56 protein-coding genes, 1 pseudogene and 1 other annotated feature (1 of these 58 running past the window's edge) are annotated in these 57,671 nt (G+C 52.7%); of the genes and pseudogenes, 49 read left to right on the top strand and 8 right to left on the bottom strand.

Features of this window, described 5'->3' with window-relative positions; all coding sequences use genetic code 11:
* Window positions 1–591: the end of a glycosyltransferase family 4 protein gene (locus ACFPOF_RS02825; protein WP_378129422.1), read on the top strand. The gene continues 1,782 nt to the left of window position 1, outside the view; 591 of the gene's 2,373 nt are visible here — the last part of the coding sequence; its start codon lies off the left edge, out of view; its stop codon occupies window positions 589–591.
* Window positions 592–607: 16 nt separating this feature from the next.
* On the top strand, window positions 608–1,393 hold the full coding sequence (locus tag ACFPOF_RS02820; RefSeq protein WP_378129420.1) for a methyltransferase domain-containing protein: 786 nt from the start codon (window positions 608–610) through the stop codon (window positions 1,391–1,393).
* Between the two features lie 61 nt (window positions 1,394–1,454).
* On the opposite strand, the gene ACFPOF_RS02815 is transcribed toward ACFPOF_RS02820, so the two are convergent.
* On the bottom strand, window positions 1,455–2,237 hold the full coding sequence (locus ACFPOF_RS02815; protein ID WP_378129418.1) for an FkbM family methyltransferase: 783 nt from the start codon (window positions 2,235–2,237) through the stop codon (window positions 1,455–1,457).
* A 34-nt stretch (window positions 2,238–2,271) separates the two neighbouring features.
* Window positions 2,272–3,399 (bottom strand): hypothetical protein, encoded by a 1,128-nt coding sequence (locus tag ACFPOF_RS02810; protein WP_378129416.1) that lies wholly within the window; start codon window positions 3,397–3,399, stop codon window positions 2,272–2,274.
* 169 nt (window positions 3,400–3,568) lie between these two features.
* Between ACFPOF_RS02810 and ACFPOF_RS02805 the strand changes: the two genes are divergently transcribed.
* From ACFPOF_RS02805 to ACFPOF_RS02785, 5 genes are all read left to right on the top strand, one after another.
* Complete coding sequence (locus ACFPOF_RS02805) at window positions 3,569–4,702, top strand: glycosyltransferase (RefSeq protein ID WP_378129414.1); 1,134 nt, start codon at window positions 3,569–3,571, stop codon at window positions 4,700–4,702.
* A 158-nt stretch (window positions 4,703–4,860) separates the two neighbouring features.
* Window positions 4,861–5,898 carry a mannose-1-phosphate guanylyltransferase gene (locus tag ACFPOF_RS02800; protein ID WP_378129412.1) on the top strand — a complete coding sequence of 346 codons (1,038 nt, stop codon included), beginning with the start codon at window positions 4,861–4,863 and terminating at the stop codon, window positions 5,896–5,898.
* A gap of 2 nt (window positions 5,899–5,900) precedes the next feature.
* Window positions 5,901–6,851, top strand: a complete 951-nt coding sequence (locus ACFPOF_RS02795; RefSeq protein ID WP_378129411.1) for a GDP-mannose 4,6-dehydratase — start codon at window positions 5,901–5,903, stop codon at window positions 6,849–6,851.
* A gap of 30 nt (window positions 6,852–6,881) precedes the next feature.
* The gene (locus ACFPOF_RS02790; RefSeq protein ID WP_378129409.1) at window positions 6,882–8,090 is read left to right on the top strand and encodes a hypothetical protein; all 1,209 of its coding nucleotides are present in this window, start codon (window positions 6,882–6,884) and stop codon (window positions 8,088–8,090) included.
* 14 nt (window positions 8,091–8,104) lie between these two features.
* Window positions 8,105–9,271, top strand: a complete 1,167-nt coding sequence (locus tag ACFPOF_RS02785) for a glycosyltransferase family 4 protein (protein WP_378129407.1) — start codon at window positions 8,105–8,107, stop codon at window positions 9,269–9,271.
* A gap of 39 nt (window positions 9,272–9,310) precedes the next feature.
* On the opposite strand, the gene ACFPOF_RS02780 is transcribed toward ACFPOF_RS02785, so the two are convergent.
* On the bottom strand, window positions 9,311–9,541 hold the full coding sequence (locus tag ACFPOF_RS02780; protein WP_378129405.1) for a helix-turn-helix domain-containing protein: 231 nt from the start codon (window positions 9,539–9,541) through the stop codon (window positions 9,311–9,313).
* On the opposite strand from ACFPOF_RS02780, the gene ACFPOF_RS02775 reads away from it, so the two are divergent.
* The 7 genes from ACFPOF_RS02775 to ACFPOF_RS02745 all read left to right on the top strand — a co-directional run bounded on the left by ACFPOF_RS02775 (window position 9,520) and on the right by ACFPOF_RS02745 (window position 16,594).
* Window positions 9,520–10,503, top strand: coding sequence for a GH116 family glycosyl hydrolase (locus tag ACFPOF_RS02775; protein ID WP_378129403.1), 984 nt, complete (start codon window positions 9,520–9,522; stop codon window positions 10,501–10,503). The genes ACFPOF_RS02780 and ACFPOF_RS02775 overlap by 22 nt on opposite strands.
* A gap of 21 nt (window positions 10,504–10,524) precedes the next feature.
* Window positions 10,525–10,797: a hypothetical protein gene (locus ACFPOF_RS02770; protein ID WP_378129401.1), complete on the top strand. Its 273-nt coding sequence runs from the start codon at window positions 10,525–10,527 to the stop codon at window positions 10,795–10,797.
* A 406-nt stretch (window positions 10,798–11,203) separates the two neighbouring features.
* Window positions 11,204–11,665, top strand: coding sequence for a CtsR family transcriptional regulator (locus ACFPOF_RS02765; protein ID WP_378129399.1), 462 nt, complete (start codon window positions 11,204–11,206; stop codon window positions 11,663–11,665).
* Window positions 11,666–11,698: 33 nt separating this feature from the next.
* Window positions 11,699–12,214 carry a UvrB/UvrC motif-containing protein gene (locus ACFPOF_RS02760; protein WP_378129397.1) on the top strand — a complete coding sequence of 172 codons (516 nt, stop codon included), beginning with the start codon at window positions 11,699–11,701 and terminating at the stop codon, window positions 12,212–12,214.
* Window positions 12,215–12,230: 16 nt separating this feature from the next.
* Entirely contained in the window at window positions 12,231–13,295 is a 1,065-nt protein-coding gene (locus ACFPOF_RS02755) for a protein arginine kinase (RefSeq protein WP_378129395.1), read from the top strand.
* A gap of 49 nt (window positions 13,296–13,344) precedes the next feature.
* Window positions 13,345–15,792, top strand: a complete 2,448-nt coding sequence (locus ACFPOF_RS02750) for an ATP-dependent Clp protease ATP-binding subunit (protein WP_378129393.1) — start codon at window positions 13,345–13,347, stop codon at window positions 15,790–15,792.
* 298 nt (window positions 15,793–16,090) lie between these two features.
* On the top strand, window positions 16,091–16,594 hold the full coding sequence (locus tag ACFPOF_RS02745) for a hypothetical protein (protein WP_378129391.1): 504 nt from the start codon (window positions 16,091–16,093) through the stop codon (window positions 16,592–16,594).
* 100 nt (window positions 16,595–16,694) lie between these two features.
* Here the strand turns inward: ACFPOF_RS02745 and sda are convergent, their stop codons facing one another.
* Both sda and ACFPOF_RS02735 read right to left on the bottom strand, forming a co-directional pair.
* Window positions 16,695–16,958, bottom strand: a complete 264-nt coding sequence (gene sda / locus ACFPOF_RS02740; protein WP_378129389.1) for a sporulation histidine kinase inhibitor Sda — start codon at window positions 16,956–16,958, stop codon at window positions 16,695–16,697.
* A gap of 87 nt (window positions 16,959–17,045) precedes the next feature.
* Complete coding sequence (locus tag ACFPOF_RS02735; protein ID WP_378129388.1) at window positions 17,046–17,258, bottom strand: sporulation histidine kinase inhibitor Sda; 213 nt, start codon at window positions 17,256–17,258, stop codon at window positions 17,046–17,048.
* Window positions 17,259–19,284: 2,026 nt separating this feature from the next.
* Between ACFPOF_RS02735 and ACFPOF_RS02730 the strand changes: the two genes are divergently transcribed.
* From ACFPOF_RS02730 to ACFPOF_RS02700, 7 genes are all read left to right on the top strand, one after another.
* Complete coding sequence (locus ACFPOF_RS02730) at window positions 19,285–20,541, top strand: sensor histidine kinase (protein ID WP_378129386.1); 1,257 nt, start codon at window positions 19,285–19,287, stop codon at window positions 20,539–20,541.
* Window positions 20,538–21,170: a response regulator gene (locus ACFPOF_RS02725; RefSeq protein WP_378129384.1), complete on the top strand. Its 633-nt coding sequence runs from the start codon at window positions 20,538–20,540 to the stop codon at window positions 21,168–21,170. The genes ACFPOF_RS02730 and ACFPOF_RS02725 overlap by 4 nt, the downstream gene beginning before the upstream one ends.
* Before the next feature lie 16 nt (window positions 21,171–21,186).
* A complete protein-coding gene (locus tag ACFPOF_RS02720) occupies window positions 21,187–22,098 on the top strand; it encodes a polyprenyl synthetase family protein (RefSeq protein ID WP_378129382.1) in 912 nt (303 codons plus the stop codon).
* Window positions 22,099–22,182: 84 nt separating this feature from the next.
* Complete coding sequence (radA, locus tag ACFPOF_RS02715; protein ID WP_378129380.1) at window positions 22,183–23,550, top strand: DNA repair protein RadA; 1,368 nt, start codon at window positions 22,183–22,185, stop codon at window positions 23,548–23,550.
* Window positions 23,551–23,567: 17 nt separating this feature from the next.
* Window positions 23,568–24,686 carry a DNA integrity scanning diadenylate cyclase DisA gene (gene disA, locus ACFPOF_RS02710; protein WP_378129378.1) on the top strand — a complete coding sequence of 373 codons (1,119 nt, stop codon included), beginning with the start codon at window positions 23,568–23,570 and terminating at the stop codon, window positions 24,684–24,686.
* Window positions 24,687–24,807: 121 nt separating this feature from the next.
* The gene (gene pssA, locus ACFPOF_RS02705) at window positions 24,808–25,554 is read left to right on the top strand and encodes a CDP-diacylglycerol--serine O-phosphatidyltransferase (RefSeq protein ID WP_378129376.1); all 747 of its coding nucleotides are present in this window, start codon (window positions 24,808–24,810) and stop codon (window positions 25,552–25,554) included.
* Window positions 25,555–25,665: 111 nt separating this feature from the next.
* Entirely contained in the window at window positions 25,666–26,277 is a 612-nt protein-coding gene (locus tag ACFPOF_RS02700) for a Uma2 family endonuclease (protein ID WP_378129374.1), read from the top strand.
* 77 nt (window positions 26,278–26,354) lie between these two features.
* Here the strand turns inward: ACFPOF_RS02700 and ACFPOF_RS02695 are convergent, their stop codons facing one another.
* Window positions 26,355–26,750, bottom strand: a complete 396-nt coding sequence (locus ACFPOF_RS02695) for a nucleoside triphosphate pyrophosphohydrolase family protein (protein ID WP_378129373.1) — start codon at window positions 26,748–26,750, stop codon at window positions 26,355–26,357.
* A gap of 191 nt (window positions 26,751–26,941) precedes the next feature.
* Here ACFPOF_RS02695 and ACFPOF_RS02690 point away from each other — a divergent pair, with 191 nt between their 5' ends.
* The 24 genes and pseudogenes from ACFPOF_RS02690 (at window position 26,942) to tuf (ending at window position 53,580) form a co-directional block, all read left to right on the top strand.
* Entirely contained in the window at window positions 26,942–28,030 is a 1,089-nt protein-coding gene (locus ACFPOF_RS02690; RefSeq protein WP_378129424.1) for a PIN/TRAM domain-containing protein, read from the top strand.
* A 97-nt stretch (window positions 28,031–28,127) separates the two neighbouring features.
* Entirely contained in the window at window positions 28,128–28,826 is a 699-nt protein-coding gene (gene ispD, locus ACFPOF_RS02685) for a 2-C-methyl-D-erythritol 4-phosphate cytidylyltransferase (protein ID WP_378129371.1), read from the top strand.
* Window positions 28,823–29,299 (top strand): 2-C-methyl-D-erythritol 2,4-cyclodiphosphate synthase, encoded by a 477-nt coding sequence (ispF, locus tag ACFPOF_RS02680; RefSeq protein WP_378129369.1) that lies wholly within the window; start codon window positions 28,823–28,825, stop codon window positions 29,297–29,299. Before ispD ends, ispF begins: the two co-directional genes overlap by 4 nt.
* 40 nt (window positions 29,300–29,339) lie before the next feature.
* On the top strand, window positions 29,340–30,800 hold the full coding sequence (gltX, locus tag ACFPOF_RS02675) for a glutamate--tRNA ligase (RefSeq protein WP_378129367.1): 1,461 nt from the start codon (window positions 29,340–29,342) through the stop codon (window positions 30,798–30,800).
* Between the two features lie 682 nt (window positions 30,801–31,482).
* Entirely contained in the window at window positions 31,483–32,193 is a 711-nt protein-coding gene (gene cysE, locus ACFPOF_RS02670) for a serine O-acetyltransferase (RefSeq protein WP_378129365.1), read from the top strand.
* The gene (gene cysS / locus ACFPOF_RS02665) at window positions 32,171–33,586 is read left to right on the top strand and encodes a cysteine--tRNA ligase (protein WP_378129363.1); all 1,416 of its coding nucleotides are present in this window, start codon (window positions 32,171–32,173) and stop codon (window positions 33,584–33,586) included. Before cysE ends, cysS begins: the two co-directional genes overlap by 23 nt.
* Complete coding sequence (locus ACFPOF_RS02660; protein ID WP_378129361.1) at window positions 33,583–34,056, top strand: Mini-ribonuclease 3; 474 nt, start codon at window positions 33,583–33,585, stop codon at window positions 34,054–34,056. Before cysS ends, ACFPOF_RS02660 begins: the two co-directional genes overlap by 4 nt.
* 245 nt (window positions 34,057–34,301) lie before the next feature.
* Window positions 34,302–35,054, top strand: a pseudogene (gene rlmB, locus ACFPOF_RS02655) (23S rRNA (guanosine(2251)-2'-O)-methyltransferase RlmB); the annotation flags it as partial.
* A complete protein-coding gene (locus tag ACFPOF_RS02650; RefSeq protein ID WP_378129359.1) occupies window positions 35,047–35,595 on the top strand; it encodes an NYN domain-containing protein in 549 nt (182 codons plus the stop codon). The pseudogene rlmB and the gene ACFPOF_RS02650, both read left to right, overlap by 8 nt.
* Before the next feature lie 151 nt (window positions 35,596–35,746).
* The gene (gene sigH / locus ACFPOF_RS02645) at window positions 35,747–36,397 is read left to right on the top strand and encodes an RNA polymerase sporulation sigma factor SigH (protein WP_378129357.1); all 651 of its coding nucleotides are present in this window, start codon (window positions 35,747–35,749) and stop codon (window positions 36,395–36,397) included.
* A gap of 447 nt (window positions 36,398–36,844) precedes the next feature.
* Window positions 36,845–36,994, top strand: a complete 150-nt coding sequence (gene rpmG, locus ACFPOF_RS02640; protein ID WP_094050645.1) for a 50S ribosomal protein L33 — start codon at window positions 36,845–36,847, stop codon at window positions 36,992–36,994.
* An 18-nt stretch (window positions 36,995–37,012) separates the two neighbouring features.
* A complete protein-coding gene (gene secE, locus ACFPOF_RS02635) occupies window positions 37,013–37,222 on the top strand; it encodes a preprotein translocase subunit SecE (protein ID WP_378129355.1) in 210 nt (69 codons plus the stop codon).
* 25 nt (window positions 37,223–37,247) lie between these two features.
* On the top strand, window positions 37,248–37,781 hold the full coding sequence (gene nusG, locus ACFPOF_RS02630) for a transcription termination/antitermination protein NusG (RefSeq protein WP_378129353.1): 534 nt from the start codon (window positions 37,248–37,250) through the stop codon (window positions 37,779–37,781).
* 84 nt (window positions 37,782–37,865) lie between these two features.
* Window positions 37,866–38,291: a 50S ribosomal protein L11 gene (gene rplK, locus ACFPOF_RS02625; protein ID WP_378129351.1), complete on the top strand. Its 426-nt coding sequence runs from the start codon at window positions 37,866–37,868 to the stop codon at window positions 38,289–38,291.
* An 83-nt stretch (window positions 38,292–38,374) separates the two neighbouring features.
* Entirely contained in the window at window positions 38,375–39,067 is a 693-nt protein-coding gene (gene rplA, locus ACFPOF_RS02620) for a 50S ribosomal protein L1 (RefSeq protein ID WP_378129349.1), read from the top strand.
* Between the two features lie 79 nt (window positions 39,068–39,146).
* Window positions 39,147–39,326 (top strand) — a sequence feature (ribosomal protein L10 leader region).
* A gap of 53 nt (window positions 39,327–39,379) precedes the next feature.
* Window positions 39,380–39,880: a 50S ribosomal protein L10 gene (gene rplJ / locus ACFPOF_RS02615; RefSeq protein ID WP_378129347.1), complete on the top strand. Its 501-nt coding sequence runs from the start codon at window positions 39,380–39,382 to the stop codon at window positions 39,878–39,880.
* A gap of 73 nt (window positions 39,881–39,953) precedes the next feature.
* Window positions 39,954–40,316, top strand: coding sequence for a 50S ribosomal protein L7/L12 (rplL, locus tag ACFPOF_RS02610; RefSeq protein ID WP_378129345.1), 363 nt, complete (start codon window positions 39,954–39,956; stop codon window positions 40,314–40,316).
* A gap of 114 nt (window positions 40,317–40,430) precedes the next feature.
* A complete protein-coding gene (locus tag ACFPOF_RS02605) occupies window positions 40,431–41,036 on the top strand; it encodes a class I SAM-dependent methyltransferase (RefSeq protein ID WP_378129343.1) in 606 nt (201 codons plus the stop codon).
* 251 nt (window positions 41,037–41,287) lie between these two features.
* Window positions 41,288–44,833 carry a DNA-directed RNA polymerase subunit beta gene (gene rpoB / locus ACFPOF_RS02600; RefSeq protein ID WP_378129341.1) on the top strand — a complete coding sequence of 1,182 codons (3,546 nt, stop codon included), beginning with the start codon at window positions 41,288–41,290 and terminating at the stop codon, window positions 44,831–44,833.
* Window positions 44,834–44,907: 74 nt separating this feature from the next.
* Window positions 44,908–48,531, top strand: coding sequence for a DNA-directed RNA polymerase subunit beta' (gene rpoC / locus ACFPOF_RS02595; protein WP_378129339.1), 3,624 nt, complete (start codon window positions 44,908–44,910; stop codon window positions 48,529–48,531).
* A 692-nt stretch (window positions 48,532–49,223) separates the two neighbouring features.
* A complete protein-coding gene (rpsL, locus tag ACFPOF_RS02590; RefSeq protein ID WP_209750096.1) occupies window positions 49,224–49,646 on the top strand; it encodes a 30S ribosomal protein S12 in 423 nt (140 codons plus the stop codon).
* Window positions 49,647–49,708: 62 nt separating this feature from the next.
* Window positions 49,709–50,179 carry a 30S ribosomal protein S7 gene (gene rpsG, locus ACFPOF_RS02585; protein ID WP_209750095.1) on the top strand — a complete coding sequence of 157 codons (471 nt, stop codon included), beginning with the start codon at window positions 49,709–49,711 and terminating at the stop codon, window positions 50,177–50,179.
* A 39-nt stretch (window positions 50,180–50,218) separates the two neighbouring features.
* On the top strand, window positions 50,219–52,294 hold the full coding sequence (gene fusA, locus ACFPOF_RS02580; RefSeq protein WP_378129337.1) for an elongation factor G: 2,076 nt from the start codon (window positions 50,219–50,221) through the stop codon (window positions 52,292–52,294).
* Window positions 52,295–52,386: 92 nt separating this feature from the next.
* Window positions 52,387–53,580 carry an elongation factor Tu gene (gene tuf, locus ACFPOF_RS02575; protein WP_378129335.1) on the top strand — a complete coding sequence of 398 codons (1,194 nt, stop codon included), beginning with the start codon at window positions 52,387–52,389 and terminating at the stop codon, window positions 53,578–53,580.
* A gap of 65 nt (window positions 53,581–53,645) precedes the next feature.
* Here the strand turns inward: tuf and ACFPOF_RS02570 are convergent, their stop codons facing one another.
* Window positions 53,646–54,233 (bottom strand): YitT family protein, encoded by a 588-nt coding sequence (locus ACFPOF_RS02570; protein WP_378129333.1) that lies wholly within the window; start codon window positions 54,231–54,233, stop codon window positions 53,646–53,648.
* Window positions 54,234–54,393: 160 nt separating this feature from the next.
* Entirely contained in the window at window positions 54,394–54,600 is a 207-nt protein-coding gene (locus tag ACFPOF_RS02565; RefSeq protein ID WP_378129331.1) for a DUF1657 domain-containing protein, read from the bottom strand.
* A gap of 171 nt (window positions 54,601–54,771) precedes the next feature.
* Here ACFPOF_RS02565 and ACFPOF_RS02560 point away from each other — a divergent pair, with 171 nt between their 5' ends.
* Genes ACFPOF_RS02560 through spoVAE form a run of 4 tightly spaced genes read left to right on the top strand, consistent with a single transcriptional unit; the run spans window position 54,772 to window position 57,489 of the window.
* Window positions 54,772–55,632, top strand: coding sequence for a DUF421 domain-containing protein (locus ACFPOF_RS02560; protein WP_378129329.1), 861 nt, complete (start codon window positions 54,772–54,774; stop codon window positions 55,630–55,632).
* A gap of 12 nt (window positions 55,633–55,644) precedes the next feature.
* Window positions 55,645–56,121 carry a stage V sporulation protein AC gene (spoVAC, locus tag ACFPOF_RS02555; RefSeq protein ID WP_378129327.1) on the top strand — a complete coding sequence of 159 codons (477 nt, stop codon included), beginning with the start codon at window positions 55,645–55,647 and terminating at the stop codon, window positions 56,119–56,121.
* A 4-nt stretch (window positions 56,122–56,125) separates the two neighbouring features.
* On the top strand, window positions 56,126–57,142 hold the full coding sequence (spoVAD, locus tag ACFPOF_RS02550) for a stage V sporulation protein AD (RefSeq protein WP_378129325.1): 1,017 nt from the start codon (window positions 56,126–56,128) through the stop codon (window positions 57,140–57,142).
* Window positions 57,139–57,489: a stage V sporulation protein AE gene (spoVAE, locus tag ACFPOF_RS02545; protein ID WP_378129323.1), complete on the top strand. Its 351-nt coding sequence runs from the start codon at window positions 57,139–57,141 to the stop codon at window positions 57,487–57,489. Before spoVAD ends, spoVAE begins: the two co-directional genes overlap by 4 nt.
* Window positions 57,490–57,671: the final 182 nt, after the last annotated feature.

Below are 57,671 nucleotides of genomic sequence, written 5' to 3'. Positions count from 1 at the left end.
GAATGCTTGAAGGAGCTGGCGGAGGAGGGGCTCCGCTTTAAGTATCGAATCATCGGCCAATTTTCCCCCGAGCAGCTTGAAGAATTCAAGATCACCGTTCAAAACTTCGGCTTGACGAAAAAGACGGAGGCGCTGAGCAATCTTACTCCGAGCCGGTACGAACATTGGCTGAAGCGTACGAACGTTGCGATTATGCTGGAAGATCCCGAGTTGAGATCGTCTCCATACGCTGTCTACGAACTGGTCGCAAGCGGCATCCCGACGATCGTGTATGATGTCCCGGCGTTTGAAGGATTGGCGCAAGGAGTAGTTACGAAAGTTTCCACCAGCGGGATGGAAGCCGCGAAGACGGAGCTGAAAGAAGCGATCCGAGCTCTTTGTGCCGGGGGGGCTGGGGGCAAGGAAGTCAGAGAAGCGATGTCAAAGCGATCGATCGAGGCATTCGCGCTTGACGGTGCGCATACGGATGCTGCGTTCGCCGATGCGATCTATGAGGCGGTCGTGCGGAGCCACTATACGGGTGATGTGCCGACAGTGCAATGGCACGTTCAGGATAGCGCCGACGGAGTCCCGCATGTCCGCCGATCGTAATCAGGGGGGAACTTATTTGCTGCAATCTCAGCTGTGCCGGGAACAAGATTTTACGATGCCGTGGTTTACCCACGCATGTACCAAATTGCGCGAGAACATGCGGTTTCATCGCAAACTATGGGAATGGTGCTACATTTATGAGGCGCTACGTGAGCGCGACATGCTGCTGCCATTCAGGAAGGGGCTGGGATTCGGCGTCGGTAAAGAGCCGCTGGCCGCGGCGTTTGCCGCGCAAGGCACCGAGATTGTAGCAACGGACCTGGACGTAGATAACGCCAAGACGCAAGGGTGGGTCGATACGAATCAGCATGCGAATACGTTAGCCGATCTGAATGGGAAGGGCTTATGCGACCCGCATCAGTTTGCCAACCTCGTGTCTTACGAGACGGCGGATATGAACCGAATTAGCGACAAATTCACTGGGCAGTTCGATTTTACTTGGTCTTCGTGCAGCTTCGAACATCTGGGCTCGATCGAACTCGGGAAACGTTTTATCGTGAATCAGATGAAATGTTTGAGACCCGGAGGGGTCGCCGTCCATACGACGGAGTTTAACCTCACTTCGAACGAAGAGACGCTGGAAATGCCGATTCTGGTCATCTATCGTAGAAAAGACATTGAGGCGATGGCGGACGAATTGAGGCGGGAAGGTTATCGCATTACGATCGATTATACGGCTGGCGCAGGACCTTTCGAATCGTACGTCGATTTGCCGCCTTACAACAACCCCGTTCATCTTCGGCTTATGCTCGGTCAGTTCGTCTCGACTTCGATTGGATTAATTATCGAGAAGCCGCAATAAAAATAACGCAAAAGAAGAGGCCGTCGCCAGCAGCCTCTTCTTTGTCTTATTGCATAACCCCTCAATAATGACGAACGAGCAGCAAATCCCAATGAAGATGGCCCGTATGTGCGGCCAATTGGTCAAGCGTGACCGGATAAGCGCCCGAGCTGTCCATTGGAATGTTAAATACTTGAAAGCCGTTGTCATAGAACCGCTTCATGATTGGACGAGGGTCCCGCCCGCCCCATAACAAAGGTAAATATTCCATGAAAATGACCAGTTGGCGATTGGCATCGATGACTTCGAAGAGACTGTCCATAATAAAAGGTTCTCCGCCGTCGATATCGATCTTGATGACGTCGACTTTTCTGTCGGCGCCGAGCAGGTCGGTGAGCACCGCTTTCCGGACTTCCGTCTTCGTAACGCCGTTCAACTCGCTCAAGCTTGGATAAAGAATGCTTGAACCGCCTTCTCCCTGTGTTTCGATTGCGGCGTTCTCATTCTTATCCCCGAGCATGACGCGATGAAGTCTGACTTGGGGGTAATTGTTCACGCCGGCGCTTTTCAGAAGATTGCGATGATGAAAAGGATTCGGCTCGAAGGCGTGAACTTTACCGGTCGGACCTGTTTTCTGGGCGGCCAGTAGAGTGAAATAGCCGCTATGGGCACCGATGTCGAGCACTGTCATGCCGGGTTTAATGACACTCTGAAAGGAGTCGCTGATCCAAGGTTCCCATGAACCAGTCAAATAGATGGCCATGCACACTGGATCTCGAAGATCGAGAAACATAGCAGGGCCGGCGTTCAAGTCCATCAGCACCGTATGATCCCCGACGTAGACGTGAGGCCGATAGTCGAACAAGCTGTTTTCCTCCTTCGGTAATTTCGAAATTCGGTCACACGGCGGTTAACGTCAGCTTCGGAAACCGGAGATGACAGGCCCAGGCGCTATGTTTATAGCAACGCAGTTCGACGTCCATCGCTTCTCCGTCGATTGATATCTCATCTTGCAACGTTTCGCTTCCTGTCAGCTTGCGCGACCAGATGGTGTTGCGGCCGTTTGCCGTCGTTAATTCCAGACTAAAGCTCCCGCTCCCGGAAATTTCGATCGTTGCTTCCAGGCGGTATCGGTTCGGCGGCAACGAGACCGGATGGCCGTAGAAAACGTAGCCGGAACGGTGCGCGGGAAAATAACCGTTCTTGTCGAAAGCGAACGGCCGAACGAAAGGCGTGAAATATACGTTCGGTATTGCAGCTGCCGGTCGATAAACGAGATCGTCTCGAGACATGAGGGCAGCCGTTTCGTGGACGTCTTGGCCGATTTTGCGGAGCCGAAGAACGGCGATGCCGTTAGCGAACATGAAAGGGGAGTCGAATGTCGCTTCGGCCATGTCAGCTCTTTCGCATTGAATCCATGCTTGGCGGGGCGTGTTCAAATGAATGTCCATGTCCTGCTTGCGGAAATACGTGAACGACGCGGCTTCGCGTGGAACGCCATAGCTATCGAAGAGGAGGTCCATGTATTCGCCGCTGAATTGAATGAGCCAGCCGATGTCCATCAATTGCCCGAAGGGAACGGTGACCAAGGCGGTACCGTCCGGTTCCAGCAAATTGTAGATACGCCGGATCGCGCGTAGCGGGGCTTCACGGTCGCCGGATTTGTTCTCGCCATAGGCGTGCTGTCCGATATGTTCGACCGTGGACAGACAGAGGATCGTTTTATGCTTCGTGTCATAGTCCATCAGATCGACGTTCAGGACACCTGGCGCTTCTTCAAACTTGTCGAGCACGATGCGATTTGCGAGCGTGGGTTGCTTGGCCAACAGCTCTTCATAGTTGGCAAGCACGTTGCCGATCTCGAGATAAGGGCGGTCCGTCCCCGTCATCGTTTCTTGCAAATAACGCATCGCGATCGGCAGCTCTATCGTCCGTTCCGAACAATTGCCGTAAGGGAGCTGGTTGTACGGCAATGGCTGGCAATCGTACAGAAAATAGTTCAGGAGCGGCATATCCGCGAATCCCATAGGCCATATTCAGTCCTTCGCTAGAAAGTCGTAATGAAGTATATGCGACGCGTGCGGATCGGCATGGGTAGTGGCCTTTGATAGGCGAAGATAGGTCGAAACGGAGATGCCGCGCGAACGGGGCATTCATATACTGTCGGTAACGCGAGTATAAAGGAGTCGGTATCGGATGAGCTGTACGGGAGTGTATTGGGTCGGACCCGTATTCGACATGGGCGGTTACGGTAACGTATCCCGCAACTTTCTGCAGGCGCTGGAGGCTGCGGACATACCGGTGTACATCTCTCCGTTAATCGCTGGCAACCATCAGGACGAGATCGGCGAGAATACCGTCCAATGGCTGCAGCGGCTGTCCACCGACAAAATCGGGGACAGGGCGGTGTGCCTCGTTCATGGCGTGCCTGCGCACTTCCAACTGCCTGTACCGGATACGAGAGTCGTCAAACGCATCGGCATGACATTGTTCGAGACGGACCGCGTCCCCGCTGATTGGTCTTGGAGATGCAATGCGATGGACGAAATTTGGGTGCCTACCGCATTCAATTACGCCAGCTTCGCAGCTAGCGGCGTTCATCCGTCCAAACTTAAAGTCGTGCCCTATCCGATTGACGTCTCGAGATTTTATCCGGGCCGTCCGTATCACCAAATTACGTTCTCGCCTCCGTTGCGTCCTTTTTCATTTCTATATGTATTCGGTTTCGATTTTCGTAAAGGAATCGATCTGCTCGTAAGGGCATTCTGCCGTGAGTTTCGTGCCGATGAGGATGTCTCGCTCGTCCTGAAAGCTTATGTCCATAGCGGTTACAAGCCGGAATACGTCGCTTCCGTTATCAGATCTTACATTCCGGTCGATCGAACAGGCTCGCAGATTGTCGTCATCGTGGAGCCGTTCGGCGAACAGCAACTGATCGATTTATACCGAAGCTGCGATGCTTACGTCTCGATCGACCGCGCGGGGTGGGGCATGCCGGCGATGGAAGCGATGGCGCTCGGGAAACCGACGATTGGTCTGGATTGGGGAGGTTATACGGAGTTCATGAACGAGGATAACAGCTTCCTGATCAAGACGGAGCGCCAACTCGTGCCGGTGGACGCCCAATTGCAACGGGACCGCCCGGAGTATTACTTGGGCCATCTGTGGGCGGACATTCGCGCAGAGAGCATCGGCAAAGCGATGAGAGAAGTGTACATGGACAGGGTCAAGCGCGATCGTATCGGGAAAAAGGCGGCGTACGACGTTCACTTCAACTATTCTCCGGTTGTCATCGGCGATAAAATCCGGCAGTTGCTAGGTATCCTCTAATGAGATCCCTTGCCTAGGCGAACAACCCTATTTGGCTTGTGCTAGTTAATCGTCCATGCGGTTCGGATGGGCAGGCCATACAATAAACGGTACATTTGCGGCGGCAGTCGATGTGCCTGGATAGTGGTCCGTCGAAGCGAGCAAAGGGGATCTGATCTATGAAAATCGTCATCATGGCAGGCGGAAAGGGGAGCCGCTTGTGGCCGAGGAGCGTGGACGAGAAGCCGAAGCAATTTCTCGCGTTAACGTCCGAGGAAACGATGCTGCAGACGACATACCGCAGATTGGCCGGAGTTATGCCGTCGGAGAAGCTGTATGTCGTAACCGCCGCCACTTATCGGCCTCTCGTGTTCGAACAGCTGCCGGAGCTGGAAGGAAACCGGATCATTACGGAGCCGGTCCAGCGGGATACCGGGCCGTGCGTGGCGCTGTCGGCGCTTCATTTTCTCCGAGAAGGGGACGACGAGGCGCTCGTCATGATGCCTTCCGATCAACACGTGCCGAACATTGTTGCCTTATTCGAAGCGCTTGCGAAAGCGGAATCGGTAGCCGATGCTGCAGGCGCCATATTAACGCTTGGCATCGTGCCCGCAAGGGCGGAGACGAACTACGGTTACATCGTCGCATCGGAATCGGAAACGTTGGAAGGAGCACGGAAAGTCGTCTCGTTCGTCGAGAAGCCGCCGCTCGAAGTCGCCCAGCAGCTCGTCTCCAGATCGGATGTGTATTGGAACGGCGGAATAATCGTATGGAAGCCTTCCACGATCGCGCAAGCGATGAAGGAGCATCAGCCCGATTTATGGCACCGTTTGGAGTTGGCCGGCGGTCATCCAGAGAAGGTGTACGGCGATCTGCCCAAGCTTTCGGTCGATTATGCGATTTTGGAGAAAGCGCGCAATCTGTACACGATTCCGTTCCGCTACGAGTGGGAGGACCTCGGCAGTTGGTCGTCGCTTGAGCGGGTGAAGGAAGAAGATGCGGACTCGGACGGGAACATTGTGCAAGGTGCGGTTCATGCGTTCGAGTCTACTCGCAATATTATTTTCGCCGAAGGGCGCAGGGCGATCGTGATCGGTGCGGAGGATTTGATCATCGTGTCTACGGCCGAAGGTTTGCTCATTTGTCATAAGTCGAAAGAGCCTTATTTGAAAGCGATCGTTCAGCAAGTTGAAAAAAAAGAAGGAGGCGTCGGCTAAAAGTGAAGGCGCTCGTAACGGGGATATCCGGATTCGTAGGCAGCCATATGGCCGAATTTCTGCTGCGCGAAGGCGTGGAAGTCGTCGGCACGATCCGCAACCGCAGCCGCATGGACCACATTGCTCATCTGCTGAAAGACATTCGTTTGGCCGAATGCGAGCTGCGCGATCCGTTCTCGGTGGAAAGCTTGATCGGGACGGAGCAACCCGACCTCATTTTCCATCTGGCTGCGCAAAGTTTCGTGCCCACCTCCTGGAATTCGCCGATCGATACGATTCACAATAACGTCGCCGGAGAGGTAAACCTGTTCGAAGCCATCAGACGTTTCGGACTTGGTACGCGAATTCAGATTGCTTGCTCCAGCGAAGAATACGGCCAAGTTGAGCCGGACGAGACGCCGATTCGAGAGACGAACCCGCTCCGCCCGCTCAGCCCTTACGCGATCAGCAAAGTCGCTCAAGATTACTTGGGCTATCAATATCATAAGAGCTACGGTCTTCATGTCGTTCGTACGATTACGTTTAACCATACCGGGCCGAGACGCGGAGAGAACTTCGTCACTTCGAACTTCGCCAAGCAGATCGTCGACATCGAGAAAGGCAAGAAGCCGCCCGTCATCTACGTCGGCAATCTCGACGCGAAGCGGGACTTCACCGACGTGCGCGACGTCGTACGCGGCTATTGGCTCGCGCTCGAGAAAGGAAAACCCGGGGAAAACTACAACATCGCTTCGGGCAAATGTTATACGATCTCGGAAGTGCTGGCTCTGTTGCTATCATTCAGCGAAGTGAAAATCGAAGTGAAAACGGACCCTGCCCGCTTGCGCCCTTCGGATGTGGAAATTCTGCTCGGCGACTACCGCAAATTCAACGAAGCGACCGGATGGGCGCCCGAAATTCCATTCGAGAAGACGATGGAAGACCTGATCGAATATTGGCGAGCGCAGCCTTAAGGAACGACTGCTAAGGGGGAACGACCGACTATGTACACGATGTGCACGATCATCGCCAAAAACTACATCGCGTTCGCGCGGACGCTCGTCCAGTCGTTCCTCGAGCACCATCCGAACGGCAAAGCGTACGTGCTGCTGGCGGATGAGAGCGAAGGATTACTGGATGGCCACGAGAAAGATTTCGAGTGGGTGCATTTGAAGGACATCGGCTTGCCCGAGTGGCCTTCGCTTCGTTTTCAATACGGCATTACGGAGTTCAGCACAGCGGTTAAGCCGTTCCTGCTTGAATATTTGTTGTCCGTGCGAGGCGAAGAGCATGTCGTCTACTTCGATCCCGACATTCTGATCACGCAGCGGATGGACGACTTTTTTCAAGAGTTGCCTGAGTATACGATTGTGCTGACGCCACATATTTTGACACCGCTGCCCGATGACGGGCAGAAGCCGGAAGAGATCGATCTGTTGAAGTCGGGCGTGTACAATCTCGGGTTTATCGCGGTCACCCGCAAAGACGAGACGTTCCGTATGCTGCGTTGGTGGAAAGAGCGGCTGCTTCGGTATTGTCTGATGGACCCGGCCAAGGGATACCACGTCGACCAGCGGTGGATGGATCTCGTACCGGCGATGTACGAGAGTGTACGGATATGGAAGGATCCCGGCTACAATGCTGCCTATTGGAATCTGCACGAGAGGCCGATCGTCAACAACGGCGGAATGTACGAAGTCGGAGGACGTCCGCTGACCTTCTATCACTTCAGCGGATTCTCGGCAGACTTGTCCGTCATCTCGAAGCATCAGACGAGGTTTCAATGGCGGCATGCGCCTGACTTGCTCGGCTTGTTCCGGGACTATCTCGCGCGATTGACGTTGAACGGATACGCGAAGACGGCGGGCTGGCGGTATGCGTACCATTATTTCGATAACGGAATCGTCATTCCTGCGATTGCAAGGGAAGTGTACCGGAAGATAGGAGCGTCGCAAGTGTTCGGTAATCCTTTCTCCACGTTGACGCCTCACGGTTTTTACTTGTGGTTGTTTGCGCCGATGAGCTTGAGCGGCCGAATTCCGCGCTTGCTGAAGGAAATTTACGATATCCGCGTCGACCTGCAACGACTGTTCCCTGATCCGACAGGCGGAAGCAGGCACGGCTTGATGACATGGGCGCGGACGTTCGTCCCGATGGAATACGGCGTCGATCCGATCGTGTGGAATCCTGTTCTGGATTCGATGGGCGGATAGGAGAGTGAGGACGGATGGCGATTGAAGAAGGCGCGGGCGTGGATACGGGCGCAGGCACCGGCACCGGCACGGGAGCAGGCATGGCGCGCGGCGTTAATCTGATCGGATACGCTCGTTACGAGATGGGCATCGGCGAGTCGTGCCGGCTGGCGGCCCGCGCGTTGGAAGCTTGCGACATTCCGTTCGCAATATTGAATTTCGCTGGGGGCAACATGTCGCGCAGCGAAGACCGATCATGGGCGCATCGGGAGACGAATAAGCCGGAGTACGCCGTTAACCTGTTCCATATTAACGCGGACCAGATGCCTGTCGCTTATGCGGAGCTCGGAGAGCAATGGTTCGCGGGGCGCGTCAATATCGGTTATTGGCATTGGGAGCTGCCGGAATTTCCCGCGTTGTATGCGGAAGGGTTCCGCCACCTGAATGAGGTATGGGTGCCGACAGAATTTATCCGACGAAGCGTCGCCGACAAGTCTCCGGTTCCGGTTGCGACGATTCCGCACGGCGTTCGCGAACCGGAGCCGGTTCTGGCTGAGCGTGCGCGGTTCGGCTTGCCGGAGCGAAAGTTTCTGTTCCTGTGCATGTACGACACATACAGCTACTCCGCGCGCAAAAACCCGCAAGCCGTCTTGGCGGCTTACCGCGCGGCGGTCGTTCGTTACGGGATTCCTGCTGGGCTCGTTATCAAAATGAACAATCCGCAGCGGGCAGAGATCGATAATCTGAAGCGGGAGGCGGCAGGGCTGCCGCACGTGCGGATTATCGACCGCGTCATGAGTCGGGACGACGTGCAGCAGTTGATGCGTTGCTGCGATTGTTATGTGTCGCTGCATCGGTCGGAAGGGTTTGGCTTACCGCTCGCAGAAGCGATGATCATGGGCAAACCCGTCATCGGAACGAACTGGTCGGGCAATACCGATTTTATGACGCCGGATAATAGCGGGGCGGTTCGCCATCGTCTTGTCCGGGTCGGTCAGGATTTCGGGCCTTATAAGGCGCATCAGCTTTGGGCGGAGCCGGACATCGAACATGCGGCGCATCTGATGAAACGAGTCGTCTATGACGATGAGTGGCGGACAGCCATCGCGCGAAGAGGACGGGAGACGATACGCGAATCGTTCTCGCCGGAGGCGTCGGGGCGAGCGATGCGAGAGAGGCTGGAGAAGTTATGGAACGTATGAAGCGCTCGGCTGCGGGCGCTTTTTGGCGTGCGAGGGATGTCAGTTCGGGGCCATGTCGGAGGCGGAGGTTCTCTTGTAGTGTCCCGGCGCGATGCCCATTTCGGACTTAAATGTCTTGGAAAAATGATGAATGTCGGCGAATCCGCAATATTCGCTCGTTTTCTGCAAGGATACGCCATCTCTTAACAGTTCCGCAGCATGTTGAATGCGCAGTTTAATCAAAGTACGCTCTAGCTCATTGGGATCGATTGCTTGAAGATACGCTTGCATTCAAAGAAGCATTATTTTCCTCCACTGTGCCGGAAGTGGTTAAGGAGGCGGTATCCGCGAACTTGTCCGTGCTCAAATCGCCGACGGTGCTACGTCTGACTGACGGATCCTTGTACGGTTTCGAAGGCTGTATCGAGGATGTAGGCTGCTGCGAGGGGTCTTGCACGCACGTGTGGAATTACGCATATGCGGTTCCGTTCTTGTTCCCCCGTCTCGAACGCAGCATGCGCGACTTGGATTTCAAATACAACCAACGGGACGACGGCAAAATGGCGTTTCGGTTGATGCTGCCGATCGGACGGGAAAGAATGGACTGCGTTTGCGCGGATGGTCAATTTGGCGGCGTCATTAAAGCTTATCGGGATTGGAAAATATCAGGCGACACGGAATGGTTGAAATCGGTCTGGCCGGCGATTAAGAGGTCTATAAGCTATGCATGGTCAGACAGCAACGAAGATCGGTGGGATCCGGGAAAGACGGGCGTTCTCACTGGGCGACAGCATCACACGTTGGATATGGAACTGTTCGGCCCGAATTCGTGGTTAAACGGCTTTTATCTGGCCGCCCTCAAGGCTGGGGCCGAAATGGCTGATTACCTAGGAGAAGGAGAGACTTCGGAGGAGTTCGAAAGCATTTTCCGCAAAGGTAAGAAATGGGTCGACGAATATCTCTTTAACGGCGAATACTACGTCCAACAAGTGGATTTGACGGACAAATCTTTGCTGGAGCAATTCGATGAGGACACCTGTAATACCTTCTGGAACAAGGAATTGGGCGAAATCAAGTATCAGATCGCGGGCGGCTGCGCCATCGATCAAGTTCTCGCTCAGTGGCATGCGAATTTATGCGGAATCGGCGAGGTTTTTGATAGAGAACAGACTCGTTCGGCTTTGGGCGCCTTGTACCGGCATAATTTCAAGGCCAGCATGCGCGGTGAAGCGAATACCTGGCGGTTGTATTAGCTGAACGACGAGGGCGGCCTCGTGATCTGCACATGGCCGGAAGGGACGTACAAGCCCGCGATTCCGCTCACTTATAATTCGGAGACGATGACGGGCTTCGAGTATCAGGCGGCCTCTCATATGATTCAAGAAGGATTCGTCGAAGAGGGATTGTCGATCGTGCAAGCAATTCGGGATCGTTACGACGGCGAGAAACGCAATCCGTGGAACGAGATCGAATGCGGCAGCAACTATGCCCGATCGATGGCGAGTTATTCCTTGCTTCAAGCATATACAGAAGGGGCTGCCCCATAAGTCATGAAAGTGACTAAGGGGCAGCCCTTGTTTTGTGCTCACGATATAAGTTTTGCGGAGAATTTGGCCACCCGGTATCCAAAAGAAGCGAAGTGCCGTCTAGTCGTCTAAGTGTAAAGCATACAACTCATTTCAGCGTTTTCCTGAATTTTGGGAAATCAATTGCAAGAAAGTCATTTATTTCGGCCTATTTGCATCAAAACCGGCCAAGTGAAGAAAACAAATGCCGTTTGTGCAATTAAAAATCCCAGCCGTGGGAAAAGTCTTGAAACAGATGCCTTTTTTACAACAAGACAAAGACGCAAATCAGTAGCGAACAACGTTTGCATTTTTCAGAAAACGGCGTATAATGAGATTATAGTCAAAGAAAGTCAAAGTCAGAAACGGATCGGAGGTTAGAAAAATCTTGCGTAACATTACCGATCTTATCGAACACTACCTAAAGCAGATTTTGCATAACAGTTCCGAAGGGTCCGTCGAAATTCAGCGCAGCGATTTAGCTGACAAGTTCAGTTGCGTGCCGTCGCAGATCAATTACGTCATCAGCACCCGATTCACCATGGAGAAAGGGTATCTCGTGGAAAGCAAGCGTGGGGGCGGCGGATACATCCGGATTCAACGGGTTGACTTGCCTTCTCTTGAGACGGTACAGCATCATATCCAGCAAACGGTCGGCGATCAGATTGACCAAACCGCCGCGGAAGGGCTGTTCTACCAGCTAGAGCAGGCCCAGTTTATTACCCCGCGGGAGGCGATCTTGCTGAAGGCGGCAGTATCCCGAGAGGTGCTGACGCTGAAGCTTCCGCTAAGGGACGAAATACGCGCCAAGCTCGTGAAAGCAATACTTGTTGCCCTTCTTGGCAAATAGGCAATGGACTTTCGAAAGGAGGCGGATCAACCGATGCAATGCCAGGAATGCGGCGAACGGCCGGCCACGCTTCATTTTACGAAAATCGTGAACGGAGAGAAGGCCGAACTGCACATTTGCGAGTCGTGCGCCAGGGAAAAAGGGGAGCTCATCCCCGGCACTTCCAGCGGATTTTCCATCCATAACTTGCTGTCGGGCTTACTCGACTTTGAGACGATGTCCGCCGGATCTGTCGCTAAACCCCAGCCGACGGTGAAATGCGAGACGTGCGGCATGACATACGCTCAATTCAGCAAAATCGGCCGGTTCGGCTGCAGTCATTGTTACAAGCAATTTTCCGAACGGCTTGATCCGCTATTGAAGAGAGTGCACGGTAACACCGTACATGTCGGCAAAGTACCGAAGCGGGCCGGAGGCAAGTTGAAGACCAAACGGGAGATCGATCGGCTGAAGAAGGAAATGGTAAGCCGGATTGAACGGGAGGATTTCGAAACAGCGGCGCAATTGCGGGATCGGATTCGCGAGCTTGAGAAAGAAATGAGCGGCTGAAGGGCGGGAACGAAAGATGCCGAAACGAAAACACGTAACGACGGCGTTAAGCCAGTGGATGAACGGAACGGGGCCTGATTCCGATGTTGTCATCAGCAGCAGGGTCCGTATTGCCCGTAATATCCGGAACTTGCCGTTCCCGCTGATGGCGAATCCCGAGCAATCGAACTCCGCGATGGAGCAGTTGCTCGCAGTTGCAGATAACGGGCGGCTGAACGGTTTGGGCAAGATCGAGCAGATCAAACTGAGCGAGTTGACTGAGCTTGAGAAGCTTGTACTTGTCGAGAAGCATCTGATCAGCCCGAACCTTGCGAACGAATCGCGCAACGGAGCGCTGATCCTTAGTCCGCATGAGGACGTCAGCGTCATGATTAATGAGGAAGATCATCTTCGCATTCAATGCCTTGGCTCCGGGTTCCAGATCCGCGAAGCATGGGATTCTGCCAGTAAAATCGACGATATTTTCGAGGAGCAGGTCGATTATGCTTTTGACGAGAAGCATGGTTACTTAACGAGTTGCCCGACGAACGTCGGCACCGGCATTCGGGCTTCCGTAATGATGCATCTACCCGCTCTCGTCATGACGGGGCAGATCAACCGGATTTTGTCTGCCGTCACGCAAGTCGGTCTTGCGGTACGAGGACTGTACGGCGAAGGCAGCGAAGCGACGGGCAACCTGTTCCAGGTGTCGAATCAGATTACGCTCGGGCAGTCGGAACAGGAGATTATTGAAAATTTATTCCAGGTTGCAAGGCAAATGATCGAACATGAGCGCTCGGCCCGGAGTAAGCTATTATCCGAGTCCCGGCTGCGCGTGGAGGACAGGATACGGCGATCGTACGGCATTCTCTCGCAGGCGATCATTATCGATTCGAAAGAAGCGGCTCAACGGTTGTCCGACATCCGGCTCGGCGTTCATCTTGACCTGCTTCCGGAAGTTGACGGCCTCGTTCTGAACGAATTGCTCGTCACGACACAGCCGGGTTCCCTGCAAATGACTTATGGGGATGCGATGAATGCGGAAGATCGTGACCGGTCCAGAGCGGAAATGATCCGCTCGCGACTGGCAACTATTTCATAAATGTTTTATTCTAAATTTAAGGATCCAGTTCACTTTGGAGGTGTGTCTCATGATGTTTGGAAGATTTACGGAACGTGCGCAGAAGGTGTTGGCTTTGGCTCAGGAAGAAGCGGTGCGTTTGGGACACAATAATATCGGCACGGAACATATCCTGCTCGGATTGATCCGGGAAGGGGAAAGCATTGCGGCTAAAGCACTTATCGCGCTCGGTCTCGGCTTGGAGAAAATCCAGGACGAAGTCGAATCGCTGATCGGACGCGGCCAAGAACAACCGACGAACATTGCTTATACGCCGCGGGCGAAAAAAGTCATCGAGCTGTCGATGGACGAAGCGCGTAAATTAGGTCATACGTACGTGGGCACGGAACATATTCTTCTCGGACTCATTCGCGAAGGCGAAGGCGTCGCCGCCCGCGTCTTGAACAACCTGGGCATCAGCTTAAATAAAGCACGCCAGCAAGTGTTGCAGCTGCTTGGCAGCAACGAGAGCTCGTCGCAGAACCATGGCCCTTCTTCGAACGTCAGCACGCCGACGCTCGACGGCTTGGCTCGCGACTTGACGGCAAGCGCTCGCGACGGCAATATCGACCCGGTCATCGGCCGTTCGAAAGAAATCGAGCGCGTGATCCAGGTACTGTCTCGCCGGACGAAGAACAACCCTGTTCTTATCGGTGAACCAGGCGTCGGCAAGACTGCGATCGCCGAAGGTCTCGCGCAGAAGATCGTTGCTAACGAGATTCCCGAGACGCTTCGCGACAAACGCGTCATGACGCTCGACATGGGCTCGGTCGTCGCCGGCACGAAATACCGGGGCGAATTCGAAGACCGGTTGAAAAAAATCATGGATGAAATCCGTCAAGCGGGTAATGTCATTCTCTTCATCGACGAGTTGCATACGTTGATCGGAGCGGGAGGCGCGGAAGGCGCGATCGATGCCTCTAACATTCTGAAGCCGGCTTTAGCCCGCGGCGAATTGCAGTGCATCGGCGCGACGACGTTGGACGAATACCGCAAATATATCGAGAAAGACGCCGCGCTGGAGCGCCGATTCCAACCGATTACGGTCGATCAGCCGACGCCTGAAGAAGCGGTCCGAATCTTGCTCGGCTTGCGCGACCGTTACGAAGCGCATCACCGCGTGAAAATTACCGACGATGCCATCGAAGCCGCGGTCAAACTGTCCGATCGTTACATTCCGGATCGGTTCCTGCCGGACAAAGCGATCGATTTGATCGACGAAGCAGGCTCCAAAGTCAGGCTGAATTCGTACACTGTACCGCCTAACTTGAAGCAGCTTGAGACACGTCTTGAAGACATCCGTAAAGAGAAGGACGCTGCTGTCCAAAGTCAGGAATTCGAGAAAGCGGCCGCCCTTCGCGACACCGAGCAGAAGATCCGCGAAGAGCTCGACCATACGAAAAACCTGTGGAAAGAAAAGCAAGGCCGCACCGATTCCGAGGTAACGCCGGAGGATATCGCCCAAGTCGTCGCAAGCTGGACCGGCATTCCGGTTAGCAAGCTGGCTGAAGAAGAGACGGAACGCTTGCTCAAGATGGAAAGCATTCTGCATGATCGCGTCATCGGCCAAGACGAAGCGGTTAAAGCGGTATCTCGCGCCATCCGTCGATCCCGTGCCGGTCTGAAAGATCCGAAACGTCCGATGGGTTCGTTTATTTTCCTTGGTCCAACGGGCGTCGGTAAGACGGAGCTCGCTCGCGCCATCGCAGAAGCGATGTTCGGCGACGAGAATGCGGTCATCCGCATCGACATGTCGGAGTATATGGAGAAGCACTCCACATCGCGTCTCGTCGGAGCGCCTCCGGGATACGTCGGTTACGACGAAGGCGGTCAGTTGACCGAGAAAGTACGTCGCAAGCCGTATTCGGTCGTGCTGCTCGACGAGATCGAGAAAGCCCATCCGGAAGTGTTCAACATTTTGCTTCAAGTGCTTGAGGATGGTCGTTTGACCGATTCCAAAGGTCGTTCCGTCGACTTCCGCAACACACTGATCATCATGACGTCTAACGTCGGCGCAGAGCAGATCAAGAAGAACTCGACTTTGGGCTTCACGGCTGCGCAAGATGCGGGCAAAGACTATCAGAACATGAAAGATAAAGTGCTTGCGGAGCTGAAAAAATCGTTCCGTCCGGAGTTCCTGAACCGGATCGACGAATCGATTGTTTTCCACCCGCTGAACGAAGAGCACATCGCCGAGATCGTCACGCTGATGGCCGACGACTTGCGCAAACGCCTCGCCGAGCACAACGTCACGTTCGAACTGACCGAAGCGGCTAAAGCGTTCCTTGCCAAAGAAGGCTACGATCCGCAATACGGCGCTCGTCCGCTGCGTCGTGCGATCCAGAAGCATATCGAGGACCGTCTGTCCGAAGAACTGCTGCTCGGCAAGATCGCCAAAGGCCATTCGCTCGTCATCGACGAATCGGAAGGCGGGCTCATCGTCCGGCAGAAGGGCGAGATCGAGCTGACGAAAGCGTAAGCTAGGTCGTCTTTCAGGACGATAACAAAACAATGCATGCAGCTTCCAAGGCTGCGCGATTACTGCCAATGCGGCGGTGATTGCGTGGCCTTTTTGCGCCTACCGATTCCGTGCCGTTGTGCTGTGATAATATCATTATGTTTCGTATGGGTAAGTGGCCATGTACGCTTTCGGATATGCTATAATATTGTCACATTACGTTCCTCATGCCTCCGGGACCCGGTCCGCAGGTCGGCATTTGATACGGCAGAAATACAGTTACTAAGTGCCATTTCATAACCCGGAGGAGGAACGAAACATGAGCCAGGCTACGTTGGACTTGATTCTCGTTGAGTTGCGCAACTTCAGAACAGAAGTCAACGAGGAGTTCCAGCATGTCCATGCAGAGATCCGTACGCTTAAGACGGATGTGCAGGAGCTCAAGGCAGATGTCCAGACGCTCAAGACAGACGTGCAGACGCTCAAGGCAGACGTGCAGAAGCTCAAGGCAGATGTTGAGATTCTCAAGACAGATGTGCAGAAGCTCAAGACAGATGTCGAGACGCTCCAGACAGATATGGAAAAAATGCATAAGGAACAGCAGGCATTCGGTAAGCGGCTGAACAGCCATAAAGAGATGTATGCCCAATTGATCGGGACAACCGTCTCCATTAAAAACATGATAGCGGAGCAGAATGAGGAATTGGAGCGTCGGGTGTTCTACCAGTTTCATTCCCAAGCCGCAAGCATCGAAGTGCTGTACCGCGAACAACTGTCTATGAAAAGGGACATTGAACTATTGAAAACGGCTATCCAAGCATAAGTCTACGAATTCCTTTTATTCAGATAACAAATTAGGCCCCCTTGATCCGGTTTCCCGGACTGAGGGGGCGTTCGATTTTTGTAGGAGAGTAGCAAGGTGGTTAAAGTGGTGCTATATTGGTGGAAAGAATCGTGATATCAATACCGCGTTTGTGAATTTCGCCTAGCAAAAGGTCGATGAATTCTTCCTTGAGGTTAAGCTTGATTGCAGAGAAATAGCTTTCTAGCAGCGCTTCGTCGCTCAGTGTGTGCAACAACATGTCCCACGTCTTTCTTCTGAATTCCAACTCTCGTGCATTTCCCGCGTTTTTTCTTCCGGGCCAAACCCAATGCTTCCGGGCAACCGAGCGATTCGGGCGCTCCATATTCAGATTTCACGCCTTCCGATTCCGTAGTTTTTAGGGAAAATCCGTTAAAGTAGTATGTGATAATCTTAAGTCGAATTACTAGGCTCAGCATCTCATTTCTAGTGCGTTTTCATGTAAAATTGACGTGCTTTCATGTGTAAGCGAAGGCGGTAGGAATGCAGCAGGGGGCGTAATTGGAAATTCGATGTCCCGCTTTTGGATTTCGATCAGAAGAAGTTCTATGAAATCTTGATCCAGCATCAGTGTTGTTGCGGTTAAATAGCATTCCAGCAGTTGATCGTTGGTAAGTGTGTTCATCAACATTCCCCATGTCTTTCGTTTGAGTTCCAATCCACAATTTCCGTTATCAGAATTTCTATTCATTCAAGGTAAAAAATGTTAAAGTAGTATATGATTATCTTACGCCAATTATCGAGACGGAACAGCCCATTTCTGGTACATTTTGACGAAAGAATGATGCAAAGCGAATTTGCACAATGTCTATAGGCTGCTAGGGGATGGTGCATAAAAAAAGAGACTGCCTGTATTTTCAGGCAATCTCTTTTTGAAGGATCTTGGGGCGAAGCTAGGCCCATAATCCTTGGGGACCAGTTTGTTGATATTGCTCTTTGCCTTTCATCAAACTTCAACTGTACGTTGCCCTTTCATTGCTCTGATTATTGAACTTTTAATTACATCGTGTGAAGCGGGGGACCATACGACTTCTGACATCAGCAGCCATCTCCCTTTAATACGCGTTATATTCAGTTGTCCATATGCGGGAGCAGAATTGAAAAAGTAGAAAATCATTGGGTCGTATCTTACGTTTATACGCATAGCAATGCACTGCCAAGAATGCAAGTCGTGAAGGTAACACTATCGGCGAAGAAGTTCCCACCCATTTAATGTAAGGGAAATGCAAAAGTTGTTGATGGGAAATCTGGAGGGATGCAAATAAAAAGAGACCGCCTATGGTGAGGGATCTCTTTGATTAGGCTTGAGGGCAACATTAGGCCCAAGTGGTTTTGGGACTAGCTTGGTATTGCGTTTTGTCTTTCGTCAAGCGTTCGACTACGCTTTTCTCCTGCGGAAGCAAATTGTGCATCTTGTTAGCCTTAATGCCCTGGCTTTTGAATTGCTTAATTACATCGTGTAATGCTGGGGACCATACGACTTCTGACATTGGTAACCCTCGCCCTCTTTTAGAATTAATTTCATAGTGCTAAGTCTTTTATACCATAAAATTTCGTGAAAAGGAGAAGTTTGTCGAATGAACAAGAAATTATTTTTCGTCTTGTTTCTTGTCACTTTCATATTGCTTCAAACTTGGTATTTATATGTAATTTTCGATCGCCCATATATCGGACTTGATCTGCAAAAAAAGGAAAGCCAGTGGATCGTTGCTTACGTGTATGAGAATAGTAATAATGCTCTAACAAAAAATGAGGTCAAAGTCGGCGATGAAATCGTTGAAGTGGACGGACAGCGAGCAAATCAATTTCCATCCGTTATGAAGTGGAAAACGGTTGAAGGGGCGAAATCGATTGTCTACCTTAGAGCTGGGGCCGAATTTAGAATCGACATTGTGAAGGATGCTCTCTTGTCTAGCTATGATTACTTGGCATTAGCGGGCGAAACAATATGTTTTGTAGTCGCCGCTGTATTATATAAACGAATGTCGCATATTCGATCGGCCAACTACTTAGCACTATTATTTCTGTCGATGGGCGGAGCGTTTATGAGTTTGGTAGCTTCGATTCGAGGGGACGCCTTAGGAAAGATATTTATTATGTCTTCTGTTATGTTGATTCCAGTCATTCTGTTGCACTTTTTCATAGTTTTCTTTGAAAATAAAAGCGGAGGTTCGATTCGAAAACGGGTCGTCTATCTCATGTATGCATTTGTAGTCGTGGTCTTCGGGGCTCATTTTACGTTATTAATGTCAGCTAATATCGTTCAACATATTTTTGGCTATATATACTTAAATTGCATTTCATTTTTTGTTTTAAGCATTTTATGCAATATCGTATTCTTGATAAGGATGTATTTGAAGTATCGCAAAGAAAGTACGGAAATACGAATTATCATTAGAATGATACTGGTATCTTTAGTTTTGTCATTTACGCCATTAATCTGTTTATCCTTTTTACCAAGTATATTATTTGGGAAACTCTTTGCAGCGTCATTTTATACCAGCTTGGCCGTACTGTTCTTCCCCTTGTCGTTCACCTACCTGCTAGCTTCCAAGAAACTGTACGACATAGACCTGGTCATTCGCCGCTTCATGCTGACAACAACACTTTCGCTTGTGCCGAGCGGCATTGTTGTTGGGGTGGTCGCGCTGATGTTTCCAGCTGATGCCGAACCTAATCGGCTTCTTGTCATTTTCCTGCTTCTTGTCGTGCTGATGTCGTTCACTTTGTACGCTCTCGAATATTTTACGACGAAGCTGGAACGTGTCATATTCCCGAGGAAGTACCGGTTGCAGCAATCTCTGAAGAAGATCGCCAAAAATCTCGGGCTGATCTCCAGCTTGAGAGAACTGAAAGATATTATTCTTCTCGACATTGTAGAGACGTTGCAAGTGTTCGGAGGAGCTATTGTTTTTAAGTACAAGGATTCAATGGAAATGGTTATGGTGGGCGAAATAGATGAAAGTGAAGCGGGGCGTCTGGCGGAAGCGGAATCGCCCGAGCATCCATCGTATCTCCGCCGGGAAATCATCCGTAACGAAGAGTACGATTGTTATTTGATTCTGGCGCAGAAGAAGACGAATACGCATCTGGGGTTCGAAGAGACGCAATGGCTGAATCTGATCATCTCGTATTTATCCGTCAGTCTGGAAAACCTGCATCTGATCCGCAAGATGACAGCGAGGCTGGAACAGCTCGCCGCACACATTCCGTCTGAAGAGACGTCTGCGGAATTCGCTTGGTTCCGCAAACTGATCTTCGAACTTCAGGAGAAAGAACGGGTGCGTATCGCGGTCGATCTTCACGATACGACGATGCAGGATTTATTTTTCCTGAAGCGCAGATGCAACTCTTTGATAGAGAGGAATGTCTTCTCTGCTGAGGGGATAACGCATATGAAAGGAATCGTTGAATATATCGATGTCATTAATATGAATCTTCGACAGAGCTGCTTCGAGCTTCATCCGTATCTGCTTCAGGAGATCGGCCTTGTGATGACAATCGAGAAGCAGATCGGTCTTGAGATTGTTTCCGCCCCATTCGAGATCGAGTTTCACGCTGTGCCCTCGTACTTAATCGAAAGCTGCGACTTGGAGATGAAGCGCCATCTGTTCCGCATCGTGCAAGAACTGCTGAACAATGCCAAGAAACATTCGCAAGCCTCCCGGGTCAAGATTGATATTACCGTATTGGGTTCCCACCTTACGCTGTCTTACGAAGACGATGGTGTCGGCTTTGACGTCAACGAAGCTGTGCCGAGAGAGATAGGCGGGTCTCGATCTGGAGTGGAATATATGAAGAGCCGGATTTTATCGCTGAACGGTCGTTGGAGGCTGATCACAAGCAAAGGGGACGGTATGAAACTGATGGCGGACTTCCCGATAAATAAGGAGAGGGCAGCAGGATGAAGAAGTACAAGGCTATCGTTGTTGATGATCATCCTTTAATGGCGCAGGCGACGAAACGGTTGCTCGAACAGATTGAAGAGATCGAAGTTATCGGGGTCGCGCATGATGGGAGAAAGAGTCTGGAGCTTGTCGAAGAACACGAGCCGGACTGGGTTTTTCTTGATTTTCAGCTCCCGGACCAATCGGGGATGCAAGTTACCGAACAGATCAAATCGATGTATCCTCATGTGCGCGTCGTCATCTTCACCGGCGTGGACGTATCTGATCTTGTTTATAAGCTGCTGGAGCTGAGAGTGAGCGGCATTATTTCGAAGGATACGAGCGAATCGGCATTTCGACATATGGTAGCTTGCATTCAGGAAAATCATATCGTGTTGCCTCAGGACGTGTTTTACAAAATCAAGCTGTTTCCGGCAGGCTCTTCAGACGTTGCCTTATTGACGGAAGAGGAAATCCGCATGATGACGTTGATGGTTCAAGGGTCAACGTATGAGCAGATCGCGGATACGATTCACGTCAGCAAGCGCTCGGTCGATAATTATTTGAAGAGAATTTATGACAAGCTGGGCGTGCAAAACCGGAACCAGGCGATTGAGAAGTTCGTGCAAAGCAGGCATCATAGCGAATAGTCGGGAGGGTCACGGATTGGATCAAGCCTTTCTGAGCCAAATGCTAGACATGGCAGATCGCCATTTTCAGAGTCGGGATATGAAAGATTTGATGCGAGAATGCATCAATGAGAAAGCCAAGGAACAGTTCAAATGGGCGTCAATGACGACTTATGTCCATGGGATGCTGGGAGGAGAGTCACCGGCGATCGAACGGGCGGCGGCTTTGACGGAATTGCTGATGCTGGCTTTGGATATCGTGGACGATGTGCAGGACCAGGACAACGCCTCAATGATTTGGATGCAGCGGCCGCAGGCGTATGCGCTGAATGCCGTTCTGTCTTTCATCGCGGTTGCGATGTCCGAATGGCGGGAGATCGGAAATGCCGACATGCTCGGCGAAATCGGCCAACTGCTGGCGCGTTCGATCGAAGGGCAGCAGAAGGATGTGAGCGGCGCCGTCGTGACGGAAGCGGACTATGTCGAAATGGTAAGACAAAAATCCGGAGCTCTCATCCGGCTTGCTTTCCGTATGGGCTATTCGCTAGTCGATGGCTTGGAGCGGGAGACGACGCAACGAATAGACGAAATGGCAGAATGCGTCGGGATGATCGCCCAGATCGGGAACGACGTCAACGATGTGATCCGCTACGACGTGAAGAACGATTTGCTGCAGAAGAAGCGTACGCTGCCGATATTGTTCATGCTAGTCGATAGTCATGAGGAATTCCCTCCAATCAGCCAGTACTACGAGGGCAAGATCTCAGAGGAGGAGTTTCTGCGTTCTAAGTCGGAGTGCATGCAGTATATTCGCGATTCGGGATGCATCGAGTACTCGCAAGTGATTCAGCGGCTATACACCGAAAGAGCGGAGGAGCTGCTGCAATTAATTCCGGCTGTCTCCCCGTGGAAAGAGAAGTTGAAGGAACTGACGCTCGGCCACGTATAAGACATACTGGGAGATCGGGTTTCTCAGCCGCCGCGAAAATGGTACACTTCTCAGTAGAAACGACATGGGGCGGGAGAGTGCAGGATGGCTAAGGTCAAAACAAAATTCGCCTGCACCGAGTGCGGGACCGAATCGCCGAAATGGATGGGCAAATGCCCGGGCTGTAACGAATGGAACACGATGGTCGAGGAAACCGAGACGGAAGTCAAGGCGATTGTCGGCAGAAGTGAGTTGCACCGTGCGAAAGAAAAGGCCCAACCGATCATACATATAGAAAGTAAGAAAGAACCGCGTATTCTGACAGGGATGGCCGAGCTGAATCGGGTGCTTGGCGGAGGACTTGTTCCCGGTTCCTTGCTGCTCGTCGGCGGGGATCCGGGCATCGGCAAGTCGACGCTCCTGCTACAGACCGCATACTCGCTCTCGAACAAAGGGTTGAAAGTGCTGTACGTCTCGGGGGAGGAATCGGTCCGTCAGACGAAACTGCGTGCCGATCGGCTCGGCGCCTTAAACGACAAGCTGTATGTGCTATGCGAAACGAATCTCGAGACAATCGAGGAAGCGATCACCGAAGTCGGACCGGACTTCCTCGTCATCGATTCGATTCAGACCGTCTATCGGCCGGAAATCGCGTCCGCGCCGGGCAGTGTTGCCCAAGTCCGCGAATGTACCGCCCACTTTATGAGAATATCGAAAGTGAACGGCGTTGCGACCGTGCTTGTCGGCCACGTGACGAAGGAAGGCGCGATCGCGGGGCCAAGGTTGCTTGAACATATGGTGGATTGCGTGCTTTATTTTGAAGGAGAAAGACATCATACGTATAGAATTCTTCGCGCGGTTAAAAACCGCTTCGGCTCGACAAACGAGATCGGCATCTTCGATATGGCGGAGGAAGGACTGCGCGAAGTGACGAATCCGTCCGAGTTGTTTCTGTCGGAAAGGCCGCTTGGCGTATCGGGCTCGACGGTCGTTGCCAGCATGGAAGGGACGAGGCCGATGCTGGTCGAGCTGCAGGCGCTTGTCGCCCCGACGCATTTTCCGTCGCCTCGGCGTATGGCGTCCGGATTCGACCATCATCGCATGTCGCTAGTCATCGCCGTGCTCGAGAAACGGATGGGGATGTTGCTGCAAAATCAGGATGCTTACTTGAACGTGGCAGGCGGGGTGAAGCTGGACGAACCGGCGGCGGATCTCGCTGCGATCGTCAGCCTTGCATCAAGCTTCAAGGATGCGCCGACGAAGCCGTATGACGCGATCTTCGGCGAGGTAGGCCTGACCGGGGAAGTGAGAGCCGTCTCTCGTGCCGAACAGCGGGTCAAAGAAGCGCAAAAACTTGGATTCAAACGGGTTATTTTGCCGGAGACGAGCATGAAAGGATGGCAGCCGCCCAAAGATATTCAGCTTATTGGAGTCACGACGGTCGCCCAAGCGCTCAAAGCCGCTTTGGAATAGGGGGTATCGTAAACATCGTGAAGGAATATAAAGATAGAGAGCCTAAAGACGCGAAAGAAAAAGAACGCAACCAGCAAGAGAGAACAATGAATTTGTTGTTGCAGATGGTCGCACCTGGCACCCCTTTCCGTGACGGATTGGAGAACGTGTTGCGAGCGAAGACGGGAGCGCTCATTGTTGTCGGCTATAGCCCGGAAGTGATGGAAGTCGTCGACGGCGGCTTCTCGATCAATTGCGACTTCAGCCCGAACTACTTGTATGAGCTCGCGAAGATGGACGGAGCGATCATTCTTAACGAAGATGTGAAACGCATTCTGTATGCCAACACGCAGCTCATACCCGATCCGTCGATACCGTCGTCGGAGACGGGGATCCGCCATCGTACAGCGGAACGAGTCGCGAAGCAGACCGGCAAACTTGTTGTCTCGATCTCGCAACGCCGCAACGTCATTACGCTGTACCAAGGCAATCTGCGATACGCGCTGAAAGAAATGGGAGTCATCCTGACAAAGGCGAATCAGGCGATCCAGACGATGGAGAAGTACCGGGCCGTGTTCACTCAAGCGCTCACGAACCTTTCCGCGCTGGAATTCGAAGAGATGGTGACGATGCACGAAGTGGCCTATGTCATCCAACGAGCCGAGATGGTGCTGCGCATCAACAACGAGATCAATCGCTACGTGCTCGAGCTCGGCAACGAAGGCCGGCTGATTGCGATGCAGAAGGAAGAACTGGTTGGTTCGGCCGAGGATGAAGCCTGGTTGCTGCTTCGGGATTATGCGAAGGACGACATCGAGATTAAGGTGAAGGAAATCCAATCGGCGATCCGCAAGCTCAGTTCGGAGGAATTGCTCGATTCGGCGCTGCTTATCCGTCTGCTAGGTTATCCGTCGCTTAATTCCGTCGTCGAGGAAGGGTTGCTGCCGCGGGGTTACCGAATGCTGAGCAAAATCCCCCGCCTGCCGAGTGTCATCATTCATAACCTGGTTGGCCGCTTCTGTGCGCTGCCGCATATCGTAATGGCCTCGATCGAAGAACTTGACGAGGTGGACGGCATTGGAGAAGTCCGCGCGCGCGCGATCAAGGAAGGTCTGAAGCGGATTCAAGACCAGGTGTTTATTGACAGACAGATATAAGCGGAATACAATTGGTAATGTTCTGCATGTGGTTTCCAGTCGATACCAGATCGTATATTACGCGTTCGATAACGCTTAACTTGATCTTAGACAGGGCATAGTAAAGTCGAGGTGGCATAACATGATCGCAAAATCCATACCGAACCTGTTCACCATAGGGAATTTGACGTTAGGCGTCATCTCCATTATTTTGGCGTTTAACGACGATGCGAATACGGCGGCGCTGCTCGTCATTATCGCGATGCTTCTTGACGGGCTGGACGGACGAGTCGCCCGGGCGCTGAACGCGCAGAGCGAATTCGGCAAGGAACTGGATTCGTTGTCCGACGTCATCTCCTTTGGTGTCGCTCCGGCGTTCATCATGTATCAAGCCGGGTTCCACGATGAAGTCAATTCGGCGATGGCATGGATCGTTACGGCGCTGTTCCCGATTTGCGGAGCGCTAAGATTAGCCAGATTTAACGTCATTGACGGCATTCCGGGATATTTCATCGGTTTGCCGATTCCGGCTGCCGGCGGCGTCTTGGCGACGCTTGCGCTGTTCCATAGCGAACTGCATTATTCGCTTCTGCTCATCAGCACAGTCTCGCTGTCGTTCCTTATGATTAGCAACATGAAATATCCGAACTTCAAGAAGCTCGGGTTGCCGAAGAAAGCGATATGGGCCATTCCGGTCGTCGTCGTAGCGGCGGCGGTTCTGGCGTACATGTTCCAGCAGGCTATTCCGAAAGTCATTTTGGCGCTGTTGCTGCTGTACGCGCTCTGGGGCTTAAAAAAAAACGTTGATGGCTTGTTCCCCTCCGCTCGGCGCGCGAAGCGTTTGAAAGCTGAGGAAGAGAAAGAAGAACAATCAAAGCATAGCGCATAACAGGATTAACGCCGAAAGCATCGGTCGAACCTCCAAAAACGGGGTGTCGTCGATGCTTTTTTTGCCATTTTCGAGTAAAATCAGGAATATAGTCGAACTGGAGGGACAGGGATGACCGAGTTGAGCGGAAAAAACAAGAAAACGGCGGAAGAGCTGCTGAAAGAGTCCAATGTAACTTATGGCGATTACGAGAGCATGGAGGACGACGGCAATCGGTACGAGATTGCAGGCGGCAGGCTGGAGTTGTTGTCATCGCCGAACAGTATGCATCAGGTCATTAGTCAGGCAATTCGCGATATGATGCGGGATACGTGCGGTCTTGATTACATTATGCTGACTGCGCCGCTGGATGTGATTTTATCGGACACCGAAGTTCGTCAGCCCGACCTTATTTTCATTCATCGCAGTCGTAAATCGATCATAACGAAGAGGGGCATCGACGGTGTGCCGGACGTTGTTGTCGAGGTTCTGTCTCCTTCTACGCGCAGAAGGGACAGGCGGGATAAGATCATTGCGTATGCCAAATACGGCGTGCCGGAATATTGGATCGTCGACCCGGACTCTTATACGATAGAATTAAATGTGCTTGGCGCAGATGGGCGCTATGGGCTTGTTGACGTGTTTGCGGAGGACGAGCCGATCGTGTCTCCGAAGCTGCCTTGCGCGCACTTCACGATGAACGACATTTACGCCATTGTTAAAGATACGCTGGATTGGGCGTAATGCCGCCACGGCTCATAACAATCATAAGCTCAGCAAAAAAGCAGCCTCGAGGGGCTGCTTTTCGTTTGTTCAAGAGTTCATGTGAGATTAAACCATCCGAGCGTGGAGCATTTGTCCGCTTCTTTGGCGACGACATCTTCGAGGTTAATGTTAAGCAGATTGCACATGGCCGACAGGTAAAACAAGTTCTTGCCCATCTCGCTGCGAATCGCTTCCTGGCAATTCTCGCACAAGTCGCCTTCCATATGGGACTTGGATTGGCGATTCGCCTGATCGAGCTTCATCTCTTCGGAAAATCCCTGGTTTCGGGCGTTCAGCGAGATGCATCCGCATTCGGTAATGGCTTTGGAGACGGAGCGATTAACGGAAGCATTCGATTGGCTGTACTTCGTGACGACGTCGAGCAGACTGCGATGACGGAGTAACAATTCCGACACCTGACTCTGAAATTCGCTGAGCGTAGGCGCGTTCATCCGTTCCACCTCGATTACCTGAAATTGTCTTTGAATTTCATTATAGAGCAAGGGTCCATGGAATTCAAAGGAAGTTCGCTTTTTTGAGGAAACTTTCAGATCGTTGCCTGAGTGCGATTAGGTTCCTACAAAATGGAACATACTAGTAACGATAGCTGTGACTCAGGATTCGAAAGGAAGTGAAAGATATGATGATTAGAAGAGTGATTCAAACGATCGGACTGTTGCTCGGGGCGCTGCTCGGAGAGCAAATGATCAGGTGGCAATCGTCGCCCGACTCTCCAATATTGGGCTCGCTGCTCGGTACGCCAGGCGGCGCGGGCGGTACTTTCAGCGCGGTTGTCGGCGCCGCTGCCGGATTTCTCGTCGCGACTTCTGTCGCTTCGCCTTTATCCCGCGCATTGCAAAGAAGCATCGACAAGTTATCCGGATATCCGATTGCAGAATTGTTGACTGGTCTTGTCGGTTTAACGTTCGGTCTTGCGCTGTCATCGTTCGCGTACCCCTATTTGACGGATATTCCGCACATTGGACAAGTTGTCGCGGCAGGAACGGCGCTAACGCTTGGTTATGCGGGCGCACGCGTAGGCATGATGAAGAAGGACGAGCTTGGCGTATGGCTCAGAACGCGGGAAACCTCAGAAGCGCCCAAGAACGACGGTCCTCGTTACGAAGAGCACAAAATTCTCGATACGAGCGTCATCATCGACGGCCGCATCGCGGACATTTGCAAGACGGGGTTTATCGAAGGAACGCTTGTCATTCCGGAGTTCGTGCTCGAGGAACTGCAACATATCGCCGATTCTTCCGATCTATTGAAACGGAACAGAGGGCGTAGAGGGCTAGATATTTTGAATAAAATTCAAAAAGAGCTCGATGTGCGGGTGCTCATCTACGAGGATGCGAACGAGGAGCCGGGTGAAGTCGACAGCAAGCTTGTGAAGCTCGCGAAGGCGATGAAGGGCAAAGTAGTCACAAACGACTTCAACCTGAACAAAGTGTGCGAGCTGCAAGGGGTGTCCGTGCTGAACATCAACGATTTGGCCAACGCGGTGAAGCCGGTTGTATTGCCGGGCGAAGAAATCGTTGTGCAAGTGATCAAGGACGGCAAGGAGCACGGCCAAGGCGTCGCCTATTTGGATGACGGGACGATGATCGTCGTAGAGGGCGGCAGAGACTACATTGGTACGACGATGGAAGTGCTCGTCACGAGCGTGCTGCAAACTTCGGCAGGACGGATGATCTTCGCGAAGCCGAAGCTATTGGAAAAAGCGCTCTAACAAGGTATGATAATAGAAATACGGGCGGGACGCGCTCTTGTGTCCCGTCTTTTGTTTTGTATAAAAGCTAAGTTCCCTCTGTAAGGAGAGTTTGCGGATGAATTGGGGAGCCGTCGTCGTCGCGGCCGGACGAGGAACGCGGATGGGCGCGGCGGACAACAAAGTATACCTGAAGCTTGGTGGACGAAGCTTGCTTGCGCGATCGCTGGAAGCTTTCGAACGATGCGCGGCGGTCGATTCCGTTGTTGTCGTTGTTTCGGAGGGAGAACGAGAGCGAGCGGCTGAGCTTGTTCGCGAAGAAGGTTTCACCAAAGTCGTCACGATTGTCCCTGGCGGCGCGGAACGCCAGATGAGCGTCTTCGAAGGACTTGGCGCGTTGACGACGGACGGCGTACTGGTACACGATGCGGCGAGGCCGCTTGTGACGTCTGCGCAGATCGAAGCCTGCATTCGCGCGGCGGAGACGCATGGCTCTTCGGCGCTTGCTGTCCGAGTGAAAGACACGATCAAAGTATCGGACGGGAAAGGTTCAATCGTGGAGACTCCCGAACGAAGCTTGTTATGGAGCGTGCAGACGCCTCAGGCGTTCTCGAGGCTGGAGCTGATCGCGGCTCATCGCCAAGCGAAGGAAGAAGGCGCGGCGGCGACCGATGACGCGATGCTGCTCGAGCGGCTCGGCCGCAAAGTAGCGATCGTCGAAGGAGACTACGCGAATATTAAAATTACGACGCCCGAAGATTTGCCAATCGCGGAGCTGCTGCTTGCGAGACGCGGGGAGAAGGAGAGCGCATCATGATCAGAATCGGACAAGGGTTCGACGTACACCAATTGGTCGAAGGCAGACCTTGCATTATCGGGGGAGTCAATATTCCTCATGCCAAAGGACTGCTCGGCCACTCCGACGCGGATGTGCTGCTGCACACGATCAGCGACGCCGTACTTGGGGCGCTGGCGCTAGGCGACATCGGCAAGCATTTTCCGGATACGGACCCGGCATTCAAAGATGCGGACAGCGTCGTTCTGCTGGAACGAGTATGGGCGCTCGTGAAGGAGCGGGGCTACAAGCTTGGCAACGTCGACGCGACAATCATCGCCCAAGCGCCGAAGATGGCGCCGCATATTCCGGCCATGGTTGCGGTTATCGCACGCGTACTGGAAGCCGAAGAGTCGCAAGTAAATGTCAAAGCGACGACGACGGAGTGGCTCGGATTCACGGGGCGCGGCGAAGGCATCGCTTCTCAATCGGTCGTGCTGCTCGTGAAAGAATAAGTTGACGGAAATTCGTATGAATCGCATGGGAGGAAAGACAATGACGACACCTGTACGCGTGCGCTACGCGCCGAGCCCGACGGGCCATCTGCATATCGGGAACGCGAGAACGGCAATTTTCAACTATTTGTTCGCCCGCCATTACGGCGGAGAATTTATTATCCGCATCGAGGATACGGACGTGAAGCGCAATGTCGCTGGCGGTGAAGAAAGCCAGCTGAAATATTTGAAATGGCTTGGCGTCGACTGGGATGAAAGCGTCGACCGCCCGGGCAAATACGGGCCGTACCGCCAGACGGAACGGCTTGATCTTTACAGCAAGCTGACGGAGCAGTTGCTTGCAAGCGGAGTAGCGTATCCGTGCTACTGCACGGAAGAAGAGCTGGAGCGGGAGCGCGAGGAGCAATCCGCCCGGGGCGAGACGCCGAAATATTCGGGCCGCTGCCGTCATCTTGGCGAAGCGGAGCGCGCGGCGTTCGCTGCCGAAGGGCGCGTTGCCAGTGTCCGGTTCACCGTCCCGGCCGATCGTACGTATACGTTTGACGATATCGTCAAAGGCGAGATTTCTTTCCGCTCCGATGACTTCGGCGACTTCGTCATCGTGAAGAAAGACGGCATTCCGACGTACAACTACGCGGTTGCCGTGGACGATCATCTGATGGAGATATCGCACGTGTTGCGCGGCGAAGACCACATTACGAACACGCCTCGCCAGTTAATGGTGTACGAAGCGTTCGGCTGGACACCGCCTAAGTTCGGGCATATGACGCTAATCGTGAACGAGCAGCGGAAGAAGCTATCGAAGCGCGATGAGTCGATTATCCAGTTCATTTCGCAATATGACGACCTTGGCTATTTGCCGGAATCGTTGTTTAACTTCATTACTCTGCTCGGTTGGTCTCCGGAAGGGGAAGAGGAGATTTTCAGCCGCGAGCAGTTGATCGGGATTTTCGACGAGAAACGGCTGTCGAAGAGCCCTGCTGTGTTTGACACCGCCAAGCTGAACCATTTGAACCAGCACTACATGAAGCAGGCGACGCCGGAGCGCGTGCTCGAACTGTGCTTGCCGCACTTGAAGGCGGCAGGGCGCATCGGAGCCGAATCTTCCGCAACGGAGCTCGAGTGGGCGGGGGCTCTTGTAACGTTGTTCCGCGATCATCTGCGGTTCGGCGCAGAGATCGTTTCATTGTCCGACCTGTTCTTCCAGACATCGCTGTCGTTCGATGATGAAGCGACTGCGGTACTCGCCGAAGAGACGGTCCCCGCTGTACTGGGCGGTTTCCTGGCTGCGGTTGAGGAAGCCGGAGAAGCCGGCTTCACGATCGAGAACATGAAGGCGCTCATCAAGTCCGTACAGACGTCGACGGGCGTTAAAGGCAAAGGGTTGTTTATGCCGATCCGCGTTGCCCTTACAGGACAGATGCACGGGCCGGACTTGAACGGTACAATCTGGCTGCTCGGTCGCGACCGCGTCATCGCACGTTTGCGGGATCGACTGTAGGCGGAGCCAGACGCGGCTGCCTTCGCTCCATGCCTCCGCTTCCGTGTCTCTTGTCACCCGGCGGACGTTGCATTATACTTGAGCTAATATCGAACACGCGCGAAGATCAGGAAAGTACGTTTCGCTGATGGAATGCACAGAGAGGGCGGTCTTGGCTGAAAGCCGCCTCATTCCAGCGATACCGAATGCGCCTGGGAGCCGCGCCGCCGATCGGACGTCCGAAGGTGATGCGATGCGTCGCCGCTTTTACGGAATGTCTCGGGTAGGCAGCGCCGGGTGGACCCCGTTAACAGCCTTGAAGGAGCAGTTGTCGACCGTGCTTGCCGCGGACGAAAGGCGACGGCTCAAGCAGAGTGGAACCACGTCACGACGTCTCTGCAGCGATTACGCTGCGGGGACTTTTTTTATATGATGCAAACAGCGATCAAAGCCAAATAACAACGATTTGCAGTTAAACTTCTCGTAATGCGACGTGTTGAATCAAATAACGACGATAACCATTTATTTTTCCGCAAACCGTTTTATTCAGCAGCCGAAGCTTGAAATAGTTGGAGAATTGCCGTTATTTCGTCGGCGCGGGGCTGCTCCGAGAAAATAAGTGGAGTTTCGCATTTATAGCGAGGCAGGCATCGGGGATTATTACGTGAGTAATTAGAGAGAGCTTTCAAGGGGGGGGATCGTCATGGGGGCATGGAGAACGGTCAAGTCCGATATTGAGGCGGTATTCGAGAACGATCCCGCCGCCCGCAGTTGGTTCGAGGTTGTGTTTACGTATGCGGGCCTGCATGCGATATGGGCGCACCGCGTTGCTCACTTCTTTTTTCGACGGCGGCTGTTCACGATCGCACGCATGATCTCGCAAGTTAGCCGCTTCTTCACCGGCATCGAGATTCACCCGGGCGCGCGGATCGGCAAAAAGCTGTTCATCGACCACGGGATGGGGGTCGTCATCGGCGAAACGTGTGAGATCGGAGACGAAGTCGTCATTTATCAGGGCGTCACGTTAGGCGGTACGGGCAAAGAGAAGGGCAAACGGCATCCCACAATCGGCAACCATGTTGTCATCGCTTCCGGAGCGAAAGTGCTCGGTTCATTCTCGGTGGGCGACAATTCGAACATCGGTGCGAACTCCGTCGTCCTTCGCGAAGTACCGCCGAACAGTACCGTTGTCGGTATTCCCGGCCGTATCGTCAAGCGCAATGGGAAGAAGATTAGCGATCGGCTTGACCACACGAATTTGCCCGATCCGCTCATTGAGACGTTCCGCTTCATGCAGAAGGAAATCAACGAATTGAAACAAGAGATCGAGCGGCTGAAATCCGGCGGACAGAATGGGAACGCTAGTCACAAGGTAAAGGAGCCAATGAAAAGTGAACTTGAAAATATACGATAGCATGGCCAGGGAGACGATCCCTTTCGAACCGCGCGAGCCGGGCAAAGTGAATATGTACGTATGCGGTCCGACCGTCTATGACTACATCCATATTGGGAACGCACGCCCGGTCATTTTTTTCGACGTTGTGCGCCGGTATCTTGAATCGATCGGTTTGCAAGTGAATTACATCGTGAACTACACCGACGTTGACGACAAAATGATTCGCAAAGCAAACGAACTCGGCATTACGGTGCCGGAATTGGCGGAGAAGTTCATTGCGGCGTTTAACGAGGACCGCGACGCTCTCGGCTCCAAACGTCCGACCGTAGGCCCCCGCGTGACGGAAACGATTCCCGAAATCGTAGACTTCATTCAAGGGCTCGTAGACAAGGGCGCTGCTTATGAAAGCGGAGGAGACGTTTATTTCCGTACAGGATCGTTCGCTGACTATGGTAAATTGTCGCACAAAAATCTCGACGAGCTGCAATACGGCATCCGCATCGACGTAGACGAGCGCAAAGAAAACCCGCAGGACTTCGTCTTGTGGAAAGGCGCGAAGCCCGGCGAAATCCATTGGCCGAGCCCTTGGGGAGACGGCCGTCCGGGCTGGCACATCGAATGCTCGGCGATGGTGAAGAAATTCGCCGGAGATACGCTGGACATTCACGGCGGCGGGCACGACTTGCAGTTCCCGCACCATGAATGCGAGATCGCGCAGTCCGAGTCGCTGACAGGCGAGCCGCTGTCGCGGTATTGGATGCACAACGGCTTCGTGAACATTAACAACGAGAAGATGTCGAAGTCGCTCGGCAACGGCATTAACGTTCGTCAGTTGCTTACGAAGACGAATCGTTATGCCATTCGTTATTTGATGCTTGCCACGCATTACCGCAGCCCGCTGAATTTCAGCGACGAGACGATTCGCCAAGCGGAGAGCAGCGTAGAGAGGCTGACGAATGCCCGCGACAACGTCAAGCACCGTCTGTCGACCGTTGCGCAAGGCAGCTTGGCTCTGCCGGGTGATGAAGCGCTCCGCGCCAAACTCGACGAACTGCGGGCGAATTTCCGTGAGCGGATGGACGACGATTTCAGCACGCCTGACGCGATTACAGCCTGGTTCGGACTCGTCTCGGAAGCAAATGCGTACATGAAGAAAGAAGCGGTCAGCGAGTCTGATCTGTTGCTTCTGCTGGAAAGAATCGGCGAAATGGACGCCGTTCTCGGTCTGCTGCCGCCTGAGGCGGAGGAGGGCAACTTGTTGGACGAAGACGTCGACGCGTTGATCGCCGAGCGCACGGCGGCCCGCGCAAACCGGAATTTCAAGCGGGCGGACGAAATTCGCGATTTGCTGGCGGATAGAGGCATCGTGCTCGAGGATACGCCGCAAGGGATCCGTTGGAAGCGCAAATGACGGAACGCGCAAGCGGCAAATCCTTGCCTCCCGTCGTTGCACCTGTCGTTCCTACCGACGTTCCCGTGAATTTGTTGTCACCGGTCGTGCTCGCATACGTCGGCGATGCTGTATTCGAGATTTACATCCGTCAGAGGCTGGTGGCGGGCGCAAGCCGCAAGCCTCATGAACTGCACCGTACGGCAACCGGGTTCGTCTCTGCCGCCGCACAGGCGAAGCTGCTTCAGCGGTGGGGGCCGATCCTGTCCGAAGAGGAAGCCGATATCGTCAGGCGCGGCCGCAACGCCAAGTCTGGCCAGCCGCCGAGGAACGCCGATCCCGGAGACTACCGACACGCAACAGCATTGGAATGTCTTGTTGGATATTTGTATTACACTGGGGCCGGGGAGCGGCTGGAGCAGTTGATCGGGATGGCCTTCGAAACGGACGAGAAGCAAAATGACATTGCCGGCGCTAGCGAGCCGGAATAACCGATAAAGGAAGATGAGAAATGGGCAGCAGTAAAGACTATCCAAAGACATCCGGCGGACGCCGGGCGGAGGGCGGCAAGCCCCCTCAACGTCAGCAGGGAGAACGCAAGGGCGGCTGGCACTCTCGTCCCGGCACGGATCGCGGCGATTTCCGCCGGGATGAACGCCGGACGTCGCATCAAGTCGCCCAGGAATCGTCGGCCGACGCGGAGCAATGGGCGGCGGACAGCGCATTAAAGGGCGGCGAGGAATATTTAGCCGGGAAACATCCTGTGCTGGAGGCGCTGAAAGCCGGACGGGCGATCAATAAAATTTTCGTCTCGAGCCAAGCGCAGCGTCATCTCGTTCAGCCGATCATGGAAGAGGCGAAAGAACGCAAAATCGTTGTGCAGCAGGTCGAAAAGTCGAAGCTGGACAGGCTTGTCCCCGACATGCAGCACCAAGGGGTCGTCGCGCAAGTCGCCGCAGCGTCCTACTACGAAGTGGACGAGCTGCTTGCCCGCGCCGCAGAGCGGGGAGAACCCCCGCTGATCGTGCTTCTTGACGAAGTCGAAGATCCGCATAATCTTGGTTCCATTCTGCGTACGGCCGATTGCACCGGCGTTCACGGCGTCATCGTGCCGAAGCGCCGCAGCGCGGGATTGACCCCGGTCGTCGCGAAGACGTCGGCGGGTGCCGTCGAATATGTGCCCGTGGCCCGCGTTGCGAACTTGACCCAGACGATCGAGAAGCTCAAGGAAGCGGGACTTTGGATCGCGGGCGCGGACGTGGGCGCGAAGCAGGGGTTCTATGAGACGAACTTGACGGGACCTCTTGCGATCGTTATCGGTAACGAAGGTCAAGGGCTGTCTCGACTCGTTAAAGAACATTGCGATTTCATTCTGTCGCTTCCGATGGCCGGCAAGATTAACTCATTGAACGCTTCTGTCGCGACCGGGGTCATTTTGTACGAGGTCGTACGCCAGCGGCAAGCGAAATCTGCCCAAGGGAATGACTGAACAGCGTAAGTTCCAGAAAGAGGACGTGCTTCTCGTCGACGGCTACAACATGATCGGGGCCTGGCCGGAGCTAGCGGCGATGAAGAACGACAAACTGGAGGACGCAAGGGACATGTTGGTCGACATGTTGTCCAATTACCAAGGGTACGCCGGAATCGTCATTATCGTCGTGTTCGACGCTTTCCGCGTCCCTGGTTCGGGCAAGCAGTATCGACTTCGAAAGAAGTTCAGGGTCGTCTATACGCGGGAACGAGAGACGGCGGACGAGTGCATTGAAAGGCTTGTCGGCGAATGGACGAACGTCCGGAGAAACGTCTACGTCGCGACGTCCGACCTCGTCGAGCAGCACGTCGCCTTTGGCAAAGGGGCCTTGCGCATGCCGGCTCGCGAGCTAAGGGTGGCGGTGCGGCAAAGCACGTCCGACATCCGTGAGGCGATTGACAGAACCATGCAGTTAAAAAAGAACCCTCTCGGAGGTTCTTTGCCTGAAGATGTGCTCCGCAGGTTGGAGCGGATGAGGCGCGGACAAGGGGAGACTTAGTCGGAGGATTACTTTTATTTACAATTTTGCCACGGTGGGTTTGCGGTAAAAAGCCCGAATCCATTGACGCTATGCGGGATTTCAAGTATATTGAATTTAGTTTGGTAGTTTCGGAGGTTCCAGTACGCCAATGCAGACCGGAGGGGATTTCGTGAGCGTCGACTTGGAGAGGCTGGACACGCGCGAGTATGACTTCAAGGCCGACGAGGATATCGTGGAGTCCGTTCGTTTCGGAGATAGCGAAGCTTTGGAATATTTAATTCATAAATATCGAAATTTTGTGCGGGCGAAAGCGCGCTCTTACTTTCTGATCGGGGCGGAACGGGAAGATATCGTGCAGGAAGGCATGATCGGCTTGTACAAAGCGATCCGCGACTTCAGGGGAGACAAGCTGGCTTCGTTTAAGGCGTTCGCCGAGCTTTGCATCACCCGGCAGATCATTACCGCCATCAAGACCGCCACCCGGCAGAAACATATTCCCCTCAACTCCTATGTATCCCTCGACAAGCCGATATACGACGAAGATTCCGACCGGACGCTGCTCGACGTCATTTGCGGCTCCCGCGTATGCGATCCCGAAGAAATGATTATTAACCAAGAGGAGTTTTACGGCCTCGAGGACAAAATGTCGGAAATTTTAAGCGATCTCGAGCGGAAGGTGCTCGCGCTTTACTTGGACGGGCGTTCCTACCAGGAAATCGCGGTCGATCTCGACAGGCATGTGAAGTCGATCGACAATGCACTGCAACGCGTCAAGCGAAAGCTTGAGAAATATCTCGAAGTGAGAGATCTCGCCCATTGATACGGATTGGAATGTAACGTTTATCGCTATTATATTTGTTGAACAGGCAGCCGGTTGCGAGCGGGCTGCTTTTTTCATGCTCTATGCCTTGTCCGACAAATGCTGGCTATCTTTTTTTGCGTAAGAGGGTTAAGGTGACCTCAAAAATGGAAGAATAGAACGAGGATGCTAGACCCCAGATTCGAGGTTCCTCCACGGGTGCTCATAATTGCCAATCCACCGTAACCGACAGTTTTCGTTGACATCGCATAAGCGCTTGTGCTAAATTACTTTAGTAACCTTAACGTGGTTTCTTATGCGCTGGCTCAGAATCATCGGCGAAACACCAGGAATTGTTGTCTTGATGCCTTGCATCATCCCGATTCCTATCGCGGCCTTGGTTCGCCAAGCCGAGTTTCCGCTGAATGGTTGTATTTTTATGAAGTCATATCCCAGGAGGTGGAAGGGATGCGTGTAATCATCACTCTTGCTTGCACGAGCTGCAAGCAACGTAACTACACGTCGAGCAAGAACAAACGGACTCACGCCGATCGCATCGAGTTGAAGAAGTTCTGCAAATTTTGCAACGAACATACTCCTCATCGCGAAACGCGCTAACTCCTAGGAGGAATGAACGTGACTTTCCTGGCCAAAATGAAACAAAACTTTGGGTCGTTTTTTTCGTTTTTCAGCGACAGCTGGAACGAACTAAAGAAAGTACGCTGGCCCAACCGGAAAGAGCTCGTCAGCTACACGGTCATCGTTATTGTGACAATCCTGCTGGTAACGATCTACTTCTGGGCTCTGGACATCGGTATTTCATCCCTCGTCGATCTGATCATCTGACGCAGGAACCAAAGGTGGCTTTTCCATGGAGAAAAGATGGTATGTAGTGCACACGTACTCCGGTTACGAGAACAAGGTTAAGGCGAACCTGGAGAAACGCGTGGAATCTATGGGTATGCAAGACAAGATCTTCCGCGTGCTTGTGCCGATGGAAGAAGAAATCGTCAATAAGGACGGCAAGAAAAAGTCGGTTATGCGCAAAGTATATCCCGGCTATGTTCTCGTCGAAATGATCCAGACGGACGATTCGTGGTATGTTGTCCGCAATACGCCAGGTGTAACCGGCTTCGTCGGTTCTACCGGGTCGGGTTCGAAACCGACGGCGCTCCTCCCGGAAGAGGTAGAAGGCATTCTGCGTCACATGGGCATGGACGAGCCAAAGCCGGTCATCGAATTCGAATTGAAGGAGAACGTCCGCGTGAAAGTCGGACCTTTCGCGAACTTTGTCGGTTCCGTAGAAGAAATTCTCGCCGACAAGAGCAAGTTGAAGGTGCACGTCAACATGTTTGGCAGGGAAACCCCGGTTGAGTTGGAATTCACTCAAGTGGAGAAAATATAGGGCCTTCGGGTTCAGGGTTTCTTGAAAGAGCGGGAGGAGCGAAAGCTTCGTTAAACCGCATTACGGGTCAGGGAGGTGTGCAACATGGCAAAAAAGGTCATTAAGTTGGTAAAGCTGCAAGTTAATGCGGGTAAAGCAAACCCTGCGCCGCCAATCGGTCCTGCGCTCGGTCAAGCTGGCGTTAACATTATGGCTTTCTGTAAAGAGTTCAACGCTCGTACGGCCGATCAAGCGGGATTGGTTATTCCGGTTGTCATTTCCGTATACGAGGACCGTTCCTTTACGTTCGAAACCAAAACGCCGCCGGCTGCAGTATTGCTGCGCGTCGCTGCTGGTATTTCGAAAGGGTCCGGCGAACCGAACAAAAAGAAAGTCGCTACCGTAAAACGTGCGAAAGTACGCGAAATCGCGGAGCAAAAAATGCAAGACTTGAACGCTGCTTCGGTTGAAGCTGCAATGCGTATGGTCGAAGGTACGGCTCGCAGCATGGGCGTCGTCATCGAAGACTAATCGCATAAGTGGGAGGAGATCCTGGCCGCTCGTATCGAGCGCATGGGTTGACACCGTTAAAACCACAAAAGGAGGAGAATAACTTGGCTAAACACGGTAAGAAGTATGTAGAATCCGCTAAGCTGATCGATCGCGATGCGACTTACGAATCCCTCGAAGCCATCGAGCTCGTGAAGAAAGCGGCAACGGCTAAATTCGACGAAACAGTCGAAGCGGCTGTCCGTCTCGGCGTTGATCCGAGAAAGCAAGACCAAGCAGTGCGCGGCGTAGTCGTCCTGCCACACGGCACCGGCAAAACGCAACGCGTTCTCGTATTCGCGAAAGGCGACAAGCTGAAAGAAGCTGAAGCTGCTGGAGCGGATTACGTAGGGGATGCTGATCTCATCGCAAAAATCCAACAAGGATGGTTCGAGTTCGACGTCTGCGTCGCGACTCCGGACATGATGGGTGAAGTAGGTAAACTAGGCCGTATTCTCGGGGGCAAAGGCTTGATGCCGAACCCTAAAGCTGGCACCGTCACTAACGACGTTGCTAAAGCGATCAACGAGATCAAAGCCGGTAAAATCGAGTACCGTCTGGACAAAGCCGGACAAATTCACGCACCGATCGGCAAAGCTTCGTTCGACGCTCAGAAGCTCGACGAAAACTTGAAAGCTCTGATCGAAGCGCTGAACCGCGCTAAGCCAGCATCGTCCAAAGGCGTATACCTGAAAAACATCTCGATTTCTTCGACGATGGGACCAGGCGCACGCGTTAACGCTGCGGTATACCGTTAATCGATTGGCTTAGGCCAAGCGAGCTCGGTAAAATTTGTCCTTTGACATCGGCTGTTCCTAGTGATAAGCTGATGTAGCTGAAAAACGAATATGGATACCGTAGACCGTAGGTGCCAAGTGATACGTCGCTTCGCTTAATTTCCTACCGAGGTGTGTGGATAGAGCTTTTTCCTGATGGTCGGGCGCGTAAGCGTCCGGGTGTCGGGTACAAGATCATGTCATGCCTCCGTGAGTCTGCGGAGGCATTTCTTATGTCTCCGGGACGCTCGGGATGAATGTACGGTAAACCGAATCTCATAGGAGGTGCACATAATGGCAAATGCAAAAATCATTGCAGCTAAGCAAGAGGAAGTCAATGTCATCGCGACGAAATTGCGCGAAAGCAGCTCCGCGATCATTGCGGACTACCGCGGTCTGAACGTGGCGCAAGTGACTTTGCTCCGTAAGCAAATGCGTGAAGCCGGCATCGAATTCCAAGTGTTGAAAAACTCTTTGGTCAGCCGTGCAGCCGCAAGCGTCGAACTGAGCGATCTTGATGCGATTCTGACAGGTCCAACTGCTGTCGCATTCGGTAAAGACGTTGTTGCTCCAGCGAAAATCCTTAGCGATTTCGCGAAGAAAAACGACGCGCTTCAAGTTAAAGGCGGCATCGTCGAAGGACGTTTCGTCGACGCGGCTCAAGTCAAAGCGCTGGCCGACCTGCCTTCCCGCGAAGGCTTGCTGTCCATGTTGCTTAGCGTTCTCCAAGCTCCGGTTCGTAACTTCGCGCTCGCTGTCAAAGCGGTGTCCGAAAAGAACGAAGCAAGCGCGTAACACCATTCCGCCGCAGGCGGTCTAACCAAAAAACAAAAGATCCATGCGATCTTACACTATGGAGGGTATACAAATGAGCAAAGAGCAAATCTTGGAAGCCATCAAAGTGATGACTGTTCTCGAACTGAACGACCTGGTTAAAGCAATCGAAGAAGAATTCGGCGTAACGGCTGCAGCTCCAGTTGCAGTAGGTGGCGCTGTTGCTGTTGCAGAAGTCGAAGAGCAATCCGAATTCGATGTTATCCTTACGGATGCTGGCGCATCCAAAATCAACGTTATCAAAGCGGTTCGCGAAATTACGGGCCTCGGCTTGAAAGAAGCAAAAGACCTCGTAGACAACGCACCAAAACCGATCAAAGAAAAAGTAGCTAAAGAAGAAGCAGACGCAGTTAAAGCTAAGCTTGAAGAAGCTGGCGCTAAAGTAGAAGTAAAATAAGAAGCGGGACCGACAAACCCCTTGAAGATTTTCTTCGAGGGGTTTGTTCATGAGCAAATTGGTTTAAGATGAGTAAAGGCGCCTTTTTGGGTGCGAGATGTTGGAGGAACTGCGGTGAACGATCATTATTATTCGAGTCAGCCAAAGTCGGCAAGCGACAAGCAAACGTTCGAAGCGGTGTTGCGAGGTCATAAGCTGAAGCTGACGTCGGATGCGGGCGTGTTTTCGCGGGACGGGGTGGACTACGGAAGTCGGGTGCTCATCGAGCATATGGATATTCCGCAACAAGCAAGCGTACTGGACGTCGGATGCGGTTATGGTCCGATTGGTTTGGTCGCCGCCCGCCTTGCGCCGCAAGGACATGCGACGTTGATCGACATCAATGAGCGCGCGGTTGCGCTAGCTAAAGCGAATGCCAAGGCGAATGGGATCGAGAACGTTACTTTTACTCCGAGCGATTTGTTCTCCGCCGTTGCGGACAGGAAGTTCGACGTCATTCTCTCCAATCCGCCGATTCGTGCGGGCAAAGCGGTCGTGCACCGATTGTTCGAAGAATCGTTCGACCGGTTGAATCCGGGAGGGACGCTTTGGATTGTCATTCAGAAGAAACAAGGAGCGCCTTCTGCGAGAGCGAAGCTGGAAGAAATATTCGGAGAAGATGAAGTTGAAGAAGTCGGCAAGGACAAGGGGTACAAGGTGATCCGGTGCAAGAGAACATAGAATTAAAATAATTTGACTTGACATTTTCGATGTGGTACTATTAAGAAATGTCAGTATTAAGATGGGCTATTTGTCTTTAGTAGTATGATGTGTCTAGCCCGCGCCTTTCCACGGAATAAAACCGCGTTCGATGGCGTATAATGGGTTTGTTTTGGGGTAAAGGCAGGAGTGTTTGCCATTGTGCCGCCAACCGGCGCATAAGGGCTTTTCTTTATTTGTGTGTTGAAGCAGACTTAAGGGGTGAGGTTAAGTTGGCAGGACATCTTGTTCAGTATGGCCGCCGTGCACGGCGCAGCTACGCCCGCATTAATGAAGTGTTGGAAGTCCCGAACCTGATCGAAATCCAGCAACAATCGTACCAGAAGTTTTTGGACGAGGGTTTGCGGGAAATTTTTCAGGATATTTCGCCAATTTCGGATTTCACCGGCAATCTCGTGTTGGAGTTTATCGACTATAGCCTTGGCGAGCCGAAGTATTCGGTAGACGAATCGAAGGAACGCGACGTTACGTACGCGGCTCCGCTTCGCGTGAAGGTGCGGTTGCTTAACAAGGAAACGGGCGAAGTGAAGGAGCAAGAAGTATTCATGGGCGATTTCCCGCTCATGACCGAAACGGGCACTTTCATTATCAATGGTGCGGAACGCGTCATCGTCAGCCAATTGGTGCGCTCCCCAAGCGTCTATTTCAGTACGAAAGTGGATAAGAACGGCAAGAAAAACTATACCGCAACCGTCATTCCGAACCGCGGCGCTTGGCTTGAGCTCGAGACGGACGCGAAAGATATCATTTACGTGCGGATCGACCGTACGCGCAAAATCCCGGTAACGGTGCTGCTTCGCGCATTGGGCTTCGGAACGGATGCCGAAATTTTGGATTTGCTCGGACAAGACGACTTCATCCGCAATACGCTTGAGAAAGACAACACCGACTCTACGGAGAAAGCGCTGATCGAGATTTACGAGCGCCTTCGCCCAGGCGAGCCGCCGACGCTCGAGAACGCACGCAGCCTGCTGATTGCGCGGTTCTTCGATCCGAAGCGTTACGACCTCGCGAACGTCGGTCGTTATAAAGTAAACAAAAAACTGCACATTAAGAACCGTCTTTTTAACCAACGTTTGGCCGAAACGCTCGTCGATCCGTCCACAGGCGAGATTATCGCCGAAGCTGGACAAATGATCGATCGCAGGCTGCTTGACCAGATTTTGCCGGCTCTCGAGAAAAACGTTGGTTTCAAGACGCATCGCGTAACAGGGGCCGTTTACGAGTCGGAAGACATTCCACTGCAAGCGATCAGCGTGTTTTCTCCGATTGAAGATGGCAAAGTCGTTAAAGTCATTTCCAACGGCATCATCGACAAAGCGGTGAAGAACATTACGCCGGCGGATATTATTTCGTCGATCAACTACTTCATGAACTTGTTGCAGTCGATCGGTAACACGGATGATATCGATCACTTGGGCAACAGGCGTCTGCGTTCCGTAGGCGAATTGCTGCAAAATCAGTTCCGCATCGGCTTGTCTCGGATGGAGCGTGTCGTTCGCGAACGGATGTCGATTCAAGACCAGAATGCCATTACGCCGCAAGCGCTCATCAACATTCGTCCGGTCATAGCGGCGATCAAGGAGTTCTTCGGATCTTCCCAATTGTCGCAGTTTATGGACCAGACGAACCCGCTTGCCGAGTTGACGCACAAACGTCGTCTGTCCGCACTCGGACCCGGCGGTTTGACGCGTGAGCGTGCGGGCTTCGAAGTCCGGGACGTTCACCACTCGCACTATGGCCGCATGTGCCCAATCGAGACGCCGGAGGGACCGAACATCGGTCTGATCAACTCCTTGTCCTCGTTTGCGCGCATTAACGAATACGGCTTTATCGAGGCGCCTTACCGCAAAGTCAATCCGAACACGAACCAAGTGACGGACGAGATCGTCTACATGACAGCGGACGAAGAAGACAATTACATTATCGCGCAAGCGAACGCGCTCCTGAATCCCGACGGTTCCTTCGTCGAAGAGAACATCATCGTCCGTTACAACAAGCAGACGGACAACATTCTCACGATGTCGAGCGACCGCGTGGATTACATGGACGTCTCTCCGAAGCAAGTCGTTTCCGTCGCAACGGCGATGATTCCGTTCCTCGAGAACGATGACTCGAACCGTGCGCTCATGGGATCGAACATGCAACGTCAAGCCGTGCCTTTGCTGATTCCGGAAGCGCCGTTCGTCGGCACCGGCATGGAGCACAAGTCGGCGAAAGACTCCGGGGTATGTATTGTATCCAAATACGACGGTTATATCGAAAGAGTTTCCGCCAATGAAATCCAATTGCGCCGCGTCGAAATGATCGAGGGCAAAGAGGTCAAAGGCGACATCGTCAAATATAAGCTTCAGAAGTTCATGCGTTCCAACCAAGGCACATGCATCAATCAGCGTCCTCTCGTTCGCCGTGGAGATATCATCAAGAAAGGCGATATTATGGCGGACGGTCCTTCCACGGAAACGGGCGAACTTGCGCTCGGCCGCAACGTCGTCGTTGCGTTCATGACGTGGGAAGGCTACAACTACGAGGATGCGATCCTTCTGTCCGAGAAGCTTGTTCGCGAAGACGTCTACACTTCGATTCACATCGAGGAGTATGAATCCGAAGCGCGCGACACGAAGCTCGGGCCTGAAGAAATTACGCGCGACATTCCTAACGTCGGCGAAGACGCGCTGCGTAACCTAGACGAACGCGGCATCATCCGCGTCGGCGCGGAAATTAGCGCGGGAGACATTCTCGTCGGTAAAGTTACTCCGAAGGGCGTTACCGAGTTGACTGCGGAAGAGCGTCTGCTCCACGCGATCTTCGGCGAGAAAGCGCGCGAAGTTCGCGATACGTCGCTACGCGTACCTCACGGTACGGACGGCATTGTCGTTGACGTTAAAGTGTTCACGCGCGAGAATGGCGACGAACTGCCGCCTGGCGTCAACCAACTCGTTCGTGCCTACATCGCTCAGAAACGGAAAATTTCCGAAGGCGACAAAATGGCCGGACGCCACGGTAACAAAGGGGTTATCGCCCGCATCCTGCCTGAAGAAGATATGCCGTTCCTACCGGACGGAACGCCTGTACAAGTCGTTCTGAACCCGCTCGGCGTACCTTCCCGGATGAACATCGGTCAAGTGCTCGAAGTTCACTTGGGCATGGCTTGCAAGCTGCTCGGCATTCACGCCGCTACGCCGGTATTCGACGGCGCGACGGAACACGACGTATTCGATACGCTCGAAGAAGCCGGCATGCAGCGGAACGGTAAATGGCGTCTTCGCGACGGTCGTTCCGGTGAGTTGTTCGAACGTGAAGTTACTGTCGGCGTCATGTACATGATCAAACTGGCGCACATGGTTGACGATAAAATTCATGCTCGTTCGACTGGTCCTTACTCGCTCGTTACGCAACAGCCGCTCGGTGGTAAAGCGCAGTTCGGGGGTCAACGTTTCGGGGAGATGGAAGTATGGGCGCTTGAAGCATACGGCGCTGCGTACACGCTTCAGGAAATTCTCACCGTCAAGTCCGATGACGTCGTCGGTCGCGTGAAAACGTACGAGTCGATTGTTAAAGGCGAGAACGTGCCTGAACCGGGCGTTCCGGAGTCGTTCAAAGTATTGATCAAAGAGCTTCAAAGCTTGGGTATGGACGTGAAAATCTTGTCCGGCGACGAGCAAGAGATCGAGATGAAAGAGATGGACGACGAAGACGACACCGCTGGAGATAAGCTCAATCTGAATCTCGAAGGTTCCGAAGTCGGCGTTGAATAATACCGTTTGACGCCGGCCTTCGGGCCGTCGCGTTAAGATCCGCAATCTAGCAACGATGAAGGAGGGCTTGCTCCTTGTTAGACGTCAATAACTTTGAGTTCATGAAAATCGGTCTGGCTTCCCCGGATAAAATCCGCTCATGGTCGAGAGGCGAAGTCAAAAAACCGGAAACGATAAACTATCGCACGCTGAAGCCGGAGAAGGAAGGGCTTTTCTGCGAGAAAATTTTTGGCCCGACGAAAGACTGGGAGTGCCATTGCGGCAAGTACAAGCGTGTTCGTTACAAAGGCGTCGTCTGCGATCGCTGCGGCGTCGAAGTCACGCGCGCGAAAGTGCGCCGCGAACGGATGGGCCATATCGAGCTTGCCGCGCCGGTATCCCACATTTGGTACTTCAAAGGTATCCCGAGCCGTATGGGGCTTGCGCTTGACATGTCTCCGCGTTCGCTCGAGGAGATCATTTATTTCGCATCCTATGTCGTTACTGACCCGGGCGATACGCCTCTCGAGAAGAAACAGCTTCTTTCCGAGAAGGAATACCGCAGCTACCGCGACAAGTACGGCTACGCGTTCCATGCAGGCATGGGCGCTGAGGCGGTCAAACGCCTTCTTCAAGACATCGATCTCGACCGCGAGCTCGAAATTCTGAAGGAAGAGCTTCGCACAGCGCAAGGCCAACGTCGTAACCGCGCAATCAAGCGGCTGGAAGTCATCGAATCGTTCCGCAACTCCGGCAACTTGCCGGACTGGATGATTCTAGACGTTCTGCCGGTCATTCCGCCGGAACTGCGTCCGATGGTTCAGCTCGACGGCGGACGTTTCGCGACGAGCGATTTGAACGATCTGTACCGTCGCGTGATTAACCGGAATAACCGTCTGAAACGTTTGCTTGACCTCGGAGCTCCGGACATTATCGTGCAGAACGAGAAGCGGATGCTCCAAGAAGCGGTCGACGCCTTGATCGACAACGGCCGCCGCGGCCGCCCGGTAACGGGTCCCGGCAACCGCCCGCTGAAATCGCTCAGCCACATGCTGAAAGGTAAACAAGGTCGTTTCCGTCAAAACTTGCTCGGTAAACGGGTCGACTATTCCGGCCGTTCCGTTATCGTTGTAGGTCCTAGCCTGAAGATGTTCCAGTGCGGTCTACCGAAGGAAATGGCACTCGAACTGTTTAAGCCGTTCGTGATGAAGGAGCTTGTGGCCAAAGGCCTTGCCCACAACATCAAGAGCGCGAAGCGCAAGGTCGAGCGTGTCAGCGCCGAAGTGTGGGACGTTCTCGAGGACGTTATTAAAGAGCACCCGGTTCTCTTGAACCGCGCTCCGACATTGCACAGACTCGGCATCCAGGCGTTTGAACCGATTCTCGTTGAAGGACGCGCGATCAAACTTCACCCGCTCGTCTGTACGGCGTACAACGCCGACTTTGACGGCGACCAAATGGCCGTTCACGTACCGTTGTCCGCGGAAGCGCAAGCGGAAGCACGCTTGCTTATGCTCGCGTCCGGCAACATCTTGAACCCGAAAGACGGCAAACCGGTTGTCACGCCGTCCCAAGATATGGTTCTCGGTTGCTTCTACTTGACGATGGACAACAACAAGTCGTACGGCACGGGTCTTGTTTTCGCGAACGTCAACGAAGCTGTATCCGCGTACCAACGCGGTACGGAAGGCATCTCCTTGCATGCTCGCGTCATCATTCCGGTTAAGGAATTGAAGAAGAAGACGTTCACGCCGGAGCAGCAAGAAGCGTTTATCGTGACGACGATCGGCAAAATCATTTTCAACGAAATTTTCCCGGACACGTTCCCGTACATCAACGAAGCTACCAAAGAGAACTTGGTGAAGGGCACGCCGGACAAATACTTTATTTACGACAAAGGCGCGGACCTCAGCAAGTGGATCGAAGATCCTGCGATTCCGGGTGCAGTCGGCAAAGAATATTTGGGCAACATCATCGGCGAATGCTTCCGCATTTACCACACAACGAAGACGTCCATGATCTTGGACAGCATCAAGCAACTCGGCTTCACGTATTCGACCCGTGCAGGCATTACGATCGGCGTGGCGGACGTTATCGTTCCGGAAGAGAAGAAAGAAATTCTCAAGAAATCCGAAGATCGCGTCTCCGTCGTTGCGACGCAATACCGCCGCGGATTGATCACGAACGAAGAGCGCCGCGACCGTGTAATCGAGATCTGGAGCAAAACGAAGGATGAGATTACCGACATCCTAATGAAGTCCATGGATCGTTACAACAACATCATGTTGATGGTAGACTCCAAGGCGCGGGGCAACAAATCGCAAATTACTCAATTGGGCGGTATGCGCGGTTTGATGGCCAACCCGTCTGGTCGAATCATCGAGTTGCCGATCAAATCGAACTTCCGCGAAGGTCTGACCGTACTCGAGTACTTCATCTCGACGCACGGTGCTCGGAAAGGTCTAGCCGATACAGCTCTTCGTACGGCTGACTCCGGTTACTTGACCCGTCGTCTCGTCGACGTCGCGCAAGATGTCATCGTTCGCGAAGACGATTGCGGCACGGACAAGGGGATAACCGTATCCCGGATCGAGGATGGCAAAGAAGTTATCGAAGATCTGTTCGACCGTATCGAAGGCCGTTACGCTTTCGAAACGATCCGCAATCCGGAGACGCGCGAGATCATTGCCAACCGCAACGATCTGCTGGATACGCCTAAAGCGGAAGAAATCATCCGCGCAGGGATCAAGAGCGTGCAGATTCGTTCGGTGCTTAGCTGCCGCGCCCGTCATGGCGTATGTAAGCTTTGCTACGGACGCAACCTGGCAACCGGCAAAAAAGTCGAAATCGGCGAAGCGGTCGGTATTATCGCCGCTCAATCGATCGGCGAACCGGGAACGCAGCTCACGATGCGTACGTTCCATACCGGCGGCGTAGCCGGAGACGATATCACGCAAGGTTTGCCGCGTATTCAGGAGCTTTTCGAAGCTCGGAATCCGAAAGGCCAAGCGATCATCTCCGAGATGGACGGCGTCGTCAAAGAAATTCGCGAGACGAAAGATCGTCGCGAGATCGAAATTCAGGGCGGAGCGGAATCGAAGATTTATCCGGTCAGCTACGGCTCCCGTATTCGCGTCACCGAAGGCCAGCAGGTTGAAGCCGGCGACGAGTTGACGGATGGTTCTATCGACCCTAAAGAAATGCTCCGGATTAAAGGTATTCGCGGCGTGCAGAACTACATTCTGCAAGAAGTTCAACGCGTATATCGGAACCAGGGCGTTGAAATCAACGACAAGCACATCGAAGTTATGATCAAGCAAATGCTTCGCAAAATCCGCATCGTCGATCCTGGCGATACGGTGCTGCTCCCGGGTGCTTTCGTGGATCTTCACGAATACGAGGCGGCGAACCGCGAAGCGATTCTGTCCGACAAAGAGCCGGCCGTTGCTCGTCCGGTATTGCTCGGGATTACGAAAGCGTCGCTCGAGACAGATTCGTTCCTCTCGGCAGCGTCTTTCCAAGAGACAACTCGCGTCTTGACCGATGCCGCAATCAAAGGCAAAGTCGACCGCTTGCTTGGCCTCAAGGAGAACGTCATTATCGGGAAACTCATCCCTGCCGGTACGGGGATGTCGCGTTACCGCAACATTCGCATCGTGTCGCCATTTGACGAACCGATGGATGAATCTGCGGAACTCGAACCGGTTGGCGCTGAGTAAGACTAATTAAAGAATAAAGAAACGGCGGCCTGTAGAGGTCGCCGTTTTTATTACGTAAAGACGCTCGGCGACGGGGCTTGGGTCTGGGGTAGCGGAAAGAGTTTCCGTTATTTCGTTACCGAAAGCAGTTGCACGACCTCATAGAGGAGGGGTTTTCCGTTATTCCATCAGGAAATCGCTCTTTGAGATGATTTTATGAAATGTTAGCGGAAAATGTTTCTTCTATGGAGCTATTCGAGTGATTATACGTCCTCCATTGAGGTAGAAAATTTCGCTATGTTACGGCGAATTCGCCTCCGCGAAGGGTCCGTGACACCGAGGAATTTCGTAAGCGATTGCCCTGCTTTCGAGATTCATTTAGAGGTTCATTATTCTTGACACGCCTAATTCGAAGTGATATTATGTCATAGTGTGTGCCAGACGTGCGTCGTTATGACGTATATCGATACGGCGCGATCCAAGGAAAAGTGCGACATTACTGCGAGAGTTGGCACGATCGCCAAGCTTTCGTTGAGGAATAAGACATCCGGGTTTGATGCGGCAAACAATAGAGAACTTCTCTTATGAATTGTCGGTCGGACCCTTTCTCGTCTCTCAAAATGAACCACCTGGATCTGTGGGCTTCGCAAGCCGCTATCGGTCAAGTCGTTTACTCATCATTTTTATATCGACAAGGGGAAGGGGGTGGCAACATGCCAACAATTAACCAACTCGTTCGCAAAGGCCGTCAATCGAAGGTCACGAAATCCAAATCGCCTGCTCTTCAAAGAGGCTTTAACGCGTTGAAACGCGTTGAAACCGACTTGAGCGCTCCGCAAAAACGCGGCGTGTGCACTCGTGTAGGAACAATGACTCCGAAAAAACCGAACTCCGCGCTTCGTAAATACGCAAGGGTTCGTCTGACGAACCGTGTTGAGGTTACTGCCTACATCGGCGGTATCGGACACAACTTGCAAGAGCACAGCGTCGTACTCGTACGCGGTGGCCGGGTTAAAGACTTGCCAGGGGTTCGTTACCATATCGTTCGCGGTGCTCTTGATACTGCGGGCGTTAACAACCGGAAGCAAGCTCGTTCGAAATACGGTACGAAAAGACCGAAAGTCAAAAAATCCTAATAAGCGCATAAGCGGCAGTAATGCCGCCTGAAGCGCCCACAACTGAGAAAGGAGGAACTCCGATGCCACGTAAAGGACCGGTTCCTAAACGGGATGTACTCCCGGACCCGCTGTACAACAGCAAGCTCGTTACTCGCCTCGTTAACCGTATCATGATCGACGGTAAGAAAGGCGTTGCTCAACAACTTCTGTACGATGCATTCGAATTGATTAAAGATCGTTCCGGCAAAGATCCAATGGAGGTCTTCGAAGCTGCGATCAAGAATATCATGCCGGTGCTGGAAGTTAAAGCACGCCGTGTAGGCGGCGCGAACTACCAAGTGCCAATCGAAGTTAAGCCTGAGCGCCGCACGTCCCTTGGACTGCGTTGGCTCGTTAACTACTCCCGCAACCGCGGCGAGAAAACGATGGAAGAGCGTTTGGCTGCCGAAATTCTGGACGCATCCAACAACACGGGTGCAGCCGTTAAGAAGCGTGAGGACACTCACAAAATGGCGGAAGCGAACAAAGCATTCGCTCACTACCGCTGGTAGAATTCGTTTAGAGCAACACAATCGAAGGGAGACTGTAACATGGCTAGAGAGTTCTCCTTGCAAAATACGCGCAATATCGGGATTATGGCGCATATTGACGCTGGTAAGACCACGACTACCGAACGGATTCTGTTCTTTACCGGACGCGTTCATAAGATCGGCGAAGTGCACGAAGGCGCCGCTACGATGGACTGGATGGAACAAGAACAAGAGCGCGGCATTACGATCACGTCTGCCGCGACGACCGCTCAGTGGAAAGGTCACCGCATCAATATTATCGACACTCCGGGTCACGTTGACTTTACGGTAGAAGTCGAGCGCTCCCTGCGCGTATTGGATGGGGCCGTTGGCGTATTCAGCGCCAAAGAAGGTGTAGAACCGCAATCCGAGACGGTATGGCGTCAAGCCGACCGTTACGGCGTACCGCGTATCGCTTATGTCAATAAGATGGATATTATCGGTGCGGATTACCTCAATGTTATCAAAGACATGGGGGAACGCTTGAACGCTAACGCAGTCGCAATTCAGTTGCCTATGGGCGCCGAAGATAAATTTGTAGGGATGATCGACCTCGTTGAACGCGTCGCTTATAAATACAAAGACGATCAAGGCAAAGACCCTGAGAAAATTGAAGTTCCTGCGGAATACGCGGATCAAGTCGAAGAACTGCGCAACATTCTTGTAGAGAAAGTTGCCGAGCTGGACGAAGAGCTTACGATGAAGTATTTGGAAGGCGAAGAGCTGACCGTTGCCGAAATCAAATCCGCTCTCCGTAAAGGCGTCTGCGAAGTGAAAATCTTCCCGGTCGTCTGCGGAACGTCTTATCGCAACAAAGGCGTTCAGCCGATGCTGGATGCTGTCGTTGATTACTTGCCTTCCCCAGTCGACGTTCCGGACATTAAAGGTGTTCTAGACGACGGCACGGAAACGGTTCGCAAATCATCCGACGCTGAGCCGTTCGCGGCTCTCGCATTCAAAATTATGACCGACCCTTATGTTGGTCGTTTGACGTTCTTCCGCGTATACTCGGGCGTACTGAGCTCCGGCTCGTATGTCATTAACGCGACGAAAGGCAAACGCGAACGTATCGGCCGTATTCTCCAAATGCACGCGAACAGCCGTCAAGAAATCGATCAAGTATACTCGGGCGACATCGCCGCTGCAGTAGGCTTGAAAGATACGACAACCGGCGACACGTTGTGTGACGAGAAACATCCGGTTATTCTCGAATCGATGAACTTCCCTGAGCCGGTTATCCAACTTGCGGTCGAGCCGAAAACAAAAGCCGACCAAGACAAAATGGGTATCGCTCTGCAGAAGCTCGCCGAGGAAGATCCGACGTTCCGTGCCCACACGGACGAAGAAACCGGACAAACGATCATTTCCGGTATGGGTGAGCTCCACTTGGAGATCCTCGTAGACCGTATGCTTCGTGAATTCAAAGTCGAGACAAACGTTGGTAAACCGCAAGTTGCTTACCGCGAGACGTTCCGTACGGCTGCGAAGGTCGAAGGCAAGTTCGTTCGTCAATCCGGCGGACGCGGTCAATACGGCCATTGCTGGATCGAATTCGAACCTCGCGAACCTGGCGAAGGCTTCTTGTTCGAGAACAAAGTCGTCGGCGGCGTTGTACCGCGCGAATTTATCGCTCCGGTACAAGCTGGTATCGAAGAGTCGATGAAGAACGGCGTTCTTGCCGGCTTCCCGCTCGTTGATATTAAAGCGACGATCTTCGACGGATCGTATCATGACGTCGACTCCTCGGAGATGGCGTTCAAAATCGCTGGATCGATGGCGCTTAAAGCAGCGAAGGACAAATGTAATCCTGTGTTGCTCGAGCCAATCATGAAAGTTGAAGTAACGGTTCCTGAAGAGTACTTCGGCGATGTTATGGGGATGCTGAGCTCCCGCCGCGGACGCATCGAAGGTTCGGATATGCGTTTCGGCGCACAAATCGTTCGTGCAAAAGTTCCGTTGGCAGAGATGTTCGGTTACTCCACGACGCTCCGCTCCGGTACGCAAGGTCGCGGCGTATTCTCGATGGAGCTTTCCCATTACGAAGAAGTGCCAAGATCGATCTCGGAAGAGATCATCTCCAAACATAAAGGCGCGTAATTGCTGTAAGCGGACGGGATCGGGAACGCCAACGCGCGATTCCCGACTCGCCACCTATATAAACTTGTAATTATTAAGGAGGAAAAGTTTCCATGGCAAAGGCTAAATTCGAACGTAATAAACCGCACATTAACATCGGAACAATCGGTCACGTTGACCACGGCAAAACGACGACAACGGCTGCAATCACAACGGTATTGAACAAAAAATACGGTAGCGGTGCTGCTGTAGCGTTCGACCAAATCGATAAAGCTCCAGAAGAGCGCGAGCGTGGCATCACGATCTCCACGGCTCACGTTGAGTACGAGACGCCTAACCGTCACTACGCTCACGTTGACTGCCCAGGACACGCCGACTACGTTAAAAACATGATCACGGGTGCTGCTCAAATGGACGGCGCAATCCTGGTCGTATCCGCTGCTGACGGCCCTATGCCGCAAACGCGCGAGCACATCTTGCTGTCCCGTCAAGTAGGCGTTCCTTACATCGTCGTATACTTGAACAAGTGCGACATGGTTGAAGACGAAGAACTGCTTGAGCTCGTTGAAATGGAAGTTCGCGACCTGTTGAACGAATACGAGTTCCCAGGCGACGACACTCCGATCGTACGCGGCGCATCTCGTGAAGCTTTGTCGAACCCAGAAGGTCCTTGGGCTGAAAAAATCGTTGAGCTGTTCGAAGCGATCGAAAACTACATCCCAATTCCTGAGCGCGCAACTGACAAGCCTTTCTTGATGCCTGTCGAGGACGTGTTCACGATCACGGGTCGCGGTACGGTTGCTACCGGCCGTGTTGAGCGTGGTATCATCAAAGTAGGCGATGAGGCTGAAATCATCGGTCTGCAAGAAGAAACTCGCAAATCCGTCGTAACGGGCGTTGAAATGTTCCGCAAATTGCTCGACCAAGCTCAAGCTGGCGACAACATCGGCGCATTGCTCCGTGGCGTTGACCGTAAAGACATCGAGCGTGGCCAAGTATTGGCTAAACCAGGTTCCGTTAAGCCTCACACGGAATTCACGGCTCAAATCTACGTTCTGACTTCCGCTGAGGGTGGCCGTCACAAGCCTTTCTTCACGGGCTACCGTCCTCAGTTCTACTTCCGTACAACTGACGTTACGGGTATCATCAACCTGCCAGAAGGCACGGAAATGGTTATGCCAGGCGACAACATCACGGTTACGGTTCAACTGATCTCCCCAATCGCAATCGAAGAAGGCACTCGCTTCTCGATCCGCGAAGGCGGCCGTACAGTTGGTGCAGGCGCAGTAGCTTCCATCCAAAAATAAGCGAATCGCATTCGCGAAAAAACTCTTTCGGCTTCGGCCGAAAGAGTTTTTTTTATAACTCCCCGCTAATAACTGAAAAACTTCACCGTGCACAAACTAGTAGCTAAACCTCCTGCCGTAATCGTGGCTACTGAGAGAAAGAAAGTATCCGCGGAAAATAACAAACCCCCTAATCCGACGACGATCGCGTCCATCATGAGGATGAGTACGCCGACGTTTATCCGCATCCGGTGCGACAGCAACTTCGCGACCAAATCGATTCCGCCCGTGCTCGCGTCGATTCTGAGCAATATGCCGAATCCGATTCCGATGAGCATGCCCCCAATTATAGAACCCACGAACGGATAAGAGCGGATTTCCGATCCGAAAGGCTCGAAAATGCCGAACATATCGATGAAGAAAGACAAAAGAACCATGCCGAAGAGGCTATGAAAAAACATCCCGCGAGCGTTCAACCACGTATAGATAAAAGCCGGCAGGCTCAATACGATAAGAATAATGCCGACGTTAAAGCTGAATAAATAATTTCCGATGAGGGCTAAACCGATAAAACCGCCGTCGAGCACTTTGATCGGTACCAAAAAAAAATCGATCCCGAAAGCGATCATCAAACATCCGATGACGATCGTTATCACTTTATAAAGAGCTAACAACGAATACCACTCCCGTCGCAAACGCCAAGCCTGTCTTATCTATATGGCGCGAGGGGCGGCAACATGAACAAAAAATGGAAAATGCCAATCTTCAACCTGAGATAAAGCTGAAGAGGAGGGCTCTCGCCCTCCCAACTTTTCTTGAAATATGGATGAGAAGCTAGAACCCTTTATATTGTGGTTCTTCGTTTTCCAACTGCTGAACGCGGCTTTCAACTTGCTCAACGATTTGCTGCGTTTGACCGGCGGCGTTCGTGAACATGGTTTTGGCTTCTTGATTTTGAGTCGCCAAAGCAAATGTCTCTAAGCTCGCTTGAGCGCTTTTGAGCGATGCTAAGCATGTTTTCACATCAGATGCTACTGTCATTAGGTTCACCTCCAATCGGACATATTATCGAATCGCGGACGCAGAATTATTCATCAGCCAGTTCGCTTATTTTACCTGCCATGGTAAATTGTTAACTTCGTGTTTCGTTCATAAAAGAGGGGCTATTTACAAATAATGAAATCGCCAAAGCCGTAGAAGGGGGGATCTGAAATGCCGGATGTCTTTCAGGTCGCGATACGAACGTCACTCGCGGTCGTCGTGCTGTTCACCATCACGAAATTACTGGGCAAACGCCAGGTTTCGCAGCTCTCTCTGTTCGAATATATTACGGGGATTACGCTTGGCAATCTGGTTGCATACATTTCCATGGATTTACAGACGAAATGGTATTTAGGTATCGTCGGATTAATGGTCTGGTCGCTTTTTTCGTTAGGGATCGAATTTCTGCAATTGAAAAGTAAAAAAATGCGGGATTTCCTTGACAGCAAAGCAACAGTCCTTATTAAAGACGGAAAGGTATTAGAGGATAACCTGAAAAAGGAAAGACTAACGACGGACGAGCTAATGGAGCAGTTAAGGAAGAAAATGGCCTTCAGAATCGCTGACGTTGAATTCGCGATCATGGAGCCCAGCGGTGACATCAACGTGCTTCTGAAAAGAGAAAATCAGCCGATCACGGCAAAACATTTGGGAATCAAAGTCGGTCCCGAACAAGAGCCGCAGGCGGTCATCATGGACGGGAAAATCATGGACGAGCCGCTCGCCACGATGGGGTTATCCCGCCAGTGGTTGAATATGGAGCTTGAAAAGAAAGGCGTCGCGATAGAAAACGTGTTTTTGGGCCAAGTCGATACGTATGGCCTATTGTACCTCGATTTATTCGATGATCAGATCAAAGTCCCGTTCCCGCAAGAAAAAGAATCCGCATTCGTGTTGCTGAAGAAGTGCGAGGCGGACCTCATGTCGTTCGAGCTGGCCACGAAGGACGAAAAGGCCAAAGCGATGTACAAACAGTGCGTCGACCGGATGGCAAAAATTATTGAGGAAACCAGACCCTATTTGTATCGCTAAAGGAGGGTACGGATGTCGAACGAGAAGTTGAAGAAGTTGACTCCCGTCCAACAGGAGTATAAACGGTTAGCTCAGAACAGAGAGCCTGCCAGACCGGTCTTCAAAAACTGTATAAGGGCCTTCATCGTCGGGGGAACGATTTGCGTATTGGGCCAAGCTATAACCGATATGTTCGTGCGGTGGGGAGGTTTCGATAAAGAGAAGGCAAGTAATCCAACGGTAGGCGTTCTGATTTTGCTTGCCGTGATTTTAACGAGTTTTGGCTTATACGATAAGCTGGGTCAGTGGGCGGGCGCGGGCTCCGCGGTACCAGTAACCGGCTTCGCGAACTCGATGGCTTCCGCGTCGGTCGAATCCAGAAGCGAAGGTCTCGTTTTGGGTATAGGAGGGAAAATGTTCTCGCTCGCGGGACCGGTTATCGTCTTCGGCACCGTGGCCGCTTTTATTGTAGGACTGCTGCATCTTCTGATCAAAGGCGGGGGAGGGTAAAGCAATGCTGCATGGGCACCAGAGCTGGAAATTCGAAAACCGCCCGATCATTAAGGGAACCGCGACGGTCGTCGGACCCTTCGAAGGTCAAGGCCCTCTTGTCGACGATTTCGATATCGTGCACGGGGACTTGATGTTAGGGCAAGATAGTTGGGAGAAAGCGGAGAAGACTCTGCTAGAGGAAGCAGCCAAGATAGCAGTCGAGAATGCGGGTTTGACCAATGAGCAGGTCAATTTTTTCGTCGGCGGGGATTTGATGAACCAGATCATCAGCAGCAGCTTCGCGGCAAGAACGTTGGCTATTCCGTACCTTGGCGTATTCGGCGCATGCTCGACTTCGATGGAAAGTTTGGCTATCGCCGCTAACCTTGTCAATTCCCGATCGGCGAAATACGCTTTGGCGACGGCATGCAGCCATAACGCTTCAGTCGAAAAGCAATTTCGCTATCCGACCGAATATGGTTCGCAAAAGCCGCCTACCGCGCAATTTACTGTTACGGGCGCGGGGGCGTCCGTCGTCGCTCATGATGGCGATGGCATAGCGGTGACCTCGGCGACAATCGGCAGGGTAATCGATATGGGTCTCACGGACCCGTTTAATATGGGAGCGGCAATGGCGCCAGCGGCAGTCGATACGATCCAAGCGCATTTACGCGATTTTCGAATCGAGCCGGGCTATTACGATCTCATCGTGACGGGGGATTTATCCAAGGTCGGTTACGAGCTCGCGAACGATCTGTTCGACAAGCACAAAATTCCGATGAATCAAACCGATTACCGCGATTGCGGAATGATGATCTACAATTACGAGAAACAGCAGGTGCAATCAGGAGCGAGCGGCTGCGCATGTTCTGCGGTCGTTACGTACGGACATTTGCTGAATCGTATGCGTAAAGGAGAACTGCGGCGTATTCTCGTCGTCGCGACGGGAGCTTTGTTGTCTCCGCTGTCTTTTCAGCAAGGGGAAAGCATTCCATGCATCGCTCACGCGGTATCTTTCGAAAGCGGTGATGCGAGATGATTTATTTATGGGCGTTTGTCATAGGCGGTGCGATATGCATCTTCGGGCAAATCTGTTTCGACATTTTTAAGCTGACACCGGCCCACACGATGACCTTGCTGGTCGTAGTGGGAGCCGCACTCGACGGACTAGGGTTATACGAACCGCTGATTAAATTCGCTGGCGCGGGTGCAACGGTTCCGATCACGAGCTTCGGCAACGCGCTGGTCCACGGTGCGCTGAAGGAAATCGAAAAGGACGGTTGGATAGGGATCGTCACAGGAATTTTCAAAGTCACGAGCGCGGGCATATCCGCCGCGATCATTTTTTCGTTCTTGTCGGCCTTGGTAGTAAAGCCAAAAGGATAAGAGCAGGTCATAGGAGCGAATCGGCTTTCTTCTATAGAAGAAGGCCGATTTTTTATGCCGTTTCATAGGGGAAAACATTTTGTGTCAAACTTCTGAGAAAATGTCACCCTAACTCGTCCGAGAAAATGTCACTTTTTTAAGTGGTGCCGAAGCCTCTCACCAGAGCGCTTCGGCATAGCTGT

The organism is Cohnella soli (assembly GCF_042655525.1).
Lineage (GTDB): Bacteria > Bacillota > Bacilli > Paenibacillales > Paenibacillaceae > Cohnella > Cohnella soli.
The sequence above is the reverse complement of the archived record's forward strand: the minus strand, read 5'-3'. Positions and strand labels throughout refer to the sequence as shown.

Coding starts and splice junctions, on each gene's coding strand:
- pssA (WP_378129376.1), top strand. CDS start 24,808: ATGATCGCAAAATCCATACCGAACCTGTTCACCATAGGGAATTTGACG.
- ACFPOF_RS02745 (WP_378129391.1), top strand. CDS start 16,091: ATGAGCCAGGCTACGTTGGACTTGATTCTCGTTGAGTTGCGCAACTTC.
- fusA (WP_378129337.1), top strand. CDS start 50,219: ATGGCTAGAGAGTTCTCCTTGCAAAATACGCGCAATATCGGGATTATG.
- ACFPOF_RS02750 (WP_378129393.1), top strand. CDS start 13,345: ATGATGTTTGGAAGATTTACGGAACGTGCGCAGAAGGTGTTGGCTTTG.
- gltX (WP_378129367.1), top strand. CDS start 29,340: ATGACGACACCTGTACGCGTGCGCTACGCGCCGAGCCCGACGGGCCAT.
- ispD (WP_378129371.1), top strand. CDS start 28,128: ATGAATTGGGGAGCCGTCGTCGTCGCGGCCGGACGAGGAACGCGGATG.
- ACFPOF_RS02560 (WP_378129329.1), top strand. CDS start 54,772: ATGCCGGATGTCTTTCAGGTCGCGATACGAACGTCACTCGCGGTCGTC.
- nusG (WP_378129353.1), top strand. CDS start 37,248: ATGGAGAAAAGATGGTATGTAGTGCACACGTACTCCGGTTACGAGAAC.
- spoVAE (WP_378129323.1), top strand. CDS start 57,139: ATGATTTATTTATGGGCGTTTGTCATAGGCGGTGCGATATGCATCTTC.
- ACFPOF_RS02650 (WP_378129359.1), top strand. CDS start 35,047: ATGACTGAACAGCGTAAGTTCCAGAAAGAGGACGTGCTTCTCGTCGAC.
- ACFPOF_RS02725 (WP_378129384.1), top strand. CDS start 20,538: ATGAAGAAGTACAAGGCTATCGTTGTTGATGATCATCCTTTAATGGCG.
- ACFPOF_RS02810 (WP_378129416.1), bottom strand. CDS start 3,399: ATGGGATTCGCGGATATGCCGCTCCTGAACTATTTTCTGTACGATTGC.
- radA (WP_378129380.1), top strand. CDS start 22,183: ATGGCTAAGGTCAAAACAAAATTCGCCTGCACCGAGTGCGGGACCGAA.
- ACFPOF_RS02780 (WP_378129405.1), bottom strand. CDS start 9,541: ATGCAAGCGTATCTTCAAGCAATCGATCCCAATGAGCTAGAGCGTACT.
- rplK (WP_378129351.1), top strand. CDS start 37,866: ATGGCAAAAAAGGTCATTAAGTTGGTAAAGCTGCAAGTTAATGCGGGT.
- cysE (WP_378129365.1), top strand. CDS start 31,483: ATGGGGGCATGGAGAACGGTCAAGTCCGATATTGAGGCGGTATTCGAG.
- rpsL (WP_209750096.1), top strand. CDS start 49,224: ATGCCAACAATTAACCAACTCGTTCGCAAAGGCCGTCAATCGAAGGTC.
- ACFPOF_RS02805 (WP_378129414.1), top strand. CDS start 3,569: ATGAGCTGTACGGGAGTGTATTGGGTCGGACCCGTATTCGACATGGGC.
- rplL (WP_378129345.1), top strand. CDS start 39,954: ATGAGCAAAGAGCAAATCTTGGAAGCCATCAAAGTGATGACTGTTCTC.
- ACFPOF_RS02565 (WP_378129331.1), bottom strand. CDS start 54,600: ATGACAGTAGCATCTGATGTGAAAACATGCTTAGCATCGCTCAAAAGC.
- rplJ (WP_378129347.1), top strand. CDS start 39,380: ATGGCAAATGCAAAAATCATTGCAGCTAAGCAAGAGGAAGTCAATGTC.
- ACFPOF_RS02790 (WP_378129409.1), top strand. CDS start 6,882: ATGTACACGATGTGCACGATCATCGCCAAAAACTACATCGCGTTCGCG.
- spoVAC (WP_378129327.1), top strand. CDS start 55,645: ATGTCGAACGAGAAGTTGAAGAAGTTGACTCCCGTCCAACAGGAGTAT.
- ACFPOF_RS02735 (WP_378129388.1), bottom strand. CDS start 17,258: ATGAACACACTTACCAACGATCAACTGCTGGAATGCTATTTAACCGCA.
- ACFPOF_RS02800 (WP_378129412.1), top strand. CDS start 4,861: ATGAAAATCGTCATCATGGCAGGCGGAAAGGGGAGCCGCTTGTGGCCG.
- spoVAD (WP_378129325.1), top strand. CDS start 56,126: ATGCTGCATGGGCACCAGAGCTGGAAATTCGAAAACCGCCCGATCATT.
- ACFPOF_RS02660 (WP_378129361.1), top strand. CDS start 33,583: ATGACGGAACGCGCAAGCGGCAAATCCTTGCCTCCCGTCGTTGCACCT.
- ispF (WP_378129369.1), top strand. CDS start 28,823: ATGATCAGAATCGGACAAGGGTTCGACGTACACCAATTGGTCGAAGGC.
- ACFPOF_RS02785 (WP_378129407.1), top strand. CDS start 8,105: ATGGCGATTGAAGAAGGCGCGGGCGTGGATACGGGCGCAGGCACCGGC.
- sda (WP_378129389.1), bottom strand. CDS start 16,958: ATGGAGCGCCCGAATCGCTCGGTTGCCCGGAAGCATTGGGTTTGGCCC.
- ACFPOF_RS02695 (WP_378129373.1), bottom strand. CDS start 26,750: ATGAACGCGCCTACGCTCAGCGAATTTCAGAGTCAGGTGTCGGAATTG.
- ACFPOF_RS02755 (WP_378129395.1), top strand. CDS start 12,231: ATGCCGAAACGAAAACACGTAACGACGGCGTTAAGCCAGTGGATGAAC.
- ACFPOF_RS02690 (WP_378129424.1), top strand. CDS start 26,942: ATGATTAGAAGAGTGATTCAAACGATCGGACTGTTGCTCGGGGCGCTG.
- rpsG (WP_209750095.1), top strand. CDS start 49,709: ATGCCACGTAAAGGACCGGTTCCTAAACGGGATGTACTCCCGGACCCG.
- ACFPOF_RS02760 (WP_378129397.1), top strand. CDS start 11,699: ATGCAATGCCAGGAATGCGGCGAACGGCCGGCCACGCTTCATTTTACG.
- ACFPOF_RS02730 (WP_378129386.1), top strand. CDS start 19,285: ATGTTTCCAGCTGATGCCGAACCTAATCGGCTTCTTGTCATTTTCCTG.
- ACFPOF_RS02700 (WP_378129374.1), top strand. CDS start 25,666: ATGACCGAGTTGAGCGGAAAAAACAAGAAAACGGCGGAAGAGCTGCTG.
- rpmG (WP_094050645.1), top strand. CDS start 36,845: ATGCGTGTAATCATCACTCTTGCTTGCACGAGCTGCAAGCAACGTAAC.
- tuf (WP_378129335.1), top strand. CDS start 52,387: ATGGCAAAGGCTAAATTCGAACGTAATAAACCGCACATTAACATCGGA.